Origin of the sequence: Prauserella flavalba, assembly GCF_003202235.1 — a bacterium.
Classification (GTDB): domain Bacteria; phylum Actinomycetota; class Actinomycetes; order Mycobacteriales; family Pseudonocardiaceae; genus Prauserella_A; species Prauserella_A flavalba.
In genome coordinates, this window is the sequence record NZ_MASU01000005.1 from 1,738,303 (window position 1) to 1,794,665 (window position 56,363).

At 71.6% G+C, this 56,363-nt stretch carries 54 protein-coding genes (2 of these 54 only partly in view); 18 read left to right on the plus strand and 36 right to left on the minus strand.

The window, feature by feature from the left end:
- Together katG and BA062_RS15620 are read left to right on the plus strand one after the other, a co-directional pair.
- Positions 1–533 carry the 3' portion of a catalase/peroxidase HPI gene (gene katG / locus BA062_RS15615; protein WP_110336896.1) on the plus strand. It extends 1,744 nt beyond the left edge of the window, so only the last 533 of its 2,277 coding nucleotides appear in the window; the start codon falls outside the window, past its left edge; the stop codon is at positions 531–533.
- 414 nt (positions 534–947) lie between these two features.
- Positions 948–1,523, plus strand: a complete 576-nt coding sequence (locus BA062_RS15620; protein WP_110336898.1) for a hypothetical protein — start codon at positions 948–950, stop codon at positions 1,521–1,523.
- 19 nt (positions 1,524–1,542) lie between these two features.
- On the opposite strand, the gene BA062_RS15625 is transcribed toward BA062_RS15620, so the two are convergent.
- Together BA062_RS15625 and BA062_RS15630 are read right to left on the minus strand one after the other, a co-directional pair.
- The gene (locus BA062_RS15625) at positions 1,543–1,866 is read right to left on the minus strand and encodes a DUF3040 domain-containing protein (RefSeq protein ID WP_110336900.1); all 324 of its coding nucleotides are present in this window, start codon (positions 1,864–1,866) and stop codon (positions 1,543–1,545) included.
- Between the two features lie 217 nt (positions 1,867–2,083).
- Entirely contained in the window at positions 2,084–2,482 is a 399-nt protein-coding gene (locus BA062_RS15630) for a pyridoxamine 5'-phosphate oxidase family protein (protein ID WP_110336902.1), read from the minus strand.
- Positions 2,483–2,674: 192 nt separating this feature from the next.
- Between BA062_RS15630 and BA062_RS15635 the strand changes: the two genes are divergently transcribed.
- Positions 2,675–3,577: a DMT family transporter gene (locus BA062_RS15635; RefSeq protein WP_110336904.1), complete on the plus strand. Its 903-nt coding sequence runs from the start codon at positions 2,675–2,677 to the stop codon at positions 3,575–3,577.
- Here BA062_RS15635 and BA062_RS15640 read toward each other — a convergent pair.
- The 4 genes from BA062_RS15640 to BA062_RS15655 form a co-directional block, all read right to left on the minus strand.
- Positions 3,556–4,236, minus strand: a complete 681-nt coding sequence (locus BA062_RS15640) for a class I SAM-dependent methyltransferase (protein ID WP_245959832.1) — start codon at positions 4,234–4,236, stop codon at positions 3,556–3,558. The genes BA062_RS15635 and BA062_RS15640 overlap by 22 nt on opposite strands.
- A 303-nt stretch (positions 4,237–4,539) precedes the next feature.
- Positions 4,540–5,853, minus strand: coding sequence for an MFS transporter (locus BA062_RS15645; protein ID WP_110336908.1), 1,314 nt, complete (start codon positions 5,851–5,853; stop codon positions 4,540–4,542).
- Positions 5,854–5,881: 28 nt separating this feature from the next.
- Positions 5,882–7,537: a dihydroxy-acid dehydratase gene (gene ilvD / locus BA062_RS15650; RefSeq protein ID WP_110336910.1), complete on the minus strand. Its 1,656-nt coding sequence runs from the start codon at positions 7,535–7,537 to the stop codon at positions 5,882–5,884.
- Between the two features lie 14 nt (positions 7,538–7,551).
- Entirely contained in the window at positions 7,552–8,931 is a 1,380-nt protein-coding gene (locus BA062_RS15655; protein WP_110336912.1) for an FAD-dependent oxidoreductase, read from the minus strand.
- Positions 8,932–8,983: 52 nt separating this feature from the next.
- On the opposite strand from BA062_RS15655, the gene BA062_RS15660 reads away from it, so the two are divergent.
- Entirely contained in the window at positions 8,984–9,622 is a 639-nt protein-coding gene (locus BA062_RS15660; protein ID WP_110336914.1) for a GntR family transcriptional regulator, read from the plus strand.
- Here the strand turns inward: BA062_RS15660 and BA062_RS15665 are convergent.
- The 10 genes from BA062_RS15665 to BA062_RS15710 all read right to left on the minus strand — a co-directional run bounded on the left by BA062_RS15665 (position 9,563) and on the right by BA062_RS15710 (position 18,073).
- Positions 9,563–9,928: a hypothetical protein gene (locus BA062_RS15665; protein ID WP_245959833.1), complete on the minus strand. Its 366-nt coding sequence runs from the start codon at positions 9,926–9,928 to the stop codon at positions 9,563–9,565. The genes BA062_RS15660 and BA062_RS15665 overlap by 60 nt on opposite strands.
- A gap of 209 nt (positions 9,929–10,137) precedes the next feature.
- The gene (locus BA062_RS15670; protein ID WP_110336916.1) at positions 10,138–10,341 is read right to left on the minus strand and encodes a hypothetical protein; all 204 of its coding nucleotides are present in this window, start codon (positions 10,339–10,341) and stop codon (positions 10,138–10,140) included.
- Positions 10,342–10,673: 332 nt separating this feature from the next.
- A complete protein-coding gene (locus BA062_RS15675; RefSeq protein ID WP_110336918.1) occupies positions 10,674–11,402 on the minus strand; it encodes an alpha/beta hydrolase family protein in 729 nt (242 codons plus the stop codon).
- A 25-nt stretch (positions 11,403–11,427) separates the two neighbouring features.
- Positions 11,428–12,444 carry an LLM class flavin-dependent oxidoreductase gene (locus BA062_RS15680; RefSeq protein WP_110336920.1) on the minus strand — a complete coding sequence of 339 codons (1,017 nt, stop codon included), beginning with the start codon at positions 12,442–12,444 and terminating at the stop codon, positions 11,428–11,430.
- Positions 12,441–12,746, minus strand: coding sequence for a TIGR04076 family protein (locus BA062_RS15685; RefSeq protein ID WP_245959834.1), 306 nt, complete (start codon positions 12,744–12,746; stop codon positions 12,441–12,443). The genes BA062_RS15680 and BA062_RS15685 overlap by 4 nt, the downstream gene beginning before the upstream one ends.
- A gap of 11 nt (positions 12,747–12,757) precedes the next feature.
- Positions 12,758–13,708 carry an ABC transporter ATP-binding protein gene (locus BA062_RS15690; protein ID WP_110336924.1) on the minus strand — a complete coding sequence of 317 codons (951 nt, stop codon included), beginning with the start codon at positions 13,706–13,708 and terminating at the stop codon, positions 12,758–12,760.
- Complete coding sequence (locus BA062_RS15695) at positions 13,705–14,505, minus strand: ABC transporter ATP-binding protein (protein ID WP_110336926.1); 801 nt, start codon at positions 14,503–14,505, stop codon at positions 13,705–13,707. Before BA062_RS15695 ends, BA062_RS15690 begins: the two co-directional genes overlap by 4 nt.
- A 1-nt stretch (position 14,506) precedes the next feature.
- Entirely contained in the window at positions 14,507–15,367 is an 861-nt protein-coding gene (locus tag BA062_RS15700; RefSeq protein ID WP_110336928.1) for an ABC transporter permease, read from the minus strand.
- Complete coding sequence (locus tag BA062_RS15705) at positions 15,364–16,431, minus strand: ABC transporter permease (RefSeq protein WP_210406855.1); 1,068 nt, start codon at positions 16,429–16,431, stop codon at positions 15,364–15,366. The genes BA062_RS15700 and BA062_RS15705 overlap by 4 nt, the downstream gene beginning before the upstream one ends.
- A 25-nt stretch (positions 16,432–16,456) precedes the next feature.
- Complete coding sequence (locus tag BA062_RS15710) at positions 16,457–18,073, minus strand: ABC transporter substrate-binding protein (RefSeq protein ID WP_110336932.1); 1,617 nt, start codon at positions 18,071–18,073, stop codon at positions 16,457–16,459.
- 170 nt (positions 18,074–18,243) lie between these two features.
- On the opposite strand from BA062_RS15710, the gene BA062_RS15715 reads away from it, so the two are divergent.
- Positions 18,244–18,777 (plus strand): cupin domain-containing protein, encoded by a 534-nt coding sequence (locus BA062_RS15715; protein WP_110336934.1) that lies wholly within the window; start codon positions 18,244–18,246, stop codon positions 18,775–18,777.
- Here the strand turns inward: BA062_RS15715 and BA062_RS15720 are convergent, their stop codons facing one another.
- From BA062_RS15720 to BA062_RS15780, 13 genes are all read right to left on the minus strand, one after another.
- A complete protein-coding gene (locus tag BA062_RS15720; RefSeq protein WP_110336936.1) occupies positions 18,778–20,046 on the minus strand; it encodes an amidohydrolase family protein in 1,269 nt (422 codons plus the stop codon).
- A gap of 48 nt (positions 20,047–20,094) precedes the next feature.
- Positions 20,095–21,687: an amidohydrolase gene (locus tag BA062_RS15725; protein ID WP_168213984.1), complete on the minus strand. Its 1,593-nt coding sequence runs from the start codon at positions 21,685–21,687 to the stop codon at positions 20,095–20,097.
- 195 nt (positions 21,688–21,882) lie between these two features.
- Positions 21,883–22,392 (minus strand): GntR family transcriptional regulator, encoded by a 510-nt coding sequence (locus BA062_RS15730; RefSeq protein WP_342768914.1) that lies wholly within the window; start codon positions 22,390–22,392, stop codon positions 21,883–21,885.
- Positions 22,393–22,505: 113 nt separating this feature from the next.
- Positions 22,506–23,093, minus strand: coding sequence for a UbiX family flavin prenyltransferase (locus tag BA062_RS15735; protein ID WP_110336940.1), 588 nt, complete (start codon positions 23,091–23,093; stop codon positions 22,506–22,508).
- 4 nt (positions 23,094–23,097) lie between these two features.
- Complete coding sequence (locus BA062_RS15740) at positions 23,098–24,501, minus strand: aldehyde dehydrogenase family protein (protein ID WP_110336942.1); 1,404 nt, start codon at positions 24,499–24,501, stop codon at positions 23,098–23,100.
- Positions 24,501–25,265: an SDR family NAD(P)-dependent oxidoreductase gene (locus BA062_RS15745; protein ID WP_110336944.1), complete on the minus strand. Its 765-nt coding sequence runs from the start codon at positions 25,263–25,265 to the stop codon at positions 24,501–24,503. The genes BA062_RS15740 and BA062_RS15745 overlap by 1 nt, the downstream gene beginning before the upstream one ends.
- Positions 25,262–26,614, minus strand: coding sequence for an MFS transporter (locus BA062_RS15750; RefSeq protein ID WP_110336946.1), 1,353 nt, complete (start codon positions 26,612–26,614; stop codon positions 25,262–25,264). The genes BA062_RS15745 and BA062_RS15750 overlap by 4 nt, the downstream gene beginning before the upstream one ends.
- A 118-nt stretch (positions 26,615–26,732) precedes the next feature.
- Entirely contained in the window at positions 26,733–27,659 is a 927-nt protein-coding gene (locus BA062_RS15755; protein WP_110336948.1) for a LysR family transcriptional regulator, read from the minus strand.
- A 124-nt stretch (positions 27,660–27,783) separates the two neighbouring features.
- Positions 27,784–28,998, minus strand: a complete 1,215-nt coding sequence (locus BA062_RS15760; RefSeq protein ID WP_210406856.1) for a xanthine dehydrogenase family Fe-S subunit — start codon at positions 28,996–28,998, stop codon at positions 27,784–27,786.
- Positions 28,985–29,875 carry an FAD binding domain-containing protein gene (locus BA062_RS15765; protein ID WP_110336952.1) on the minus strand — a complete coding sequence of 297 codons (891 nt, stop codon included), beginning with the start codon at positions 29,873–29,875 and terminating at the stop codon, positions 28,985–28,987. Before BA062_RS15765 ends, BA062_RS15760 begins: the two co-directional genes overlap by 14 nt.
- A gap of 7 nt (positions 29,876–29,882) precedes the next feature.
- Entirely contained in the window at positions 29,883–30,662 is a 780-nt protein-coding gene (locus BA062_RS15770) for an enoyl-CoA hydratase/isomerase family protein (RefSeq protein WP_110336954.1), read from the minus strand.
- Between the two features lie 2 nt (positions 30,663–30,664).
- Positions 30,665–33,082, minus strand: coding sequence for a xanthine dehydrogenase family protein molybdopterin-binding subunit (locus BA062_RS15775; RefSeq protein WP_110336956.1), 2,418 nt, complete (start codon positions 33,080–33,082; stop codon positions 30,665–30,667).
- A complete protein-coding gene (locus BA062_RS15780; RefSeq protein WP_110336958.1) occupies positions 33,079–34,629 on the minus strand; it encodes a class I adenylate-forming enzyme family protein in 1,551 nt (516 codons plus the stop codon). Before BA062_RS15780 ends, BA062_RS15775 begins: the two co-directional genes overlap by 4 nt.
- Positions 34,630–34,739: 110 nt before the next feature.
- Here BA062_RS15780 and BA062_RS15785 point away from each other — a divergent pair, with 110 nt between their 5' ends.
- From BA062_RS15785 to BA062_RS15830, 10 genes are all read left to right on the plus strand, one after another.
- On the plus strand, positions 34,740–35,324 hold the full coding sequence (locus BA062_RS15785; RefSeq protein WP_110336960.1) for a PadR family transcriptional regulator: 585 nt from the start codon (positions 34,740–34,742) through the stop codon (positions 35,322–35,324).
- Positions 35,325–35,425: 101 nt separating this feature from the next.
- Entirely contained in the window at positions 35,426–36,583 is a 1,158-nt protein-coding gene (locus tag BA062_RS15790) for a mandelate racemase/muconate lactonizing enzyme family protein (RefSeq protein WP_210406857.1), read from the plus strand.
- Between the two features lie 50 nt (positions 36,584–36,633).
- On the plus strand, positions 36,634–38,046 hold the full coding sequence (locus BA062_RS15795; protein ID WP_110336962.1) for a sodium:solute symporter family protein: 1,413 nt from the start codon (positions 36,634–36,636) through the stop codon (positions 38,044–38,046).
- A complete protein-coding gene (locus tag BA062_RS15800) occupies positions 38,043–39,686 on the plus strand; it encodes a thiamine pyrophosphate-dependent enzyme (RefSeq protein WP_110336964.1) in 1,644 nt (547 codons plus the stop codon). Before BA062_RS15795 ends, BA062_RS15800 begins: the two co-directional genes overlap by 4 nt.
- On the plus strand, positions 39,683–40,942 hold the full coding sequence (locus BA062_RS15805) for an alpha-hydroxy acid oxidase (protein WP_110336966.1): 1,260 nt from the start codon (positions 39,683–39,685) through the stop codon (positions 40,940–40,942). Before BA062_RS15800 ends, BA062_RS15805 begins: the two co-directional genes overlap by 4 nt.
- Positions 40,943–40,951: 9 nt before the next feature.
- A complete protein-coding gene (locus BA062_RS15810; RefSeq protein WP_110336968.1) occupies positions 40,952–42,334 on the plus strand; it encodes a UbiD family decarboxylase in 1,383 nt (460 codons plus the stop codon).
- A 337-nt stretch (positions 42,335–42,671) separates the two neighbouring features.
- Positions 42,672–43,661: a TerC/Alx family metal homeostasis membrane protein gene (locus tag BA062_RS15815; RefSeq protein WP_110336970.1), complete on the plus strand. Its 990-nt coding sequence runs from the start codon at positions 42,672–42,674 to the stop codon at positions 43,659–43,661.
- A gap of 357 nt (positions 43,662–44,018) precedes the next feature.
- The gene (locus tag BA062_RS15820) at positions 44,019–44,783 is read left to right on the plus strand and encodes an alpha/beta fold hydrolase (protein WP_110336972.1); all 765 of its coding nucleotides are present in this window, start codon (positions 44,019–44,021) and stop codon (positions 44,781–44,783) included.
- 422 nt (positions 44,784–45,205) lie between these two features.
- Positions 45,206–45,961 carry an SDR family oxidoreductase gene (locus tag BA062_RS15825; protein WP_110336974.1) on the plus strand — a complete coding sequence of 252 codons (756 nt, stop codon included), beginning with the start codon at positions 45,206–45,208 and terminating at the stop codon, positions 45,959–45,961.
- Between the two features lie 92 nt (positions 45,962–46,053).
- Complete coding sequence (locus BA062_RS15830; protein WP_110336976.1) at positions 46,054–46,926, plus strand: LysR family transcriptional regulator; 873 nt, start codon at positions 46,054–46,056, stop codon at positions 46,924–46,926.
- 16 nt (positions 46,927–46,942) lie between these two features.
- Here the strand turns inward: BA062_RS15830 and BA062_RS15835 are convergent, their stop codons facing one another.
- Genes BA062_RS15835 through BA062_RS15850 form a run of 4 tightly spaced genes read right to left on the minus strand, consistent with a single transcriptional unit; the run spans position 46,943 to position 50,953 of the window.
- Complete coding sequence (locus tag BA062_RS15835) at positions 46,943–48,598, minus strand: class I adenylate-forming enzyme family protein (protein WP_110336978.1); 1,656 nt, start codon at positions 48,596–48,598, stop codon at positions 46,943–46,945.
- 23 nt (positions 48,599–48,621) lie between these two features.
- Positions 48,622–49,476: an SDR family NAD(P)-dependent oxidoreductase gene (locus BA062_RS15840; protein WP_110336980.1), complete on the minus strand. Its 855-nt coding sequence runs from the start codon at positions 49,474–49,476 to the stop codon at positions 48,622–48,624.
- Entirely contained in the window at positions 49,469–49,855 is a 387-nt protein-coding gene (locus BA062_RS15845) for a metal-sulfur cluster assembly factor (protein WP_110336982.1), read from the minus strand. Before BA062_RS15845 ends, BA062_RS15840 begins: the two co-directional genes overlap by 8 nt.
- A gap of 3 nt (positions 49,856–49,858) precedes the next feature.
- The gene (locus tag BA062_RS15850; RefSeq protein WP_110336984.1) at positions 49,859–50,953 is read right to left on the minus strand and encodes an amidohydrolase family protein; all 1,095 of its coding nucleotides are present in this window, start codon (positions 50,951–50,953) and stop codon (positions 49,859–49,861) included.
- 269 nt (positions 50,954–51,222) lie between these two features.
- On the opposite strand from BA062_RS15850, the gene BA062_RS15855 reads away from it, so the two are divergent.
- Positions 51,223–51,990 (plus strand): helix-turn-helix transcriptional regulator, encoded by a 768-nt coding sequence (locus tag BA062_RS15855; RefSeq protein ID WP_110336986.1) that lies wholly within the window; start codon positions 51,223–51,225, stop codon positions 51,988–51,990.
- Positions 51,991–52,038: 48 nt separating this feature from the next.
- On the opposite strand, the gene BA062_RS15860 is transcribed toward BA062_RS15855, so the two are convergent.
- The 3 genes from BA062_RS15860 to BA062_RS15870 form a co-directional block, all read right to left on the minus strand.
- Positions 52,039–52,446 (minus strand): SRPBCC family protein, encoded by a 408-nt coding sequence (locus tag BA062_RS15860; protein ID WP_110336988.1) that lies wholly within the window; start codon positions 52,444–52,446, stop codon positions 52,039–52,041.
- A 131-nt stretch (positions 52,447–52,577) separates the two neighbouring features.
- Positions 52,578–53,747: an acyl-CoA dehydrogenase family protein gene (locus BA062_RS15865; RefSeq protein WP_210406899.1), complete on the minus strand. Its 1,170-nt coding sequence runs from the start codon at positions 53,745–53,747 to the stop codon at positions 52,578–52,580.
- Positions 53,748–53,868: 121 nt separating this feature from the next.
- Positions 53,869–54,708 (minus strand): TetR-type transcription factor C-terminal domain-containing protein, encoded by an 840-nt coding sequence (locus BA062_RS15870; RefSeq protein WP_245959835.1) that lies wholly within the window; start codon positions 54,706–54,708, stop codon positions 53,869–53,871.
- A 105-nt stretch (positions 54,709–54,813) separates the two neighbouring features.
- Between BA062_RS15870 and BA062_RS15875 the strand changes: the two genes are divergently transcribed.
- Together BA062_RS15875 and BA062_RS15880 are read left to right on the plus strand one after the other, a co-directional pair.
- Complete coding sequence (locus tag BA062_RS15875) at positions 54,814–55,839, plus strand: phosphotransferase family protein (protein WP_110337419.1); 1,026 nt, start codon at positions 54,814–54,816, stop codon at positions 55,837–55,839.
- Positions 55,840–55,969: 130 nt separating this feature from the next.
- Positions 55,970–56,363 carry the start of an SDR family oxidoreductase gene (locus tag BA062_RS15880; protein ID WP_110336994.1) on the plus strand. It continues 452 nt past the right edge of the window, so only the first 394 of its 846 coding nucleotides appear in the window; the start codon lies at positions 55,970–55,972; its stop codon lies beyond the right edge, outside the window.

The window sequence follows — 56,363 nt, forward strand, 5'->3', positions numbered from 1 at the left end:
TGCCATTCCACCCCGGTCGCACCGACGCCAGCCAGGAGCAGACCGACGTCGAGTCGTTCACGGTGCTCGAGCCGCGCGCCGACGGGTTCCGCAACTACCTGCGGGCTGGGGAGAAGCTCCAGCCGGAGGTGCTGCTCGTCGACCGCGCCTACCTGCTCAACCTGACGGCTCCCGAGATGACCGTCCTCGTCGGCGGCCTGCGCTCGCTCGGCGCGAACCACGGCGGCACGCGCCACGGTGTGCTCACCGACAAGCCCGGCGTGCTTACCAACGACTTCTTCGCCAACCTGCTCGCGCCGGGCACCCGGTGGAAGGCGTCGGAGTCCGAGGAGAACGTGTACGAGATCCGCGACGCGTCGACGGACGAGCTGAAGTGGACCGCCACCGCGGTCGACCTGATCTTCGGCTCCAACTCGCAGCTGCGGGCGCTGGCTGAGGTCTACGCCAGCGCCGACGCTCGCGAGCGGTTCGTGGCGGACTTCGTGGCGGCCTGGACGAAGGTCATGGAGCTCGACCGCTTCGACCTCGCCTGATCCCGTCCGCACCGGCGAGCCCGGCCGAGCGATCGGCCGGGCTCGCCGCGTCATCGCCACCCGCGGCGCGGCGAACCTCAGTCACCGACCGGCGGGCACGGCATCCGGCAAGGGCGACGTGCTCATGGATGCTGATCTTTCGTGTGAGGTTCCCGCCGGACGATCCGATTCGCCAGGCGGAGAGGCTGGAGCGGAGACAAGTCGCGTCGGCGCTGTCGTCAGGTCGGCGACCGCGTCTCGGTCCTCTGCACAGCGATCACCTTCGCTCTCACGACCGGGAACGGCGCGCTGAGGCGAGAGAATGGGAAGTCCGTCCATTTCGGGCGTATCTCACCGAAACGGAAGAATCAGCCGCGCGACAGCAAGGGGCGCTTCGCGTCCAAGACGAGCTGGGCCGCGGTCGCCACGGCGGGAGTGGTCGCCTTCGGCGCCACCACGGGCGGGGCCGGCGGCACCGCCGGCTCACTGGGCAGCGGCGCGAGCTCCACCGCGGGCAAGAACCTGGTGGTGCGCAAGGCGGACAGCAAGAAGTCGGCACGCGCCGGGCGGATCGACGAAGCGTGGGGCCGCCTGGGCATGCGCACGCTGCGAAAGGCGACCCGGAAGCACGCCGAGTGCGTGCGCCATTCGTTCGGCGAGGTGAGGCAGTTCCTCACCCGTACCCCTTGCACATCCTTGGACCGTGCGCTGTTCACGGTGGGCGACGGCGACGACGCGGTGGTGGTCTCGGTGGCCTGGGTCGGTTTCCGCACCCGGACGCAGGCGGTGCGGTTCCAGAGCCTCATCGATGTGCACGCCACCGGAGACATCTCCCCGCTGGGCGGCGAGCTCGTCGGCGCGGCCGGTGTTCGGTTCACCGGGCACAACTACGACTCCCAGCTCAACCGCACCGTCCTCACGGTCGCCAAAGCCGAGCCGCTGTCGGGAGAGTTCAGCGCGGACGACCTCGACACGGTGGCCGAGGTCGCCGCCTTGTCACCTCGGCCGTGAAGGCGCCGCGATCAGCGGCTCAGGCGGCGGCGCAGCGGGGGCAGTTCGGTTCCGAGGCCGGAACCAGGTGGTGGCACGCCGGGTCGTAATAGCTCCTCGACACCCACCGGATCGGGCCGACCGCGCCGAGCGCCAGGACGAGCAGACCGAACAACACCCAGCCGGCCACGAGCAGCCCCACCCCCACGACGGCCGCGGCCAGAACGCCCAGGGTGAGGAACGTCGATGTGGAGTCCTCCGGCGGGGTCATCCGGCGCAGCCACTTGTCGAGCCGGGGATCGTCGGCGCGCAGTCCGTGCTCGAGTTCGGACAGTGCGCGTTGTTCCTGCTCACTCAGCGGCATGGCCTGCCACCCGGGAATGGTGCGCCGAATTGAACAAGAGACGTTTTCTCCTTCGGGGTCCACGGAGTTTGAGGCGGGGGATTTCTCCGTCGCAGACATCCTGGTCAGCCTGGGGAGTTCACGCAATGACGGTGGTCACAAATATCAACCGGAATGGGAATTGGGAATTGCACGTTCGCGCAGCGGACAAAGATCGACACTTTTCGTCAGCACCGGTTCACGCGAGGCTCACCCTGCGACCGGTGATCTGTTCGATGTCGATCACGACGACCACGTCGCGGACGCCGGGTGCCCACGGCCGGTGCTCCTGATCGAACAGGGCCACGAGTTCGTCGACGTCGGTCACGCGGCGGGCTCGTCCGAGCACCACCACGCTCCATCCGGTCCTGTCACCCTCGTCGATGCGGTCGGCCTCGAACGCCACCACCTCGCGGTGCAGCCGCCGCGTCCACGAACCGGCGGGGCCGCGCAGGACGATGCGGCCCGCGACGACCCGGAAGTTGACCGGACGGATCGCGGGCAGGGCCTGCTCGGTGTACACGACGCGCCCGACCGGTACGGAGCCCAGCAGCCGCAGGCTCTCCGAGACGCCGAGCCTGTCCATCACAGCGGTCATAGCGCCTCCCACCACACGAGCCATGCCCTCTGGACCCGAGGATCCACCCCGCGACCTCCGGCGAGCAGGGACGGAAGTCCTCACTACCGGTGACCTGCAGCCGGGACGGGCGGACGAGCGACTCCCGGCCCCCGTGCACGGGACTTTCGTCCCTGCCGCCGGAGGCTGCGAGGGCGCACGCTGTGGCCGGTGATGCTCGTCGTCCTTCTCTCGGTGCTCGCCGCGGCGGCCAACGCCGCGGGGTCGGTGCTGCAACGGCTCGGCGTCCGCACCGTGCCTCACGGCATGCGGATGTCGGTGCCCGTGCTGCGCACCCTCGTGCGGAGGCCGGCCTGGGTGCTGGGTGTTGCGGCGATGCTCACGGGGCTGGCGCTGCAGGCCCTGGCGCTCGCCTCCGGTCCGATCGTGCTGATCCAGCCCCTCCTCATCAGCGAGCTCGGCTTCGCCCTGCTGCTGTCGGGGCTGGCCTTCGGCAGCAGGCTCCGCCCCCGGGAGTGGGCGGCGGTGCTGAGCACGGCCGGCGGTGTCGCGCTGCTGCTCGGCGCGCTGGCACCGGGTGGTGGCGACCCGAGCCGGGCCTCGGCGGGCTCCTGGCTGTCCGGATGTGTGCTCACCGTCGGGGTGGTCGGGGCGCTCGTGACACTGGGCCACCGTGACCGGCATGCTCATCGCGCGGTGTACCTCGGGATGGCGGCGGGGACGTGGTTCGCCTTCACCGCGGCGCTGGTGGCGGCCATGACCGACGCGCTCGGCGACGGCGGCGTCAGCGCGCTCGTGTCGGCCTGGCAGACCTACGCCATGATGCTCGCCGGGCCCGCCGGATTCCTGTTGCTGCAGAGCATGCTGCGGGCGGGGAGGCTCGAGGCCTCCCAGCCCGCTCTCGTGCTGTCGAACCCGCTGGCGGCACTCGCCTGGGGTGTCGTGGCCTTCGGCGAGACGGTCCGTGGCGGGGCCTGGATCGCCGCCGCGGCGGTCGCGGCCATCGTCATCGCCGTGTCCACGGCGACGCTCGCGCGCTCGTCCCTGCTCACCGACGACGGCCGCCGCACCCGCGACGCCGAGGAGGGCCTCGTTCACCGGGCGGCGACGAGATAGGCGGTACCCAGCCACCGCCGGGCGCCGCGGCTCACCGTGGTCTCCGGGTGGGCTCGCCACCGGCGCGCCCATTTCCGCACGATCCGGTCGAACGGCGGCAAAAGGGGTGTCACGTCGTAGTAGGCGATGTCGACCGGGCGCAGCCCGAGCCCGCGGAACAGCCGGCACAGTCGTCGGCGGGACAAAGCGCGGATTCCGGTTCTGCTCGCCGCGTGCCTGCGCTCCGGCGGCACCCCGGCCCATCGCTCGGCGTGGCCCAGCAGCCGGACCGCCGGCCAGTAGACCGACCACTCGAACAACCGGTACGGGCTGCGCGGGTTGAGCATCGTGACCACGACAAGGCCGCCGTGACGGACCACGCGCGCCAGCTCACGCAGCGCGCGCAGCGCGTCCGTGTACTCGAGGACCCCCATCGCGACCACGACGTCGAAAGACCGTTCCGGAAACGGCAAATCCTCGATGTCCGCCACGGTCAGGCGGACATCCGCCGCGCCGGCGAGTCTCTCCCGGGCAACCTCGATCATGGCGGCCGACTGGTCGCAGCCGGTGATCCCGAAGTCACCCGGCCGCGTATCGACCAGCCGGCGAAGCAACACGCCGGGACCACAGCCCGCGTCCAGCAGCTCACCGCCAGGACACGTGCGCAGAACTTCGTCCACGACGTGCAACCGCGAGTGGAGATATCGTGCGCCAGGGCTCCAACCCTGATGCGACCCGGCGTACTGTCGTGCGTCGGTCAGCGTTTCGTATTGCGCGGCAACGGTTTCGGCGCGCTGGCGCCGGGATCGCAGGACGTGCACATCTGCCTCCATCGGATCGACTTTCCTGCCGATAGCCGGAAGATGCCGTGATCAGTACTGGCTCGCCACGAGAAGACGAGCAATAGCCAGGAAGTCGCAGTCCGGGCCTCGCCGTTACGGCTACGACACAAAGGGGGGCGAGGGAGATGAGGGGTTCGCCGGTCAGGGCTGCGGCGTCGTGACCTTCGGTGCCACGGGTGGCGACTCGATGTCACGACGCCGGGTCTCCGGTCCCGCCGCGAGCGCGATCAGGGTGAACGCCGTGAGCAGGCCCAGATACACGGCGACCGGCCACCAGTGCCCCGACCACGCGAGCAGCGCGGTCGCGACCAGCGGCAGGAAGCCGCCTGCCAGCACCGAACCGATCTCCCTGGCGAACGCGAACCCGGCGAGCCTGGTCTTGGTGTCGAACAGCTCCGCGAACCACGCCGCCTGCGGCGCCAGCATCGCCGGGTAGCAGATGCCGAGCCCCACGACGAACGCGGCGACGACCGCGACCGGGGAGCGGCTCTCCAGCATGAGGAAGAACGGCACCGTCCACAGCGCGGAGGCGATCGCCCCCGCCGCGTACACCGGTCGGCGTCCCCACCGGTCGGACAGCCAGCCGAACAACGGCACCCCGGCCACCTGCACCGCGGAGGCGATGATCACCGCGGTGAGCCCGAGCGACTCGTCGAGGCCCAGGGTGCCGGTCAGGAACGACACGGCGAACACCGGGAACAGGTAGGCGAACCCGTTCTCGGCGAAGCGGGCACCGATCACGACGAAGAAGCTCCTCGGGTGCCGCCGCACGGCCGCGAACAACGGCACCTTGACCGCCTCGGCCCGTTGCGCGTTCTCGAACGCCGGGGTCTCGTCGACCGCGCTCCGCACGAAGTAGCCGACCGCGAGCATCACGATCCCCAGCAGGAACGGAACCCGCCAGCCCCACTGCCGGAACTGCTCGTCGGGCAGCAACAGGAAGAGCTGGAAGACGCCGGTCGCCAGCAGGGTCGCGAGCGCGAACCCCGCCGGTGCCCACGCACCGGCGAGACCTCTCCGCCGCTGGTCACCGTGCTCGACGGACAGCACCACCGCTCCCGCGTACTCGCCTCCGGCGCCGAAGCCCTGCAGCAGTCGCAGCACGATCAGCAGCACCGGCGCCCACGCGCCGATCTGGTCGTACGTGGGCAGGACGCCGATCAGCGCGGTGGCCACGCCCATCAGCACGATCGTCAGCACCAGCATGGTCTTGCGGCCCACACGGTCGCCGAGGCTGCCCAGCACGATGCCGCCCAACGGGCGGGCGAGGAAGCCGACCGCGTAGGTGGCGAACGTGGCGAGCGTGCCCGCGACGGGGCTGACGGTGGGAAAGAACAGCTCGTTCAGGATGAGCGCGGCGGCGGTGCCGTAGATGAGGAAGTCGTACCACTCCAGGGTGGTGCCAACGAGCGCGGCGATACCGGCGCGCCGGGCCTGGCGTCGGGTGTCGGACATGGGGCCATCTCCTTTGGTGGCGGGGAGGTCAGGGGCGGCGCAGGACGGCGCCGCGCTGGATCGGGCCGACGAGCGCGGCGTACTGGCCGAGCCAGCCGTGCTCGGACGCCGGGTCTCCCGCGGTGACGGGCGCTCCGTCGCGGAGCGGTTCGGCGTCGATGCGCCGCGCGTCGAGATCGATCGCGACGACGTCGCCGTCGCGCAGGCCGGCCAGCGGGCCGCCGTCGGCCGCTTCGGGCATGACCTGCCCGACGACGAGACCGTGGTTGAGCCCGGACAGCTCGCCGTCCGTCACCACGGCCACCTGGCCACCCAGCCCGGCTCCGTTGAGCGCGGCCACGAAGCTCGCCGCGAAGACCGTGCCGGGGCCACCTCGCGGGCCCATGCCGCGCAACACGATGACGTGCCCGGGAACGATCTCGCCGTCGCCCAGCGCAGTGATCGCCTCGTCCTCACCGGCGAACACCTTGGCGGGCCCGGAGAACTGGCGGCGCGCGGCGCCCACGCCCGCGACCTTCACGATCGCACCATCGGGCGCGAGCGACCCGCGCAGGATGAGCAGTCCGGGCTCCTCCGCGATCGGCTCGTCCAGCGGGTGCACCACGTCACCGTCCACGTCGGACGCTTCGGTGATCAGTTCGGCCACCGTCCGCCCGGACACCGTCAGTGCCCCGGTGTGCAGCCGCGGCTCCAGCGCCCGCAGGACGGTCTGCACGCCGCCCACCCGGTCGAGGTCCCACACCTGGTGTGTCCCGTTCGGACGGATCGCGGCGAGCTGCCTGGCATCGCGTCCCTGCGATTCGAACGACCCCACCACGTCGAGGTCCAGCCCGGCCTCGGCGGCCACCGCCGCGAGATGCCGGACGCAGTTGACGGAGCCGCCCAGCGCCAGCGCCACCTCCACCGCGTTCCGGATGGCCGCCGTGGTCAGCACCTGCCGTGCGGTGAGCCCTTCGCCGACGAGCTCGACGATCCGCCGGCCCGCGGCGGCCGCGCGTTCGAGCATCGACTCCGAGTTCGCGCGGGTCGGCGCCGAACCGGGCATGGTCATGCCCAGTGCCTCGGCGAGCACGTGCATGGTGTTCGCCGTCGCCAGTCCGGCGCACACCCCGGGGCCCTGTATCGCGTTGTCGGCCATCTCCCCCAGCTCGTCAACGCTCAACCGGCCGGAGGCGACCGCGCCGACCGACTCGTAGACCGAGTCGATGTCGACCGTGCACCCGCTGAAGGTGCCGCCGCGCTGGTAGCCGCCGATCACGAGCACGGAGGGCAGGTCGAGCCGCGCCGCGGCCATCAGGTGTGCCGGCGTCGTCTTGTCGCAGCTGGACAACAGCACCATGCCGTCGAGCTGGGCGCCTTCGACGGCCGCCTCGACGTCGTTGACGATCAGGTCCCGCGTCGGCATCAGGTAGCGCGCCTTGCGGCCCGCGCTGGTGACGAAGTCGCTGGGCGCGGTGGTGCGGATCTCCAGCGGCAGCCCGCCGGCCTCCCGCACGGCGCCTGCGACGACCTCGGCCACGTCGTCGAGGTGGGCGAAGCACACCGACAGCTTCGACGACGTGTTGACCACGGCGATCTTGGGTTTACGCTGGTCTTCGGCGCTGATGCCCATCGCGCTCCACTGCGCGCGCCGCACCGCCCAGCGGGTGGTGCCCGGCTCGAAGTTGCTTCGCAGCCGATCCATGGTGGTTTCTCCTGTCAGGAAGGGGAAAGGGCGCTTCCGTTGGCCGCCATCGACGCGCGGACGTCCCGTCCGTCGAGCTCGCGATAGGCCACGTCCTTGTCGAGCGAGAGCAGCGTCGCCATCGCGGCGGCGTGGCCGTATTCGAAGCACTGCGCGGTGACCCGCGCGGAGGCCAGTGCCTCGTGCTCGGCGCTCAGGCAGCGCCCGGCGACGATGACGTTCTCGCCGCGTTCGGGGACGAGGGTTCCGTAGGGCACCTCGTAGTAGTCGTCGAGCAGCCAGGTCAGTTTCGGCTTCTCGCCGGCGTGCAGCTCGATGGGCCAGGGCACCCGGCAGATCCCGTCAGGGCGCTTGCGGGCGGCGAGCACGTCGTGGTTGGTCAGCCGCTCGACACCGGTGATCGTCCGAGTCTGGCGGATGCCCGCCTCGACGCCGGTGTCGAGCACGAAGGCGTCCTCGCAGCCGGGGATCCGCTCGGTCAGGAACCGCGCGTAGGAGCGCACCTGGCGGCGTCCCAGGACCTCGGCCTCGGTGAAGTCGGCCGGGTCGATGACGTTGAGCAGCCGCCCGTCCCTGCCCTGGAGCCGGGTCGCGTTGACGAGCAGTTCGCCGGGCCGGGAGGTGGTGAAGATCCAGATCTTGCGGCGGGGCAGGTCCATGCCCTCCGCGCGCGCCTGGTCGATCGCCTCGGTGACGTACGGCGGGCAGATCGTGTCCTCGCCGTAGAACTCCTTGAAGCGCCGGACATCGACGTTGCCGAGCCGGAAGAACATGGTGGGGTTCTGGATGACGCCGCCGTCGCCGAAGGTGTAGCGGTAGCCCGCGCGGGCAACGACCGCCGCGTCGCCGGAGGCGTCGATCGTGCGCGCGGCGAGGATCACCGCGCGGCCGGCGTTCGACTCGACCACGACACCGCGGTGTGCGTCACCGTCGAGGACGACGCCGGTGACCGCGGTGTGGTACAGGATCTTGACGTCGGCCCGCTCGAGCAGGTCGTCGGCGGTTTCGCGCCACCGCAACGGGTCGTGCGCGACCGTCCAGGTCTTGCCGTACACCTGCGGTCCGGTCAGTCCACCTCGGGCCAGCAGCTCGCTCCGGAAACGTTCGGTGAACCCGGCGACGACCTGCCGCGGCTCGCGGTGGCTCTCGGACGCCAGGTACAGGCCGCAGATCGTGCCGGACATGCCCGCGACGGCCGCGCCACCGGCGAAGCCGTACCGCTCCACGATGAGCACCGACCGGCCGGCTTCGGCGGCGACCGTGGCGGCCGCGACGCCCGCCGCCCCGGCCCCGACCACGAGCACGTCGACCTCGGCCAGCACGTCGAGCCCCTGATCAGGGTGGGTGTCCGCGAGCGACCACACCGATATATTGGTCATATGCCGGTTGTACATGACCGGTCCGGGTAATGTCCAGAGCAACCGGACAGCGAGCAGGAGGCGGACCGTGGCGAACAAGGCCGACCAGGCCTACGACGTGCTGGAGCGGATGATCACGTTCCAGGAGCTTCCACCGGGTTCACTGGTGTCCGAGGCGCGGCTGATGGAGCGCACGGGCCTCGGCCGCACCCCGGTGCGCGAGGCCCTGCAGCGGCTCGCCCGCGAACGGATGGTCGAGATCCACCCGAGCCAGGGCGTCTTCGTCGCGGCCACGTCGATCGAGGCGCAGCTCAAGGTGCTGGAACTGCGCCGCTCGCTGGAGGAGCTGGCGGTGCGGCTCGCCGCGCACCGGGCCACGACCGCACAGCGCGAACGCATCCTCGAACTGGCCGAGGTCCTCGCGGCGTTCGACGGCGACGACCCCCAGGAGTTCGGGGACCTGCTCAAGCAGACCCACACGCTGATCGTGGACGCCGCCCACAACGAGTTCATCTCGCTGTCGATGGCGCCGCTGCAAGGACTGTCCCGCCGGTTCTGGTTCGCCCACCTGCGCGACCCGAAGACCGAGCTGCACGAGGCGGCCGATCTCCACGGGCAGATCCTGCGTGCGATCTGCCACGGCGACGAGACCAAGGCGACCGACGCGTCACTGCAGCTCAACGACTACCTGACCGACTTCACCTACCGCACGCTGCGGCACCAGTAGTCCCGGCCCGTTCACGCTCCGAAGTAGACGTGCGCGGCTCACAGTGACGGCAGGTTCGGAGAGGCGTCCCTGAGGGCCTGCCGGGTCGACGCGGGAGCCACGACGTCGTCGATGCGCCAAAGCGTGCCGACGACCTGGGAGAACCCGCGATCTGCAACGCGGCCGCCGGGTGGATCGCCTCGTCCGACAGGCTCTCGGAAGTGCGCGCGGTCTCGCAGGCGACAGGTAGGCGAACCGCGCGCCGGGCAGGCGCAGCCGGGAGAGGTCGAGCACGCGCAACGGTGAGCGGGCGTGGTCGTGCAGCACGAGCCTGCTGTCGGACGGGTTGGCGGGGTCGCTGTAGCCGTGGCACGCGAAGTGCGCCCAGCCGCTGCCCGGACTGCATGCCCACCCTCAGGCGCCCGTGCCAGCTTCCGCCGCTCAACTTACTGGCAACCCGCGCCTCGCGGGCGCGGTACCGGTGGGCTCCGCCCAAACGTCGGCGTCACCGGGCCCGGGCGCCGACGCCCAGGTCGCTACTCGCGGACAGGCGCCGCGGGTGACCCGGCAGCAGCAGCGGAGGCCACCACGTCGCCCGGTTCGTCCCCCTCGCCCGCGACGGTGCGCGGCTGTGGCCCGTCGGCGAGCGGCCAGCCATGACGGCCGACGATCTGGTCGAACAGCGGCGTCGGCTCCCCTTCCCCGCCGAGCGTCGTCCCCCGCGCCCGTTCTCCGTTCATGATGCCCCCTCGACATCCACGATCCGTTCCGCCTGCACCCAGCTCGGCTCGCGATCCGCGGCCGAACCGGGCGATTTCACCCGGCGGCACACGCGACTCCAATCGCGACGACGGGCGACGAGGTACGTCACCCGGTCACCGATTCGCCAACGGCCGTGACCACACTCCCCCATGTCGCCTCACCCCCTGCGAACTCGCTCCGACACCCAGCGGAATCGGGCCAGCCGAGGCTAACAGCTCCCTGCGCCGACCGAAAACGAGTCACTTACCTGGCGGATGTGACGGCATCGGTCAACGTCCACACCGGATCCTTCCGACGTGGAGGTCCTCCGTCACGCCCGGAGCGCGGCCAGCCCCACCAGCTCCGCCGTCACCGCCGGCCAGGCCGCACTGAGCGGGTCGATGACCTCGAAGTGGGCGGCATCCGGCACCACGACGAGCTTCGCGGCCGGATGCGTGTCCACATAGGATTCGCTGACCGCGACCGGAAGCCGGTCCTCGGCGCCGTGCACGAGCACGACCGGTCGCCGCGGTGCCGCCAGCCGCACCGGATCGAGGTCGGCGCGCTCGTCCGGCGGCCCGCCCAGGAACGCGGCCACCGCACCGTCCCCGAGCCCGAGCCGGTGCCCGAGCATCAAATCGGCGACCGGGGCGAGCGCCAGTGTTCCGAGCAGGCCGGGCGGCGGGCAGACCGACGACGCCCAGAGCGCGAGATGCCCGCCCGCGGAGTGCCCGGCGAGCACCACCCCCGACGCGTCCAGCCGCCCCGGCAGCCCCGCCAGCGCGGCCCGCACGTCGGCGACCAGATCGTCCGGTTCGCCCGGTACGCGGCGGTACTCGATCGACAGCACCGGCCAGCCGTCCTCGCGCAGCGCGGCCGCGAGCGGGCGCGTGTGCGTGCGGTCGTACTCCGGCGTCCAGTACCCGCCGTGGATGAACACCAGCAGCGGATACCGGGCTGTGCCGGGCAGCCAGGCATCGGCGACGTGTTCGGGCGCGTCGCCGTAGCGCAGCGTGCGGTCGGGCTCCGGCGCGGGGCGCGTGAGCACGGAACGGTCCATTACGGCCTCCAACACGGTGTCGTCGTCATCCTCGCCCCGCGGACCGGTCGAGCGCGGGCACGACCCTGCTCCCGATCAGCTCGATCCCGCGCAGCGTGTCGAGCCCCTGCGGGGTACCGAACTCGACGCGGCCGGCGCCCGCGTCGATGAGCCGTTGCGCCTGCGCGGCCACCTGGTCGGGCGTACCGGAGAACGCGAACAGGTCCAGCAGCTCGTCGGAGATCAGCGAACCGGCGCCGTCGTGGTCCCCGGCGGCGACGCGCGCCTTGATGTCCGTCAGCAGTTCGTGCGGAACGTCGACGGTGGGATCGAGATCGCCGACGACGCCGAGATACATGGCGACCTCCCGGCGCGCGCGGCGTCGCGCGGCCGCGCCGTCGAGGTCCACGACCGTGACGGCGCCGACGACGATGCGAACCTCGCCGGGTTCCCGTCCCGCCGCCCGCTCCCCCGGCTCGAGCCGCCGCCGCATCACGGGCAGCATCGCGGGATTCGCGGTGCCGCCGATCTTGATCTCCTGGGCGAGCGAGCCCGCCATCGCGACGGCCCGCGGACCCCACGCGCCGATCAGCAGCGGTGGGTCGGGCCGGTGTGTCTCGTAGCGCAGTGCGACGCCGGGCGCCAGCTCGAAGACCTTGCCCCGGAAGCCGGCACCGTCTCCGGCGAGCAGCCGGTAGATGAACTGCACCGCCTCACGCAGGTGCGTGAGCGGGCGCGGCTGCGTGAGCCCGATGTCGCCGAGCCACGTTCCCCGCGCCAGCCCCAGGTAGGCGCGCCCGTCCGAGGCGGAGTCCAGCGCCGCGAGCTGGCCCGCGATCTCGTACGGATGCATCGAGTACGGGTTCCAGCAGGCCGCGCCGAGGCGCACCCTGCCGGTGACCCTCGCCATCTCCAGCAGCGCGGGCAGCGGCGGCTGGAACAGCAGGTCCGCGAACACGCTGAGCACGTCGATGCCGTGGGCCTCGGCGGCCGTCGCGAGCCGCGCGTACTCGGGAAGCGAGAGGTTGCTCTGCAGGCCGAGCCCGATCTCCACCTCCCTCATGTCAGGTCGCCGGAACGCAGGTCGCACCGCCGCGTGCGATCGACGCGCATGACGAGCCGTTCGTCGGGGTCCGGGCAGGCCACGTGGCAGTCCCGTTCGAGCCAGTCCCCCTGGGGCAGATCGCGCTGTTTCGCCGGCAACAGCGGCAGCGCGGCCTGCAGGGCGTACAGGCAGAAGTGCTTGCCCTCGGGGATGCGCAGCTCCGCGCTGTTGGTCAGCTCGAAGTAGTCGCCCACGTCCATCCCGCACACCGAGCGCCCCTCGATGCGCTCGACGGTCACCCGCAGATCCCACAAGCTCATGTCCGGTTGTGTCATGCCGCCCTTCCCGTGTCGTCGTTGTCCAGCCAGCAGGCGACCGTGTGGTCGTCGCCCGCGAGTTCCGGTTCGTCGGCGCAGGCGGCGAACGCCCGCGGGCACCGGGCCCGGAACCGGCATCCGGTGCGCACGGCGGCGGGGTCGCCGACCTCGCCCGCGAGCGCGCGCGGGAGCCCGGCGTCCGGGTCCGCGCTGGGGATCGCCTCGATCAGTGCCCGTGTGTACGGATGTTTCGGGTCCCGCCACAGCTGCTCGGTCGGTCCGGCCTCGACGATGCGGCCGAGGTACATCACCGCGGTCACGTCGGCGAGCCTGCGCACGAGCGCGAGGTCGTGCGAGATGAAGAGCATCCCGACCTCGAGCTGCCGCACCAGCTGGGACAGCACCTCCACCACCTGTGCCTGTGACGACACGTCGAGGGCGGTCACCGGTTCGTCGGCGATGAGCACGTCCGGGCGGGCCACCAGTGCCCTGGCGATCGCGATGCGCTGCAGCTGCCCGCCGGAGAACTGGTGCGGGAACCGCGTGGCGGCCGACTCGTCGAGCCCGACGCGGGTGAGCTGGCCGAGCGCGTACCGTTCCCGTTCCTGCCCGCGACCGACGTCGGGTGGCACCCCGTCCAGCAGCTGGCTCAGCACCGTGCGCCGCGGGTTGAGTGACGAGTACGGGTTCTGGAACACCATCTGCAGACCGATCTCCGCGCGCCGGCGCCTGCGCCAGCCCAGTGGCGTCACCGGCTGGCCGCGCAACCGCACGTCGCCGCCCGCGGGCGCGGACAGCCCCGCCGCGACCCTCGCGAGCGAGGACTTGCCGCACCCGGACTCGCCCACCAGGCCGACGATCTCGCCCGGCCGGACAGTCAGCGACACGCCGTCGACGGCCCGGACCCGGTGACGGCCCGCGGGCCGGTACTCGACCGCGATGTCGGTCAGCTCCAGCAGGCTCATCGCGGCACCTCCGCCGTCTCGGCGCGCGCCGCGAGCAGCGCGCGGGTGTAGGGGTGGCCGGGCGAGCGCAGCAACCGCGCCGTCGGCGCCGACTCGACGACCCGGCCGTGCTGGAACACGCACGTGTGTGTCGCGAGCGAGGCCAGTACGCCGAGGTCGTGGGTGATGAACAGGACGCTCAGCCCGAACTCGGAGCGCAGCGAGTCCAGCAGGGCGAGGATCCCCGCCTGCACGGTGACGTCGAGCGCGGTCGTCGGCTCGTCGGCGATCAGCAGCTTCGGCCGGGCGGCGAGCGCGGAGGCGATGGCGATGCGCTGCAGTTGCCCGCCGGAGAACTGGTGCGGGTACGACCGCAGGGCACGCCCGGGATCGGGCAGGCGAACCTGCTCCAGCAGCTCGATCGCCCGCGCCTTCGCCTGCGTGCGGGTGAGGCCGAGGTGCACGCGCATGTGCTCGGTGAGCTGCCTGCCGATGCTGAGCATGGGATGCAGTGCGGCGGTGGGGTCCTGGAACACCATCGCGATGCCGTGCCCGCGTACCGCGTGCATCGCCTTGCGGTCGCGGTGGTCGAGCTCGGCACCGTCGAACCGCAGCGTGCCGGACACCTCCGCACCGGAGGGCAGCAGGTCGAGCAGGGTCCGGGCGGTCATGCTCTTGCCAGAGCCGCTCTCCCCCGCGATGCCGACGATCTGTCCGCGTTGGACGGTCAGAGAGACGTCGTTGAGCACCGGCACCGGGCCGTCGGGTCCGGGCAGGCGCACCGCGAGATTCTCCACGGCGAGCAGTTCGTCGCTCATGTCAGCGGCCTCCCACGAGGTTGGGGTCGAACCGGTCGCGGATGGCGTCGCCCAGGATGTTGCACGCCAGCACCACGGTCAGAATCGCCAGGCCGGGGAACACGCTGACCCACCACATGCTGATGTCGTTGGAGCCGAGCGCCACCATCGCGCCCCACTCCGGTGCGGGCGGGCGCGGGCCGAGCCCGAGAAACGACAGGCCGGCGAGCAGCAGCACCGCGTTGCCGAGCTCGAGCGTCGCGAGCACGATGGCCGGACCGACGCTGTTCGGGATGACGTCGCGGCGGAGCACCGTCACCGGCCCGACGCCGAGCATCCGGGCGGCGGAGAGGTAGTTCTCGCCGCGGATGCTCAGCACGGCACCGCGGATGACGCGCGCGTACACCGGCCACGACACGATCACGAGCGCCAGCACGGCGTTGGTCGCGCTCGGCCCGAAGGCGGCCGTGACCGCCATCGCGAGGATGATCTGCGGGAACGCGAACACCAGGTCGGTGACGCGCATGATGATCTCGTCGGCGACCCGGCCGAGGTAGCCGGCGACGAGACCCAGCAACCCGCCCACCAGCAGTGCTCCGGCCACGATCGCGAGCGCGAGCGGGATCGACAGCCGGGCACCGTGCAGCACGCGGCTGAGCACGTCGCGGCCGAGCTCGTCGGTGCCGAACGGGTGTGCCGCCGACGGCGGTGCGTAGATGTCGGCGCTCTGCGCGAGCGGGTCGTAGGGGCTGAGCCAGCCCGCCAGCACGGCCACCGCGAGCCACGCGGCGAGGACGACGAGCGCGGTGACCACGACGGGCTGGCGCCAGACGCGGTGCCGCCGGGTGCGGGCCCCGGACCGGGGCAGGACGGTCGCTGTCATGAGAGGCGGATCCTCGGGTCGGCGAGGCCGTAGAGCAGATCCACGACCAGGTTGATCAGGATGTAGGTCGCCGCGACGAACAGGGTCACGCCGAGAATCGCGGGCCGGTCGAGAGCGCTGGCGCTGGTGTAGGCGTAGTTGCCGAGGCCGGGCCAGGCGAAGACGCTCTCGATCAGCACCGTGCCGGCGAGCATCGAGGCGAACGTCAGCCCGGCCATCGTCATGATCTGCACGAGGCCGGCGCGCAGCAGGTGCCGGAACAGCACCGTGCGCGGCGGCAGTCCCTTGGCGTGCGCGGCCGTGATGTAGTCCTTGCGGAGCACCTCCAGCAATGCCGAGCGGACGAACCGGACGAGGGTCGCGGTGGTGACGAGGGTCAGCACGAGCACGGGCAGTGCCGCGTGCTGCACGGCGTCCCAGGCCAGCATCGGGTCACCGGCGAGCAGGGCGTCCACGGGGTAGAGCCCGGTGACCGAGGGCGGCGGGGAGAACTCGGGACTGAGCCGTCCGCCGCCCGGGGAGAGGCCGAGCACGAAGAAGAACAGGTACAGCGCCAGCAGGGACAGCCAGAACGGCGGTGTCGACAGCCCCAGCAGCGAGCCGATCCGCACGGCCTGGTCGGCGGCCCTGCCGTGCCGCAGCGCGGCGAACATGCCGATGCCGATGCCGAGCAGGACCGACAGCAGGATCGCGGGCAGTGCGATCTCGAGCGTCGCGGGGATGTGGTCGAGCAGGTCCTCGACCACGGGCCTGCCGGTGTGCTGCGAGGTGCCGAGATCGCCCTGCACCAGGTTCCGGAGGTAGGTCAGGTACTGCACGGGCAGCGGTTCGTCGAGACCCCACCGCTGTTCGAACGCCGCCACCGCGGCCGGGTCACCGAGCGCCTCGTCGGACAGGTTGGCGGCCACGGGGTCGCCCGGAACGGCCTGCACGAGCAGGAAGCCGATCAGCGTCGAGCCGAACAGCAGGCCGACGGCGATGGCGAGCCGCCGCGCGAGGTAGCGCACGATCGGCGGTACGCGCGGGCGCCGCGCGGGCGGCGCGCTGGTTTCCACTGTGGTCACGGGTTCTCCTCCCGGGTCGGCACGCTCAGGAAGCGGGCCGGACGGCGGCCAGGTCGACGATCCAGCCGGCCGGCGTGTACTCGGCTCCGCTGACCTCGGGCGTGCTCACGACCGTGCCCGAGTTGTTGCCCAGCAGCACGTACGGCGCATCGCGGTACATCGCGTGCTGCCAGCGCACGACCGCGGCGTTGCGTTGTTCGTCGGTGGTGGCGGCGAGGAAGTCGTCCGTCGCCGACAGCACGTCGGCGGACGCCTTGTCCTCGGTCCAGTTCATGCGCTCGGCGTTGACGCCGCCGGGCGACATCACGCGGACCATCGAGTCGGCCCTCGGGTAGGTCAGCGCCTGCGGCGTCATGCCCATCTGCGCCTTGCCGCCGCGGTACTGCTCCAGGAACGAGTTCATCGGCAGGGGCCGCAGTTCGATGGTGATGCCCGCCTTGGCCGCGTCACCCTGCACCTTGGTGGCGATCGTGCCGAGGTCGACGCCGCGGTAGGTGATGGCAGGGTAGATGAACTCGATGGCCGGGTCGGTGAGGCCCGCGTCGCGCAGCAGTTTCCTGGCCAGCGGCAGGTCCTGGCGGAGCGTGTCCTGCTTCGGCAGCGTGCCGGGGTACGCGGGTGCGATCAGTCCGCGGGCGGGTCCGCTGCGGCTGCCGAACAGCTCGGCGAGACCGCGGTAGTCCAGCGCCGCGCGCACGGCCCTGACGAACTCCGGTCGCGAGCCCACCCGCGAGACCTGGGGGTCGGTGTTGACGAACGAGAAGTACGACGTGTCCGGCTGCTGCGAGACCGTCAGCGAGGGCGGCAGCCCCTCCAGCAGCGTGCCCGCGATGTCGAGCGCGATCTCCGGGCTCGACGACCGGGTCAGGGTCAGCTTCTGGTTCTGCGCTTCCATGTTCCGGATCACCACCCGGGCGTAGCCGGGCTTGTCACCCCAGTAGTTCTCGTTGGCGGTGAGCACCAGCTGCTCGCCGGGCTGGTTCCGCTCGAGCACGTAAGGCCCGCTGCCCGCGGTGTTCTGGTCCAGATAGGACTGTGCGCGATCCTGCGACGCGGCGCTCTCGTCGGAACGCCCACCGTGCTCGGCGACCACGTCCGCGTTCACGATGGAGGCGGCGGGCATCGCCATGAGCACGGGCACGTTCGGGTTCGGGGCCCGCGAGGTGACGCGCACCGTACGGTCGTCGACGGCACGGATGTCCAGATCGGCGAAGTACGCGGACGTGCTGCCCTTGAGGTTCACGAGGCGGTTCAGGGAGAACTCGGCGTCCTCGGCGGTCACGGGTGTGCCGTCGGAGAACGTGGCGTTCTCGCGCAGCGTGAAGGTGAACCGGGTGGCGTCCGGTGAGGCCTCGTACGACTCCGCCAGGCCCGGCTTCGGCTCGGTCACGTCGCCGCCCTCGAAGGTGAGCAGCGACTCGTAGAGGACGTGCACGGCCAGGTAACCGGTCTGCTCGTACACCATCCCGGGGTCGAGTGTCTTGTACACAAAGGACGTGTCGACGACGAGGGTGTTGTCTCTCGCCGCCGAACCGGCCCGGCCTGCCGTGCACGCACTCAGCACGCACGTGACGACGGCGGCCAGCGACACGGCGGCGAGCAGCCGACGGCGCCGGGCGGGGACTCGGAACCGACGGGGCATGTTTCCTCCGGAAGAGTTCGCCGAGCGGAGACATCGGAGTCAAACCCGCCGCGGAAGTATAGTCAAGGTGTACGCGTGTTTATCTTGAGTAAACTGGCGCCGAATGCTCCGCGGTTGGCTCCGAATAGGGCACTATCGGACAACCGCACCAGCGAAAGGACGGCGACACCGTGCTCGGCAACCGGATTCGGGACCTGCGCAAGGAGCGCGGGCTGACGCTGCGGCAACTGGCGGCACGCATCGAGGTCACTCCCGGTCTGCTGAGCCAGATCGAGAACGGCACCACCGACCCGAGCCTGACCACGATCCGCAAGCTCGCGGGGGCCTTCGGTACGTCGCTGGCGGAGATGTTCTCCGACGACGCGCCCACCGTGCACGTCACGCGGCCGGGCCACCGCCCGCAGCTGCGCCGGTCCAACGGCCACCTGCTCTACGACCGGCTCACCCCGGGACGCGGCGACCTGGAGGTGCTGCTCGGCCAGCTCGCCCCCGGCGAGGCGACCTGCGACGAGCCGTGGGGTCACGCGTCGACGGAGTGCACGCTCGTGCTGGAGGGCACGATCACGGTCGAGGTGGGCGGCGGCACGTATACGCTGGGCAAGGGCGAGAGCGTCACGTTCGACTCCCGCCTGCCCCACCGCTACGTCAACACGGGGAAGCGGCCCGCGGAGTTCGTCGTGTCGGTGACGCCGCCCAACCCGTGACTATCCGAGTGCGGCGGGCTCCCGTTGTGCCGCGACCGCACGGGCCCGGTCGTCCCGGACCACCTCGCCGCCCCGGAAAACCATCGAGATCGACCGGAACGCCGAGGTGTCGGCGAGCGGGTCCTCATCCAGGACGAGCAGATCCGCGTACTTGCCCTCGGTGACCGAGCCCAGCACGTCACCGGCGCCCAGCCAGCGCGCGGGCGTGATCGTCGCCGCCCGCAGCGCCTCGCGGGTCCCGAGCCCTCCGGAAGCCATGTACTCCAGTTCCCGCACGGCGGCACTGGTGCCCTCGAACCTCCAGAACGGCGGCATGTCGCTGCCGAGCATCACCTCGACCCCGGCCTCCAGCGCCCACGCGTAGCTCTGGAGGTGCCGCTCCCCCGCGCCGAGGGACCGCTGCTGCATCCATTCCGGAACGCCCAGCTCGTCGAAGAACTCCTTGCACCGTGTCACCACGAGCGTCGGCACGTAGGCGCAGCCGCGCTCGGCCATCAGGCCGGTCAGCTCCCGGGTCAGCTCGTATCCGTGCTCGACGCAGTCCAGCCCGAGCTCCACCGCTTCCCGGATCACCGGCCACGGACCGGCGTGGGCCGTCACCTTCCGGCCCCACTCGTGGGCGGTGGTGATGACGGCGGACAGCTCCTCCGTGGTCACCTGCCGGGTGTCGATGGCCTCGTGCCTGCCCGAGATGCCGCCGGAGATCATCACCTTGATCAGGTCGGCACCGGCCTTGATCTGCGTGCGCACTCCCCGGCGGAACTCCGTGGCGCCGTCGCATTCGAACGCGCCGGACGATCCGTGACCGTGCCCGCCGGTACAGGTGAGCGCCCTTCCCGCGGTGAAGATGCGCGGACCCGGCACGAACCCGGAGTCGATCGCCGTGCGCAGCGCGAAGTCCGCGTGGTCCTTCTCGCCGACACACCGTACCGTGGTGACTCCACTGTGGAGTGTCCTTCGGGCGCCGTCGGCCATGTACAGCGCGAGATCGTGCGCGCCCATGCGCTTGACGCGTTCCCCGAGCGCACCGGGAAGCGACAACGAGAAGTGGGTGTGCATGTTGATCAGCCCTGGCGTGACGTACGCGCCCGCCAGGTCCAGCTCCACACAGCCCGCCGCCCGGGCACGGGCGGCGAGAGCGGGGCCGGTGCCCACCTCCCTGATCCGGTCGCCCTCGACCCACACGGCGGCGTTTCGCAATGGGGCCTCGGCGAGCGGGTCGACGACCGTGCAGTCACGCAACAGGTATCCGGGCGCCGTTGCGGTCATGGGCAGCTCCTTGTCGTGTCGTTCGTCCGGTGTCGAGGAAACGCGGAGTCAGTCGTCGGTCCACACGGGTCTGCCGTCGACGGCGACGAGCGCGGGCCGCAGCGAGGGCCAGTCCTCCGGCGCGCGGCCGAGCGGGTTCTCCGGCCAGACCGCGAAGTCGGCGACGGCACCCGGCGTGAGCACCCCGACGTCCGGCAGCCCGATGTAGTGCCCGGCCTCGCGGGTGTAGAGCGAGAGTGCCTGGTGCGGCGTGAGCGCCTCGTGCTCGCCGAGGCTCGAACCGTCCCACGCCTTGCGGGTGACCGCGATCGCCGCGCCCGTGAGCGGGTCGCACGGGTGGGTGTCGGACCCGCCCGCGAACCGCGCGCCGCGGCGCGCCATCGTGCCGAACGGCACGGCCTGTCCGGCCAGGGCGCCCCACACCGCGCGCATCTCCCGGGCGTAGGTGTAGGCGAGCGCGGGCTGCACCGAGAGTCCGATGCCGAGCTCGGCGCAGTCGTCGAGATCGCGCTCGCCGATGAGGAAGGCGTGCGCGATCGACACCTGGCCGGGCGTGAACACCGCACCCCCGGCGCGCAGCTCCCGTACGGCGGCGGTGACGGCGGCGATCGCTCCGCCGCCCATCGCGTGCACGCAGAGCGGCCAGGCCCGGTCGGCACACAGGCGCAGCACGGTGCGCAGCTCGCCGGGCGAGTAGCGGGCGTTGCGCTCGCTGCCGGGTTCCTCGCCGGGACGGTGCCACGCGCCGGTGAACTCGCCGTCGAGGACCAGTTTGAGCGCCCACGCGCGGAGCCGGCCGTCGCCGTCTCCCGGCAGCGCCGTGCTCTGCCGGACGCGGTCGAGCTCCTCGGTGAAGTCGCGGCGCCAGTCGAAGCGGTTCATCAACAGGACGCGCTGGGCGAGCACGCCGCGGTCGGCGGCGGCGCGGTAGAGCCGCCAGGCGGCGTCGAATCCCGCGGGAAGTCCGGGATCGACGACGGTCGTGACGCCCATCTCGAGCAGTCGCCGGGAGGCACAGGCCAGCAGGTCGAGCTGGTGTTCGTGCTCGTGCACGCCGGGCCGGTACAGCGCGTCGTTGACCAGCCGCACGCGCGTGCCGTGGAGGTGCCCCGTGGCGGGATCCCACTCACCGTCGCCCGCGTCCGCGAGCAGTCCGGCCAGTGCCGTCGCGGCGGCGCTGTTCAGTGCACCGTGGTCGGGCCTGCGGTACAGGAACACCGGATGGCCGCCCGCTGCGGCGTCCAGTTCGGCGCGGGTCGGCAGCCTGCCCTCGGCGAGGTTGCGTTCGTGCCAGCCCCCGGCGTCGCCGAGGCACCGGATCCACGCACCCGGCGCGGTGCCGTCGGCCCGCTCGCGCACGCGCTCGCACACGTCGGCGACATCGCGGGCGCCGTCGAGCGCGAGCATCGAGAACTCGTGCGAGACCTTCTCGAGGTGCATGTGGGTGTCGCAGAAGCCCGGCAGCACGGCGGCCCCGTCGAGCCGGGTACGGCGGGTCCGGGGACCGGCGAGCGGTGCCAGCTCGTCGCCGGAACCGACCGCGACGATCCGTCCTTCGGTGACGGCCAGTGCCGACGCGGCAGGGATCGCCGGGTCGAAGGAGACGATCTCCCCACCGGTGAGCAACCAGTCGACGGACACGCGCGCACCCTCCATTTCGGACGCCGTGGCGAGCGGTGGGCTCGCGACTGGCCCATTAGAGCCGGGCGCAGCACGTATAGTCAAGATGCACAGTATTTAGTCCAGGTAAAACGACCCAGGCAGCTGCGCGGACGCGGCAGGCCGTAGCAGGATCGAAGGGCGAGGGCGCCGACGACCTTGGAATCGTAAGTTCGGCTACCGAGGCACCTTCCGATGACCATTCAGCCGACGGCGTGCCCGTGAGAAGATGAGCGCGGCCCTGACGGGCCGGATCGCGCCGGCCGGCGACCTCACCGAGGCTCGTCCGGCGCAGCGCACCGGGACTCGCGGGTTGACCACAGTGGACGGTGAGCGGCTACCTGGAGAACCGGTCGATCCGGGCATAGGCGGCTCGCACCGCCTCGGCCGCCGTCTCGGAGCCGGCGCCGAGGTGGCGCGCGCAGGCGGCGAACCTCGCCGCGCCCGCGTGCAGGAGCGAGTCCGGGCTCTGCCGGTCGGCGAGCCCGGTCCCCGTGGTGCCCTGGTCCTGCCCGTCGTGACCAGGCCTGCGGCTTCCAGCTCACGGAAGACCCGCGCGACCGTGCCGGAGGCCGGCCCGAGGTCGCGCGCGAACTGCCGGATCGGGGGCAACCGCGCACCCGGCGGCAACCTGCCGCCCGCGATCAGGCGCGAGAACTGGTCGTGAACCTGCTTCCACGGCGCCACCCCGCTGTCGGCGTCGACCGTGATCCGCGGCCCCGATCATCACCGCGAGGCCGAACAGGCCGAGGACACCGGGCGCGGCCGGCGTGTCGTCCCAGGCCACGGGACCGCACGGGTCAGCCGCGCGACTCCGCCGTCCAGCGCGCCGTCGCCGGATGCGGCAGGCGCAGGGCGTCGAGCGCCCTGCCGACGGTCTGGGTAATCATCGTGTCCAGCGAGTCGGGCCGCGTGTAGAACGCGGGCACCGGCGGCATGATCGTGGCGCCGATGTCGCACGCCTGCGCCAGCAGCCGGAGGTGCCCCGCGTGCAGCGGCGTCTCGCGCACCATCAGCACGAGCGGCCTCCGCTCCTTCAGCGTCACGTCGGCCGCGCGCACCAGCAGGGTGTCGTCGTAGCTGTTGGCGATGCCCGACAGCGACTTGATGCTGCAGGGCGCCACGAGCATGCCGTCGGTGGGGAACGACCCGCTGGAGATGGCGGCGCCGAGATCGTGCTCGGAGTAGACCTGGTCGGCGAGCGCCTTGACGTCGGCGACGCTCAGGTCCGTCTCCTGGGCGAGCGTCGCGCGGGCCGCCTTCGTGAACACGAGGTGCGTCTCGACACCGAGCTGGGACAACAACTCCAGGGCGCGGACGCCGTAGAGCACGCCCGAGGCGCCGCTGATTCCCACGACGATCCTGGGCGGGAACCGCTCCTCTTCCATGTGCCTACCTCCCGGCTCCGAAATGGACGTGCTTGAGCTCCGTGAACTGTTCGATGCCCTCGACACCGCGGGTACGGCCGAGGCCGGAGGCGCCGTGGCCGCCGCTGGGCATCTCCGCGTACGAGCGGTTGTAGCCGTTCACCCAGACCGTGCCCGCGCGCAGCCTGCGCGACACCCGCCACGCCCGGTCCAGGTCGCTCGTCCACAGCGCCGCCGCGAGCCCGTACGGCGTCGCGTTCGCGAGCCGGACGGCATCGTCCTCGTCGTCGAACGGCTCGATGCTGAGCAGCGGGCCGAACAGGTCGTGCTGTACCAGCGGCGAGTCCGGCGCGGCGCCGGTGACCGCCGCCGGGGTGACGAAGTGCCCCGGCAGGCCGTCGGCATCGGCCGGCTCACCGCCGGTGAGCAGCCTCGCCCCGGTGCGCGCCAGGTCCACATACCCGGTGAACCGCTCCAGCGCGGGTGCGGAGATGAGCGGGCCGAGGTCGGTGTTCTCCTCCCGCGGATCACCGGTACGCAGCGACCGGAGCACGTCGACCACGCGGTCGCGCACCCGGTCGAACACGCCGCGCTGCACGAGCAGCCGCGTACACGCCATGCACATCTGGCCGGTCGTGATCACCGAGGCCCGCGCCGCCGTCTCGGCCGCGGCGTCAACGTCGGCGTCGGCGAACACCGTCATCGCCGCCTTGCCGCCGAGTTCCAGCAGGGTGCGGGTCATGTCGGGCGCGGCCGCGGAACGGATGGCCGCGCCCACGGCCGTCGAGCCCGTGAACGCGACGGCCCGCACGAGCGGATGCGTCACGAGCGCCTCGCCGACGAGCCCGTCCCCGGCGACGACCCGCACCACGTCCTCGCCGATACCCGCCTCGTGGGCGAGGCGCACGGCCCGCTGCGTGACCAGCGTGGTCTGCGGCGCGGGTTTCACGAGCGCGGTCACGCCGGCCGCGAGTGCGGGCGCCAGATCCCGCAGGAGCAGCAGCAACGGCCAGTTCCACGGCACGATCAGCGCCGTGACCCCCACCGGCTCCCGCACCAGATGCGCCTGCGAGCCGTCCGGCAGGGTCCCCGCCCTGCCGTTGACCAACCGGGTGAGGCCCGCGTTGTAGCGCAGGGCGTCGACGGCGCCCGCCACCTCGATGCGGGCCTCGCGGACCGGTTTGCCGCTTTCGGCGACGAGTGCGGAGACCAGTTCGTCCCCGTGCCCGGCGAGCAGGTCCGCCCAGCGCCAGAGCGCGAGCTGCCGCAGCTTGGCGTCCACCGGCCAGCTGTCCCGCATCGCCTGGTCGGCCGCGTGCGCGGCCTTGTCGAGCTCCCCCGGCGTGACAGCGGCGACCTCGCCCAGCACGCGCAGGGTCGCCGGGTCGGCCGGGGTGGCGTCCTGCGGGATCTTCCAGTCCGTGTCCATCACACGAACACCCCGCCACCGTCGACGACCACGGTCTGCCCGGACACGAACGCGCTGGCGTCGCTGACGAGCCACAGCACCGCGCCCACCAGATCGTCCGGCCGCATCGCCCTGGGCAGCGAGCGGCTCGCGGCGGCGTTCGCGACGTAACCGTCGTCGTTGATCGCCCGGGTCGCCTCGTCGTCGACGAGACCCGGCGAGACGGCGTTGACGCCGATGCCGTCGCGGCCGAGTTCCCTGGCCGCGGCCCTGGTGAGGCCCTCCACCGCGGCCTTCGAGGCCACGTAGTGGGCGAACCCGGCGGCGCCGGTGCGCGTGACCACGGAGGCGACGTTGACGATGCGGCCGCCGCCCCGTGCCCGCAGCGCGGGCAGCGCCGCCCGGATCACCTGCCACGTGCCGCGCACGTTGACGCGCAGCACGGTGTCCCAGTCCGCCGCGGTGAGCTCCTCCAGCGGGCGTTTGTGGCCGAGCGCCTTGTAGACGGCGGCGTTGTTCACCACCGCGTCCAGTCCGCCGAAGCGGTCCACGGCCAGTCGCACCGCACCGTCCACATCGGAGTCGTCGGTGATGTCGCAGCGGGTGAAGACCGCGCTGCCGGGCCCGTCGGCGCCCGCCTTCTCCGCCTGCTCCGCCCCGTCGGCGAGGTCGGCGGCGACCACGTCGGCCCCCGCCGCCGTGAGCGCCCGCAGATAGGTGGCACCGATGTCTCCCGTGCAGCCGGTGAGCAGCACGACCTTGCCACGCAGGTCGGGTGCGGTCATGAGACTTCCTCTCTGTCCGAAACGGTCGCCCTCGGGGCTTCCTCGTTCTCCATGGAGCCCTTGGTCTCCGGGCTGATCACGTTCGCCACGAGGAACACGGCGACCATGACGACCAGGAAAACCATGAGCCTGCCGGGCACGTCGGACAGCCCGGGGCTCGCCAGGTTCACGAACGTGGGCATGAGCCCGCCGACCATGAAGCCGAGGTTCCAGCAGACCGCCGTGCCGCGGGAACGCAGCGACGTCGGGTAACGCTCGTTCAGGAACACCATCACGGGCGAGTAGGCGGCGTTGGCCAGGAACGCCAGCAGGATCGAGTACCACAGGATCGCCGTGGTGTCACCGGGATCGCTGCTCGTGATCAGCCACACCAGCAGCGGCAGCGCGACCAGGTTGACGCCGCCGAAGAGCAGCATCGTGCGGCGCCTGCCGAGGTGCTCGGACAGCTCCCCGGCGATGATCGTCGCGACCACCACGCCGAGGCTGGAGACGAGCAGGATCACGCCCTGCACCGTGCCCCTGACGCCGGTGACCTCACCGAGCAGCGTCGGCAGGTAGCCGGAGGTCAGGTAGTACTGGGAGCCCGCTCCGGCGACGAGCACGATGTTGAGCGCGAACATCCTTCCCCGGCCGCCGCGCACCAGGTCGCTGATGCGCACCTTCGCGGGCGGGCCCGCCTGCTGGGCGGCCTTCCACAGCGGCGACTCCTCGACGCCGCGCACCACCAGGTAGCTCAGCATCGCCGCGACCAGACCGGCGAAGAACATCACACGCCAGCCCCACACGTCGAACTCGTCACCGGGGAAGAGGTGGTTGACGAGAATGAACAGCCCGCTGGCCAGCGCGGCGCCCAGCCCGGCCCCGCCACCGCCGACGAGCCCGGACATCAGGCCGCGCCAGCGCGGCGGCACGCTCTCCGTGCCCAGGGTGTGGGTGGCCGCGACGACCCCGCCCACGAACACACCCTGCACCAGGCGCAGTGCCAGGAACAGCAACGGTGCGGCGAGCCCGGCGGCGGCGTAGGTGGGCACGGCGCCCATCGCCGCGGTCGACAGCCCGACCCCGGCGAGCACGATCACCATCGTCTTCTTGCGCCCGCTCCGGTCGGCGACGGCGCCGAAGATCGCCGCACCCGCGGGGCGCAGCAGCACGCTCACCGCGAACGAGGCGTACACGGCGGCGAGGCTGAGTGTCGGGCTGTGCGCGGGGAAGATCAGCTCGCCGACCGTGCCCGCGATGTAGAGCAGGATGAACAGGTCGAACAGATCGAACGCCCAGCCCGCGACCGACGTGAAGGCCGCGTACAGGGTGGCACGACGGGAGAGCCCGCCCGTGGCGGGAGCCGACATGACCCACCTCCTTGTGAGAATCGCGCCTGGTAGGCATTACAGTGCGCCGCGCGACGCGCGGCGATGGGCAGTTGCCTACCGCGGCGGTAGGCAACGGCTATGGCAGTGACTGTGAGAACTAGACGCCCAGCCCGAGACCGTCCACTGTGGTGTCAGCGGTGTCGGCACCGAACCGCCTGACCTCGGTGAGCAGCAGGTCGAGCAGGGCCAGCGCGGCGGGAGCGAGCTGGCCGCCCGCGCGCCACACGACACCGAGCTCGCGGGAGTCCCGTGGATCGTTCAGCCGGACCGTCGGTTCGTAGCCGGAGGCGACGAGCCGCGGCACGACCGAGACGCCGACGCCGTTGCGGACCATCCCGCACAGCACGGACAGCTGCTCGGTCTCGACGGTCACCTTCGGGGTGAAGCCGTGCCTGTGGCACGCCGTCTCCAGAATGCTCCGCAGGCCCGAACCCTGTTGCATGCCCACGAAGTCGTCGCCGGACAGCTCCGCGAGGTCGAGCTCGGCCCGGTCGGCGAGCCGGTGCCCCGGCGGCAGCATCGCCACCATCGGTTCGCGGATCAGTACCCTGCCGGTGATTCCCGGCCGTTCCCACGGCGCCCGCACCACGGCGAGGTCCAGTTCGCCCACCTGCACCATGCGCTCGAACTCCGCGGAGACGTTGTGCTCGATCAGCCGCAGTTCGACGTCCGGGTAGGCGGCGCGATAGTCCGCCAGGACCTTCGGCAGCAGCGTCGCCCCGACGCTCGGCAGCGCCCCGATCGCGAGCCTGCCGCGCTGCAGGTCGCGCACCGCGACGGCTTCCTCCCGCGCGCGCTCCAGGTGGAACAGCGCCGGGCGAGCGTGTTCGAGGAACGCCTCGCCCGCAGTGGTCAGCGTGACCTTGCGGCCCAGCCGTTCGAACAACGCGACGCCGAGTTCCTTCTCCAGCTTGCGGATCTGCACCGACAGTGACGGCTGGGCGAGGTAGAGCACCTCGGCGGCGCGGGTGAAGCTGCCCGCGTCGGCCACTGCCGCCACGTACCGGAGCTGGTGGAGTTCCATGGGACTAGCGAGGGCGCGGGTGGTCGTGAGTCGTGCTCATGCCACCCTCCTGATCGCCGACGGCCCGTCGAACCGGACCATATGTTTCGGACTGTGGAAACAGTATGTTCTGAGCCACGCGACGTCAACGAGCGGCACCACTCCCCTTCCTTCGCGGGCGGCGGAGCCGGTCGAGCAGCGAGCCCAGCATCAGCCGCAGCGCGCTGGGTGCGCGTACGGGACCGGACGGGGCCTCGCCGGACGTCGCCGCCTCCGCGACCGCCGCCGCGAACTGCTCGAACATCCGCCTGCTGATGTCGCCGGCGAGCGCGCGGCCGAACTGCGCGATCCGGCCGGTGAGGTACACCTTGGCGTCGGCGTGCAGCACCGTGCCCTCGCCGGAGGGCTCGGTGCGCAGCTCGATGTCGGCCTGCGTCTGCGCGCCGCCGCTGTCCTGGCCCTGCGCCAGCACCCGCAGCCTGCGCGCCGCCCGGTCGTGCTCGAGAACCTGGGCCACGCCCTTGAACGCGAGCTTGACCGGGCCGACCGAGACCCTGGCCCTGCCCGCGTACTGGTCGCCGCCGAGCTCGCCGGTCAGCTCAGCGCCGGGCAGGCAGCGTGCGAGCAGCCCGATGTCGTCGAAGACGTCCCACACCTGGTCGCCTGCCACCGCGATCTCGGTGGTGATCCGCACCGCGATGGTCGGCTCCCCGCCGGGCAGCACGATCTCCACGGACTTCGGCGCGTCGTCCGGGGGCTCGTCGCTGTCCTGCCCACCGCCGACGCGGCCGGTGGCGCGCCCGGCGAGGGCTCTCGCTCCGCAGTTGCCCGGCGCGGGAATCCCGTCGGGGAACCGTTCCTGCGTCTCCCGCACGGCGGTGACGATGTTGCGGTACCCGGTGCACCGGCAGATCACGCCGGAGAGCTCCTCGGGCAGTTCCTCGGCGGCCACGCCGGGTTTGTCGGTGAGCAGGTCGTAGGAGCTCATGAGGAACCCGGGCGTGCAGAACCCGCACTGCAGCGCGTGGTTGCGGCCGAACGACTCCTGCAGCGGGTGCAGCGCGTCCGGCTTGCCGAGGCCCTCGACGGTCACGATGTCGGCGCCGTCGAGCTGCACGGCGAACAGCAGGCACGCGCGCGCCGCCTGCCCGTCGACGAGCACGGTGCACATGCCACACACGCCGTGCTCGCAGCCGACGTGCGTGCCCGTGAGACCGAGGTGGTCGCGCAGCGCGTCCGACAGCGTCACCCTCGCGGGCAGCTCCAGCGTCGCCGGCGTGCCGTTGACGGTGAAGCTCACCTCGACCGCCTCGCCCGCCTCCGCCCGCACCGGCCGCAGCGGGCGCTCACTCGTGGTCATCGGCATCCCTTCCCCGTGTCCGCGTGTAGGCCTTGGCGAGTTCGCGGCTCGCCAGCACGCCGAACAGCCGGCGCCGGTAGTCCCGGGAGGCGTGCACGTCACCCTCGGTGTCGACCATGTCCTCGACGACGTCCGCGAGCCGGGACCGCAGGGCCGCCTCCAGGTCACCGGAGTCGAGCGCCTCGGCCAGTTCCGCGCCCACCGAGCGCGTCACCGGCCGGTCGGAGATCCCGAAACCGGTCAGCACGGCGCTCGGCTCGCGGCCCTCGGCGTTGACGTGCACGGCGACCCCGGCGAGCGCGAAGTCGCCGTGCCTGCGGGCGATCTCGGCGAAGCCGTACCCGTCGCCCGGCCCCGCGAGCGGGAACCGGACGGATGTGAGCACGTCGCCGGGACCGAGGGCGGTCATCATCGCCCCGGCGAAGAAGTCCCGCGCCGCCACCTGCCGCGCGCCGTCCTGCCCGGTGACCGTCAGCGACGCGTCGAGACAGCACGCCACGGCGGGCAGCTCCGCCGCGGGGTCGGCGTGCGCGAGGCTCCCGCACACGGTCCCCCTGCTGCGCAGCTCCCGGTGCCCGACCCACGGCAACGCCATGCCCAGCAGCGGAACCTCCCGGCTCACCGGGTCGCGCTCCACCGCGCGCTGCCGCACGGTGGCGCCGATCTCGGCGAAGCCGCCGGAGCGCTCGATGCGCCCCAGCTCGGCGATCCCGTTGATGTCCACGAGCACGTCCGGCCTGGCCAGGCGCATGGCGAGCACGGGAACCAGTGACTGCCCTCCCGAGATGACCTTGCCTCCCCCGTCGGAACGGGCGAGCTCGGCGAGCGCCTCGGCGAGGCGGGCCGGGCGGGCGTAGGCGAACGGCGCGGCCTTCACTCGCTGGTCACCGGCCCTGGAACTTCGGCGCGCGCTTCTCGGCGAACGCGGCGACGCCCTCGGCGAAGTCCTTGCTGGAGCGCAGCATCGAGTACGCCTTGCGCTCCAGCTCGATGCCGGAGTAGAGCGGGGCGTCGACGCCCTTGTCGAGCACCTCCTTGGCGGTACGCGCGGCCAGCGGCGAGAAGCCGAGCAGCACGCCCACGACGCGCTCCACCTCGGCGTCCAGCGCGGCCCGGTCGGGCACGACGTTGGCCACGAGGCCCCAGTCTCCGGCCTGCCGCGCCTTGATCCTGCTCGCGGTCATGATGTGGTATTTGGCCCTGGACAGGCCGATGAGCCGCGCGAGCCGCTGGGTGCCGCCGGAGCCGGGGATCATGCCGAGCCGCATCTCGGGCAGGGCGAATTCGCTGCGCTCGGTGCACACGCGGATGTCGGTGGACAGCGCCAGCTCGAGGCCCACGCCGAAGCAGTAGCCGTCGACGGCGGTGATCACCGGCTTGGGGCTGCGTGCCGGTGCGGTCACGTTGTGCCCGAGGTCGGTGAAGTCGATCGGGTCGACCTCCATGAAGCCGGGGATGTCACCGCCCGAGGAGAAGTGCTCGCCCTCGCCCCGGATCACCACGACCTGGATGTCGTCGTCGGCGTCGATCTCGGCGAAGCGGTCGGCCATCACCTGCCGCGTCTCCCAGGTGATGATGTTGAACTTGCCGTGGTCGAGCGTCAGGTAGGCGACGCGGCCGTCGTGGCCGCGCTCCAGCCGGATCTCGCCTCCGGTGAGTGCCATGCTCAGTTCTTCCTTTCCGTGGTGAGTGCGCTGCGTTCCAGCAGCTGGTGCACGACGTTGCCGTGCAGGGGCAGGCTCGTGATCTCCACGCCCTCGGGGCGCAGCGCGTCGGCGACCGCGTTGGCGATGGCGACGGGCAGGCTCATGCAGCTGCCCTCGCCGCAGCCCTTGGCGCCGAGCTTGGTCAGCGGTGACGGCGTCTCCAGGTGGTCGCTGTCGAGCGCGTAGGTCGTCTCCGCCGACGTGGGGCACAGGTAGTCCATGAACGTGGCGGTGGGCTGTCCCGCCTCGGAGTAGCGCATCTCCTCGTACAGCGCGCCGCCGAGCGCGTGGGCCAGCGCGCCGTGCACCTGTCCCTCCAGCAGCACCGGGTCCAGGATGGTGCCCGCGTCGTGGACGGTGAACACCTGCTCCAGCCGCACCTCGCGGGTCTCGACGTCGATGCGGACCACGGCGAGTTCGGCGACGAAGCCGTAGCACAGGCTGGAGTTGATCTGGTCGGTCCGGCTCGGCGCCTTCGACTCGGGCGGCGTGAACGCGGCTTCCTCGTAGAGCCGCGCGGGCACGCCGGGCGGCAGCGAGCCCGGGTCCCAGTGCACGACTCCGGCGGCGTGCCGGAACGGCACTGACCGCGCGGGCTCGTCGCGCAGCCGCACCGATCCCTCGGCGAGCTCGACCGCGGCGGCGTCGGCACCGAGCAGCGTCGCGCCCGCGATCCTGATGGTCTCCGCGAGCCGCTCGCTGGCCTCCACGAGCGCGCTGGTGAGCAGCGGCGCGAACCGCGACGAGTAGCTGCCCGAGCTGATCGTCCACGGGGTGGTGGCGGTGTCCATCTCCACGACGGGCCGCACCTGCTCGCGTGGCAGGCCGAGTGCGTCCGCCACCACCTGCTGCGCCACCGTCGCGTGGCCCTGGCCCTGCGGGACGGTGCCGAGCAGCACCGACACCAGCCCGTTCGGATCGACGGAGATCCGCACGTGCTCGGTGGAGCCGGACTTGCCGCGGCCCTTCGCCCGCTGCTCGGCGGGCGTGGCGAGCCCGACGTAGCCGATGTTGGTGGCCGAGGGGTCGACGATCGTGGCGAGCCCGATGCCCAGGTACTCGCCCCGCTCGCGCGCCCTGGCCTGGTCCTGCCGCAACGCCTGGTAGTCGGCGTTCTTCAGCAGCAGGTCCAGTGCCGCGTGGTAGTCGCCGGAGTCGTAGATGCCCCCGGTTGGCGTCGCGTAAGGGAAGTCGGTGCCACGGACGAAGTTGCGCCTGCGCAGCTCCCCCGGGTCGAGGTCGCAGCGCAGCGCGACCTCGTCCATGAGCCGTTCGAGTCCGAAGTAGAGCTGCTGGCCACCGAACCCGCGGTTGAGGCCCGTGGGCGTCTTGTTGGTGACCACCGCGCGGGACCGGATGGACACGGCGTCGATCCGGTACGCCCCGGTGATGTTGCCGAAGCAGCGGTAGAGCGTGCTCGGCTCGGGCGGGCGCAGGTAGCCGCCCACGTTGTCGATCAGGTCGGCGCGCAGGCCCCGCACGCGACCGTCGGCCGAGACGGCGGCCTCGAAGCGCATCCTGCGGTCGGAACCGGCCGAGCTGCCCAGCAGGTGCTCCACCCTGTCCTCGGTCCAGCGCACGGGCCTGCCCGCGTGCTTGCTGGCCAGCGCCAGCAGCGCGACGTAGGGATAGATCCCGGCCTTGATGCCGAAGCTCCCGCCGTTGTCGGCGGGGATGCGCAGCCGGATCCGCGACGCGGGCAGGCCGAACGCCCCGGCCAGCACCGCCACCATCGAGAACGGGCCGTGGAAGTTGGCCCACGCCTCGATGGCGGGCCCGTCGGCCTCGTCCTGCCACTCGGCCACCACCGAGTAGCACTCCATCGGCGTCGACGAGTAGCGCGGGAAGTCGTACTCGCCGACCACGACGCGGTCGGCGCGGGCGAAGACCTCGTCCACGTCCCCGAAGGTGAACGTGCGGTCGGTGGCGACGTTGCTCTCGGCCGTGTCGTGCAGCAGGGGCGCGTCCGGCGCGAGCGCGTCGTCGATCTCCACGACGGGCGGCAGCGGCTCGTAGTCGATGTGCACCAGCTCCGCGGCGTCCTCGGCGGCATAGCGGTCGGCCGCGACGACGATCGCCACCGGCTCGCCGACGAACCGCGCCTTGTCCACCGCGGTCGGGTAGTACGGCATCGGGGTCTTCACCGCCAGCGGGAACGGCTTGAGCTCGGCGGCCACCTCCTCGGGCCCGACCACCGCGGCGACGCCCGGATGCCTGCGCGCACGCGAGAGGTCCACGCCGCGGATCCGCGCGTGCGGGTGCGGGCTGCGCACGATCGCGGCCGTGAGCGTGCCCGCGAAGGGGTCGAGGTCGTCGAGGAACCTGCCGCGGCCGGTGAGCAGCGCGGGGTCCTCGATCCTGGCGGTGGTGCGCGTCATGTCCGCTCCTGCAGGTCGTGTTCGGCGAGCACCTCGTAGTGCCCGGCCCCGAGCTCGCGGCGCAGGATCTTGCCCACGGCCGACTTCGGGATCTCGGTGACGGCGACGACGCGCTTGGGCCGTTTCAGGGAGGGCAGGCCCGCGCCGTCCCGCGCGAACTCCGACAGCGTCTCGACGGCCAGCGCGGGCTCGGTTCCCGGTTCGGGGACGAAGAACGCGGTGACGGCCTGGCCCCAGCGGTCGTCGGCCGTGCCCGCGACGACCACCTCACGCACCGCGGGGCAGCGGACGAGCGCGTCCTCGATCTCGTCGGGGTAGATGTTCTCGCCGCCGGAGTTGATCATGTCGTCGACGCGGCCCGCGACCCACAGGTCGCCGTCCTCGTCGGCCACGGCGAGGTCGCCGGGGAAGTACCAGCCGTCCCGGATCGACCTGGCGTCGGCGTCGGGGCGGTTCCAGTACCCGGCGAACGCCTCGGGACCGGACATCGACACGGCGAGCTGGCCCTGCTCCCCCGGCGCCACTACGTCCCCGGGACTCGCGCCCGGCTCGGGTGCGACGAGCCGGACGCGGGAGAACACCCCGGCCCTGCCCGCGCTGCCGGGTTTCGCGCGGACGTCGGGACCGATCGTGAACGTGTAGATCTCGGTGCTGCCGAAGTGGTTGACGAACCGCGACGGCCGCAGGGTCTCCGTCAGCCGCTCGGCCAACGCCGTGGTCATCGCGGCACCGGCGTAGGCGAGCTTGTCCACCGACGTGGCCTCGCCGAGCCTGCCGGTGTGCAGCAGGGACCAGTAGATCGTGGGCACCAGGTAGAGGCAGCTCACGCGCTCGCGGGTGATCAGCTCCAGCGCCTCGTCCGCGTCGAACCGCGCCTGGGGCACCCACGTGCCCGCCGAGAGCACCGTCGCGAGCAGCGTGCGCATGCCCATCGTGTGGAACAGCGGCATGACGCCGAGTGTGGTGTCGAAGTAGGACTGTCCACTCTGGATGAGATGGGCCAGCGCGGCGTAGTGCTCGGCGGAGTGGCTGCGGGGAACGCCCTTGGGCTTGCCGGTGGTTCCCGAGGTGTAGAGCATGACGCTGGTCGCGGCCGGGTCGGCCGAGCCGAACGGGGTGCCTGCGCCGCCGCGTGCGGCGAGCTGCTCGATCGTCCCCGCGCCCGGACCCGAGCGCAGGCGCGGCACCCCGGGCACGGCGTCCAGCGCGGCCGTCACCAGCTGCTCGTTGGCCTCGTCGTGGATCACCAGCGCGGGAGCGGCGTCGGCGACGCAGTAGGCGAGTTCCTCGGGGCCGAACCGGAACGACAGCGGCACCGACACGGCGCCGAGCTTCTGCGCGGCCAGGTGCAGGCTGGCCAACGGAAGCCCGCCGGACAGCACGAGCACCACCCGGTCGCCGGGACGCACGCCCTGCCCGGCCAGCGCGAGGGCGAGCCGGTCGGTGCGGTCGTCCCATTCGGCGTAGCTGAGGGGCTCGGGGCCTCCGACGGCGCGGCGATCCGGATATCGCTCGGCGGTCCAGCGCAGCGCTGTGCCCAGATCCATGACTGCTCTCCGTTGCAACAGTTCGGGGACGGGAAGGGGAACCAGTCGACGATCATCTGATTGGAATCGTCTGTTTCAGACTGTCCAGAACGTACGATAGCCTTCGAGGCATGTCAAGCGTCCGGCTGTCCACGACGTCCTACGTCGTCCTCGGCATGATCGCCCTGCGCGGTCCGTCGACGCCCTACGACCTCAAACGCGCGATCGGCCGCTCCGTCGGCTACTTCTGGAGCTTCCCGCACGCGCAGCTGTACTCGGAGCCGAAGCGGCTCGAGGACGCCGGCCTGCTGGAGCTCGAGGAGGAGCAACACGGGCGCAGGCGCAAGCTCTACACGATCACCACCGAGGGCGAGACCGCTCTGCGGACCTGGCTCAGCGAACCGGTGAACGCGCATTTCGAGCTGCGCGACGTCGCCGAGATCAAGCTGTTCTTCAACGAGCTGGCCACCCCCGAGGACGTCGCGCGCCTGGCCTCGGGGCAGATCGAGCAGCACGAACGCCGGATCGCCGAATACGAGTCCATGCAGAAGCGCTACAGCGACATCGACGACGTTGCCAGCCGCATGGTGACCCTCGAACTCGGGCTCGGCATGGAACGCGCCGCACTGAGCTTCTGGCGCGATGTGGCCGGCCGGGTCGAACGCGGTGAGTTCCCGGCTCCCCCGGCGCGGGAGGCGGCGCGGCGCGCCAGGTGACATAGCCGGTCCCTATCGTTGCCATCACGCTTTGCGCATTGCCGCGAGCGGGCCCCGGTCGCAGGGTCATCTACGACCGATACCGCCAGAGAGGACGAGCGATGGGGCTGCCCGGCGACGACCTGCGCATCACGGAGGTGACCGCGTTCGGTGTCTCCGTGCCCACCCCGCCGCACGCTCAGGTGGATCTCGGCTTCGGCCGCTCGGTCAAGCGCGACGCGGTGCTGGTGCGCGTGCGGACCGAGGCCGGGATCACCGGCTGGGGCGAATCGCACCACGGCCGCGCGCCGGGCACCGTCGCGCACCTGATCGACACCGCGCTCGCACCGCTGCTCACCGGCGCCGACGCCGCCGACGTCACCGGGGCAGGCAGCACGCTCGCCCGTGCACAGCTGCGGGGGCTCGGTCTCGGCACCGCCGCGGCCATCGCGATGAGCGGCATCGACCTCGCGCTGTGGGACATCCGCGCCAAGGCGGCGGGCTGGCCGCTGCACCGCCTCCTCGGCGGCGCCCCGCGCGCGATCCCGGCCTACGCGGGCGGCGTCGCGCTCGGCTACCAGCCTCCGCCGGTGCTCGCCGAGGAGGTGCATCGCCTGCGCGAGCGCGGTTTCCGTGCCGTGAAGCTGCGCATCGGTGACAACCCGGGCGCCGACGCCGAGCGCGTCGCCGCCGTCCGCGAGGCCCACCCGGACACGACCATCCTCACGGACGCCAACACCGCGTACACACTGGAGCAGGCGCTGGCGGTGCTGCCCGCGCTCGCCGAGCACGAGGTCGGGTGGCTGGAGGAACCGCTGCCCCGTACCGACGCCGCGGGCTACGCCGAGCTGGCCCGTCGCGGCACCGTGGCGCTGGCCGCGGGTGAGAACCACTTCACCCGCTACGAGTTCGCCGAGCTCGTGCGGGCCGGCAGCGTCCGCGTGCTCCAACCCGATCTGTCCAAAGTGGGTGGACTGACCGAGGCGCTGCGGGTGGCGGCGCTGGCCTCGGCGTGGCACCTGCCGGTGCACCCGCACACGGCGAGCACCGGGGTGAACATGGCCGCGACCGCTCATTTCCTGGCCGCGATCGACAACGCGGGCTACTTCGAGGCCGACGTCTCGGCGAACGCGGCCCTGCACACCGAGCTCACCTCCGCCCCGTTCACCCCGGGCCAGGACGGGACCGTGCGACCACTCGACGCGCCGGGAATCGGCGTCGACATCGACGAGGACTTCCTGGCGGCACACCCCCTGATCGACGGGCCCGGCTTCCGCTGAGGCCCCACGCGGTCCCCATTCGTTGCAACGACGCGACACCGGAGGAATCCATGCAGTCAGCGTGGCTCGTACTACTCATCGTCGGCGGCTACATCGCGATACTGGCCGCCATCAGCTTCCTGGCGGGCCGGTCGTCACGGACCTCTGGCTCGTTCGCCAGCGGCGGAAAGGTGTTCCCCGCCGTCCTCATCGGCTTCCTGCTGGCCTCGGAGTTCATCGGCACCACCGCCAGCATCGGCACGGCGCAGGCCGCGTACGAGTCCGGCATCTCGGCGGCGTGGAACGTCGTCTCGCTCGGCGTCGGCTTCGTGCTGTTCTCACTGCTGCTCGCGCGCAAGTACCGCGACCTGGGCGAGAACACGATCTCCGGTGCGCTCGCGCGAACCTACGGCCAGCCCGTCCGCATCGCGACCTCGCTCGTGATGGTGTGCGCGCTGCTCATCGTCGCGGTCTCGGTCTACGCCAGTGGCGGCGCCATCCTGTCGAGCCTGCTGGGCATCGATCGCTCGCTCGCGATCGTCCTGGTCGGCATCCTCGCGACGGCCTACGTCAGCGTCGGCGGCATGCGCTCGGTGGTGTACACGAACTTCCTGCACGCGCTGGTGAAGCTCGTCGGTATCGTCGTACTGGCCGTGGTCGGGGTGACCCGCGTCGGCGGCATGGACCAGCTCACGGCCTCACTGCCGCCGGACATGTTCTCGCTCGACGGCGTCGGCGTCTCGCAGATCCTGGCCTGGATGATCGCCGGAGTCGGTGCGACGTTCGCGACGCAGTACGTCGTGCAGGCCATCACCACGGTCGGCGACAGCACCAAGGCGCAGCGTGCGGGCTTCTACTCGGCGGTCGTGCTCATCCCGTACGGCATCCTCGCCGCGCTCGTCGGTGTGTGCGCGGCGGCGCTCTTCCCCGGTATCGCGAGCATTCAGGCCATGCCCGCGCTGGTCGTGGAACTCGACCCGCTGCTCGCCGGGGTCGTGGTGGCCGGGCTCGCGGGTGCGATGTTCGGCACGATCGCGGCGCTCACCATCGGCGCCTCGACGCTGCTGTTCAAGGATTTCTACCAGCCGTACTTCAACAAGACGTCCGACGAGCGCAGGAACCTGGTGTTCATCCGCGTCGCGGCGGGCGTGGCCGGGCTGCTGCCGATCGTGCTCGCGCTCTACGCCTCCGACGTGCTCGCGGTGACGTTCCTCGCCAAGGCACTGCGCGCCACCCTCGCCGTGCTGGTGCTGCTCATGTTCTACGCTCCGCGGTACGGCACCCGCGGTGGTGCACTGTGGACGATCGTGATCGCGCTCGTGGCGACCATCGGCTGGTTCCTCGCCGGCAGCCCGTTCGGCGTCGACGAGGCCTACGTGGCGGTCGCGGTGCCCATCGTGGTAATGACGCTGAGCCAGCTGTTCCGCCGCCGGGGCGCCGACGCACCCGCCGAAACCACGTCGACGGAACCGGTGGCCCGATGACCGCGACCGTCGCGACGCAACTCGTCGCCAGTCTCAAGGCCCACGGCGTGCGCTACGTCTTCGGTGTGCCGTCCGAAAGCTTCACGACCCTGCTGGACGCGCTCTACGCCGACGGCGAGATCACGTTCGTTCCCGCCCGGCACGAGGGCGGCGCCGCGTTCATGGCCGAGGCGCACGCAGCCGCGAGCGGCGGCATCGGCGTGGTGCTCGGCGGCAGGGCCGTTGGCGCGGCGAACCTGTCGATCGGCGTGCACACCGCGCGCGAGAACTCCACCGCGATGCTCGTGCTCGTGGGTCAGCTCCATTCCCGCCACCGGGGCAGGGAAGGTTTCCAGGAGACCGATCTGCCCGCGTTCCTCGGCCCGGTCGCGAAACACGCCGTCGAGGAGTCGGATCCGCACCGGGTCCCGCCCGCGGTGGCGCGCGCGCTGACCCTCTCCCGCACCGGCCGGCCGGGGCCCGTGGTGCTGTCGCTGCCGGAGGACGTTCTCGACCACGAGACCGCCGCGGTGCCCGCGCTCCCCCGCGCGGGCACGCGCCCCGCGCCGTCGCCCGAGGACGTCACCGCGGTGCGGAAGCTGCTGCTCGGCGCCGCACGCCCGGTGGTGATCGCCGGGGCGGGGGTGAAGCTCAGCGGGGCCGAGGACGACCTCGTCGCGTTCGCCGAGGCGTGGGAGGTCCCGGTGCTCGCGGCGTGGCGGCGCCACGACGTGTTCCCCAACGAGCACCCGCGTTACGCCGGGCACCTGCAGATGGGCACCCATCCCGACCTGGTCGCGACGGTGCGCGAGGCCGACCTCGTCGTCGCGCTCGGCACGCGGCTCGGCGAGATCACCACGCAGGGCTACACCGCCCCCGCCGCGGGCCAGCGCATCGTGCAGGTCGACGTCGAACCGGGCCAGCTCGGCAAGGCCTACCCGGTCGAGCTCGCCGTGCACGCGGACGCGCTCGCCACGATGCGGGCGCTGGGAAAGCCGGGTGAGCGCCGCGATCCCGACTGGGCGGACGAACGTCAGCGGGTGTACCGGCGGGTGACCACAGTGGACCCCGCCGAGAACCGCGAGCACGTCGACAACCGGCAGATCGTCCGTGCGCTGCGCGCGGGCCTGCCGCCCGATGCGGTGGTGACCAACGACGCGGGCAACTTCGCGGGCTGGCTGCACACGTTCTTCCGGTTCCCGCTGGCCCGCACCTACGTGGGCGCGGCCTCCGGGGCGATGGGTTACGCGTTGCCCGCGGCGATCGGGGCGAAGCTCGCCGCCCCGGACCGCACGGTCGTGTCGGTGTCCGGCGACGGCGGCTTCCTCATGACGGTCCAGGAGCTGGAGACCGCGGTCCGGCTGCGCCTGCCGCTCGTGTCGCTCGTGTTCAACAACAACATGTACGGCTCGATCAGGATGCACCAGGAACGCCGGTATCCCGGCCGCGTCATCGGCTCCGAGCTCGGCAACCCTGACCTGGTCGAGCTGGCGCGCGCGTTCGGTGCCTTCGGCACCAGGGTCGCCGCCGACGCGGAGTTCCCTGCCGCACTGGAGGCCGCGCTGGCCGCGGACCGCCCGGCCGTCGTGGAGATCGTCACCGACCCCGGGCGGATCTCGGTCTGGAACACCCTCGACGAGCTACGCGAGAGGACGGCATGAGCAACGAGACTCCCCGAGCACTGACCGTCCGGCTGCGGCGGCGGCGCGGCGCGGCCTGGGGGCCCGGCAGCGGCGTGGGCAGGGAGGCCGCGCTGAAGCGGCGGCTGCCCTCGCTCACCGACGTCGAACGCGCGGCCCGCAGGCGGCTGCCCCGGTTCGCCTACGACTTCGTGGCGGGAGGCACCGGCGACGACCTCGGCGTGCGGCGCAACCGGACCGCGCTCGACGGGATCGAGATCGTCCCTCGCTACGGCGAGCTGCCCGCCGTCGGCACCGAGACGACCCTGTTCGGCCAGACCTACGCGAGCCCGATCGGCATCGCCCCCGCCGGGCTCGACGGGCTCGCCTGGCCGGACGCGACCCGGCATCTCGCGGCCACCGCGGCGCACGCGAACATCCCCTACATCACCGGCACGCTCGCGTCCGCGTCCATCGAGGAGGTCGCCGCCCGCGCCCCAGGCCGCACCTGGTTCCAGCTCTACGGGCTGCCCGCCGAGAGTCACCGCGTGACCTTCGACCTGGTGCGCCGCGCCGCCGACGCGGGAGCCGAGGCGCTCGTCGTCGCCGTCGACGCGCCCGTGCGGTCCAAGCGGCCGAGGGACCTGCGGCACGGCCTCGTCGTGCCGTTCCGCCCATCGTTCTCGACGGCGCTGCAGGTGGCGAGCGCGCCCAGCTGGTCGCTCGCCGCGCTGCGCAGCCGCGTTCCCGTGTTCGCCAACATGGGCCGCTACGTGGGCGCCTCACCCACACTCGACGAGATCGCCGGCTTCGTGCAGGGCGGGTTGCGCGGAGGGTTCACCTGGGCAGAGATCGCCGAGCTGCGCCAGGCGTGGCCACGGGCACTGGTGGTCAAGGGCCTGCTGCATCCCGGCGACGCCGAGCGCGCGGTCGAGGCCGGTGCCGACGGCGTGCTCGTGTCCAACCACGGCGGCAGGCAGTCCGACGCCGCGCCCGCCGCGATCGACGTGCTGCCCGCCGTCACCCGCGCGGTCGGCTCGGCCGCGACGGTGCTCTTCGACAGCGGGATCCGTTCCGGTCTCGACGCGGCGAGGGCGCTCGCGCTCGGCGCCGACGCGGTGTTCTGCGGGCGGGCCTTCCTGCTCGGGCTCGCCGCGGCGGGCAGGACCGGCGCCGATCACGTCGCCGCGTTGCTCACCGAGGAGCTCCGCACCGCATTGGGCCAGTCCGGCGTCGCGGGCCCGAAAGGGCTGCGCGAGCTCGACATCCGTCACCCCACCGCCTGGAACTTCGGCTGAGAGGACAGCATGACACTTCCACCTGGTGCGCGGTTGCGCACATGGCTCGACAGGTTGCAGGAGACCGGACGGCTCGCGCTCGCCGAGCGCGGAGTCGATCTCCGCTTCGGCGTCGCCGGTGTCGCGAACCGGCTCGACGGCACCCAGGCCACCCTGTTCCCGAAGCCGGGCGGGCATCCGGTGCCGGTGGTCTCGGGACTGCTGTCCCAGCGCGCCTGGATGGCCGAGGCCGCCGGGGTCGCCGAGCCCGACCTCGTGGCTCGATTCCAGCAGGCGTGCCGGGAGCCGGTGCCGTCGGCGCCGGTCACCGACGGCGCGTGCCAGGAGGTCGTGCACACCGACGTCGACCTCGGCAGGCTGCTGCCCCTGCCCACGCACAACGAGCACGACCACGGCGCCTACCTCACGGCGGGACTGCTGATCACCCGTGACCGGGAGACCGGTACGCAGAACGTATCGATCCACCGGCTCCAGGTCAGCGGACCCGACCGGCTCGGCGCACTGCTGCTGCCCCGGCACACCCTCGCGTTCTTCCGTCACCGCGAACGCCTCGGCGAGGACCTCGACGTGGCGATCGTGATCGGCGCCGACCCGCTCACCCTCATGGCCTCGCAGGCCGCGGTGCCGCTCGGGCAGGACGAGCTGGAGATCTCCGGCGCGCTGCGCGGCGAACCGCTGCCCGTGGTGCGCTGCCTCGACAGCGACATCATGGTTCCTGCCGACGCCGAGATCGTGCTGGAGGGCAAGCTGCTGGCCGACGTCCGCGAGCCGGAAGGCCCGTTCGGCGAGTTCCCGCAGTACTACGGGCAGCGCGCCGACCGGCACGTGATCGCGCTGAGCACCGTCACCCACCGGCGGGACCCGCTCTTCCACACCATCGTCGGCGGCGGCAGGGAACACCTGCTGCTCGGCTGCATTCCGAGGGAAGGCTCGTTCCTCTCCGAGCTGCGCCGCAACTTCCCGTGCGTCACCGGCGTGCACCTCTCCCTCGGCGGCACCTGCCGGTACCACCTGTACGTGCAGGTCGACGATCCCGCACCGGGCGAGGCGAAGAACGTCCTGCTCGCCGCGCTCGCCGTGCACTACGACGTCAAACACGTGACCGTGGTGGACTCCGACGTCGACGTCACCGACCCCACGGAGGTCGAATGGGCCGTGGCGACACGGTTCCAGGCCGATCGCGACCTCGTCGTCGTGCAGGGCACCCAAGGGTCCAAACTGGACCCGTCAACCGTGAACGGGGTCGGCGCGAGGCTCGGCTTCGACGCCACCGTCCCGGCCGGGGCCGAACCCATGCGCTTCCTGCGGATCCGGGTCCCGGGCGAGGAGGACCTGGACGTCGGGGCGCTGACGAGCCCCGCACCGGCAGCGTGGCGCGACGCGGTGCGCTGAGCACCCCGGCAGGGCACCGGCGCTCCACCGGTCCCACGGTCACCGCCGTGCCCGCGCGGTAGGACACGCCGCTCCGGGGCGTGCGCTGGAGGAATTCCCTGGACACCGCGCGGGCGTCGGCGGCTTCACGTACCACGGGTGGGTGCCGTCGCTTTACAGCTTGCCCGATTTGTCCGATAGTGGGGGCCAGAGGGGAGTACTTCCCGAAAGATCCGGCCGGTCAGTACGGACATCACGACGGTGTCCCCGGCGGGTCGCCCGGTACGGGTGAAGGAGACCTCGAACGTCACGTGTTCGAGGAGGCTTCGTGTCCGCATCCCTTGCCCAATCCCAGCCGATGGAGACCATCGGCTCGCCGTGGCTGTGGGGTCTCAGCATCGGGATCCTGCTCGTGCTGCTGGTCACCGACTTCGCGGTGACCCGCCGGCCGCACGAGGTGTCGATGCGCGAGGCCGTCGGCTGGTCGGTGTTCTACCTCGCACTGCCCGTGCTGTTCGGCGCCTGGCTGTGGCTGGCGTTCAGCGGTGACCAGGCGATGGAGTTCGTCACCGGCTTCGTCGTGGAGAAGTCCCTGTCGGTGGACAACCTGTTCGTCTTCATGCTGCTGCTCGCGGCCTTCGCCGTACCGGCTGAGGTACAGCAACGGGTTCTGCTCTACGGCATCGTCGGCGCGCTCGTCCTGCGCGGCATCTTCATCGCCGCCGGGGCGGCGTTGCTGCAAGCCGGAACGTGGGCGTTCCTCGTCTTCGGGGCGGTCCTCTTCGCCTCGGCGATCAAGATCCTCCACCAGGCGGTCACCGGGCGGGAGCTCGGCGGCGACGACGCCTCGAACCTGCGCTCGGTCCGCCTGCTGCGCAAGCTCATGCCGGTCACCGACGACTACCGGGGCACCCGCCTCACCGTGCGCGAGCACGGCAAACGGGCCCTCACCCCGCTGACCGTGGTGGTGGTCGCGGTGTTCGCCACCGACGTGGTGTTCGCCGTCGACTCGGTACCTGCCGTCTACGGCATCACCGAGGACCCGTACCTGGTGTTCATCACCAACGCCTTCGCCCTGCTCGGCCTGCGTGCCCTGTACTTCGTGCTCCACACCGTGCTCGCGAAGCTGGCTCACCTCAACCACGGCCTGGCGCTGATCCTGGCGTTCATCGGCGTCAAGCTGGTTCTGCACTGGGCCCACGGCATCTGGCCGCAGGTGCCCGAGATCCCCACGCCGATCTCGCTGGCCACGATCGTCGGCATCCTCGCGGTCGTCACCGTCACCAGTCTCCGTGCCCACCGCCGCCACCAACAACCCACACAATCCGGAGTCGATCATGCTCGTTGACTTCCTGATCGAGATCGGTCTCACGCTGCTCGTCCTGACCGCCCTGACCATCACCGGCGCGGTACTGCTGGGCATCAACTCACCCCGAGGCCCACACCGCTGACGGCCGCAGGGGCCCGGCGTTCCGGCCAGGGTCTGCTGTGGACGGAGCGTCGTGCGGCCAGGACTGGCCGGCCAGCAGACCGGCGAAGAAGTCGACCACGGGTGCCCGGCTCCCCGGTCAGGTTTCGGCCACCCGATCGAGCTGTCCGGGCCGGCTCGCCGACGAAAAGCAGCACCGGCGCCCGGGCCACCGCGTCCCCGAGCCGATGTCAACATACGTTGACAATCGACCCGGCGTCAACCTATGTTGACATCATGGTGATCGGGAAGCTGGTCGACGTTGGTGGGTATGAGATCTGCGCGCAGGTCCTGGGCTCCGGGCCAGCGGTGGTGCTGGACGGTGGCGGAGCGGGTCAGGGGCTGGACACGTGGGGACCGGTGCCGGAACGGCTCGCCGAGTTCGCCACCGTGGTGACCTACGACAGGGCCGGGGTAGGCCGGTCCGGCGGCACGCAGGCGCGGTCCGTCGCGGAGCAAGCAGACGTCCTACGCCGGATGCTTCGCGGTCTGGAACTCCGCCTGCCCGCGGTGTTCGTGGGCTGGTCGTACGGCGGGCTCGTCACCCAGGTGTACGCGGCCCGGCATCCCGGCGACGTGGCGGGGCTGATCTTCGTCGACCCGACAGCAGCCGGGACACCGCCGGGCTCCGCACTGGTACGGAGACTCTCGTTCGACGTCGCGGCGCGGTTGCTGCGTGCACGGGCTGCACTCGGCGGCCGGAACGCACGTGCGCGGCGCGAACTGGCCGTGACGCTGGGCGGGATGCAGGACGCGATGGCCGAGGCCAAGAGCACGCGCGAGGAGTACGGGCTGCCGCCCGTGCCGATCCGCGTCATCACCGCGGGCAAGCGGCCTCGGATGCCCCGCGCGCAGCTCGACCACCTGACCGCCGATCACGAGGCCCTGGCCGGACCCTCCGCGCGAGGACGGGTTCTGGTGGCCGAGCACGCGAGCCATCAGGTGCCGTACGAACAGCCGGAGACGATCGTCGAGACGGTCCGCGAACTCCTGTCCGGATGACACCCCGAACATCAGTCCTGGGTGAAGGCGTCTCGGTGGTCCTCCGCCCACGTGGCGAACGACCTGGCGGGCCAGGATCCTGGCCACGTCGTCGGCGAGTACGGCGTTGCCGCCCGCGCGAGCCGAGGACATGCCGGTGACGGCCGTCCCGACCGCCGCGGGCCCGGCTCCGCTCCGCGCGGCATCGAGCGAGAGGTCCACAGTGGAACTTCTCGCGCGACCCGCGCCCCTACCTCGTTCGGGTGAACCGCCAGGGGCGGCGCGGCGCGATGCACCGGCGCCGGCCAGCGGGTATCCGCCGCAGTTGTCGGTCTACCCGCACTTTCTGTTTCCCCGCCCGGTCCTCGCGTTCGTAGCTTCGGCGATGCGCGGCCACCTGTGCCGTGGCCCGGAAACGAGGACGAGAGGGTTGCTGAGGAGCTATGTCTGAACAGAGCCTGCGGGGCAAGGTGGCTGTCGTCGGTGGGGGCGCGAAGAACCTCGGTGGGTTGTTGTCCGCCAGGCTGGGCGAGGCGGGCGCGAAGGTCGTCGTGCATTACCACGGCGACTCCTCCGCTCCGGATGCCGAGAAGACGGTGGAGGCGGTACGCGGCGCCGGTTCGGAGGCCGTGGCGGTTCAGGGCGACCTGACCCGGGTGGCCGAGGTGCGCACCCTGTTCGACACCGCGGTGGACACCTTCGGCGGGGTCGATGTCGCCGTCAACACGACCGGGATGGTGTTGCGCAAGCCGATCCTGGAGACGTCGGAGGAGGAGTACGACCGCATGTTCGCGATCAACGCGAAGGCGGCGTACTTCTTCATCCAGGAGGCCGGCCGCCGGCTGAACGATCACGGCAAGATCATCAGTCTGGGAACCTCCCTGCTCGCGGCGTTCACCGACGGCTACTCCACCTATGCCGGTGGCAAGGCCCCGTTGGAACACTTCACCCGCGCCGCGGCGAAAGAGTTCGCCGACCGGGGCATCTCGGTGAACACGGTGGCCCCGGGGCCGATGGACACCCCGTTCTTCTACCCGCAGGAGACGCCCGAACGGGTGCGGTTCCACCAGTCGCAGGCATTGGGCAACCAGCTCACCAGGATCGAGGACATCGTTCCGGTCATCATGTTCCTGGCGACCCAGGGCTGGTGGTTCACTGGGCAGACCCTGTTCCCGAACGGCGGGTACACCACCCGCTGACGGGGGTGGTGGGCGGCCGGAGGGGGGCCGCCCACCACACCGAGCGTTAACCTTGCGCTCACTTGTCGTCGAGTCAACGGGGAGAAGTCAGGGTGGGCCTGGACCTGCGCAAGCTCGATCATCTCGTCGCGGTCGCCGAGGAAGGCAGCTTCACCCGCGCCGCCGCCAGGCTGCACATCTCCCAGCAGGCTCTGTCCACGTCGATCCGCGCGCTGGAGCGGGAGGTCGGCGTCGAACTGCTGGACCGCGACACGACCGGAGTGACGGTGCGCCCCGCCGGCCAGGCGCTGGTCGACGACGCCCGTGTCCTGCATGGCATCACCCGCTCCGCGCTGCACCGGGCTCGCCGCATCGGCCGCGGCGAACGGGAGACACTCCGGATCGGGCACACGCCGGCCGTCACCGGTGACGAGGTCACCGCACTGCTGCGGCAGACGCACGCCACGCACCCGGATCTGAGCACCGAGGTCAACCAGCGTTACCCGGCCGAACTCACCCGGCAGCTCCTCGACGGCGATCTCGACCTCGGCCTGTGCCGCGCCATGAGTCCCGCACACGGCCTGATCCGGGCGACTCTGCTGCGGCAGCGCCTGCACATCGCCGTCGCCGCCGATCACCGGCTCGCCGGGCGGGACACGGTGCGCCTCGCCGAGCTCGCCGACGAGGACATCGTCGTGTGGGGCCGGCCCGACAGCTCCGGCTACACCGACCTGCTCCTCGACCTCTGCCGCACAGCCGGTTTCGAACCGCGCGCCCGGCGCAACCCCATCCAGGGCACACCGCCGATCACCGCTGTCCTCGGCACCGGCCACGTCGCCTTCGTCACCGCCCAGCCGGGACCGTCGGCCCACGACGACGTCGTCGTCGTGCGACTGGAGCCACCGGCCCACGTCCCCCTCCAAGCCCTGTGGCCGGAACACACCAGCAACGACGCGCGCACCACCTTCCTCACCACGTTCACCTGACCGAACCCGGCGCCGGTCAGTCCCGGTCCCGCAGCCGCCGTCGCAGGATCTTCCCGCTCACGGTCTTCGGGATCTCGTCGAGGATCTCGACGGTCCGGGGGTACTTGTAGGCGGCCATGCGTTCCCTGGTGAACGCGATGATCTCCTCGGGCGTCGCGGTGCACGTGCCCTTCAACGAGACGAAGGCCTTGACCGTTTCCCCGCGGTAGGCGTCGGGAACACCCACGACGGCGGCCTCCCGGACGGCCGGATGCTCGTAGAGCACGTCCTCGACCTCGCGCGGCCAGATCTTGTAGCCACCGGCGTTGATCTGGTCCTTCTTGCGGTCGACGAGGTAGAACCAGCCCTGTTCGTCCATGTAGCCGACGTCCCCGGTGTGCAGGACTCCGCCGGGAAGCGCCTTGGTCGTCTCGTCCGGTTTGTTCCAGTAGCCGGCGATCACCTGCGGGCCCTCGGTGACGAGCTCGCCGACCTCACCGGCGGGCAGGTCGTCGCCGTCCTCGCCGACGACGCGGACCACGGTGTCGTACACCGGCACGCCCACGGACACCATGCCGGAGGCCGGGTCCACCGGCGCCTCGGTGTGCAGCGGCACCGCGTGTGAGGGCGAGGTGGTCTCGGTCAGGCCGTAGATGTTGTGGATGTAGTGGCCGAACGCGTCTTGGAACGCCTTCAGCGTGCTGGGCGGGATGGGGGCGCCCCCGGAGTAGATCTTCGTGAGCGACACCAGTTTCGCCTGCTCGGCGTTCGGGGCGTTCATCAGGGCGATGAACACCGTGATCGACCCGACCGTGAACGTGGCCCGCTCGGCCTCGGCGGTGTCGAGGGTCAGCGCGGGATCGAGCCGGTACATCAACACCAGCGGCGCGCCGGTCAGCAGCGCGACGGCGATGTGCCCGATCAGTCCCGTGATGTGGAACAGCGGCGCGATGCCGAGCACGACGTCGTCGGAACCCAGACCGATCCAGTCCCGGTAGGTCCGGGCGTTGAACACCACGTTGCGGTGCGTCGTCATCGCGCCCTTGGGCGGCCCGGTGGTGCCGGAGGTGTAGGTCAGCAGCGCGACGTCGTCAGGGCGGAGTTCCACCGTGGGCGGAGCCGTCGCCCGGTGCTGGTCGAGGAACGCGACGAGATCGGTGGTGCCCGGGCAGTCGATCCGTTCGATGCCGGCGAACACGCCCGGCTCGTCCCGTGCCCGCAGGTCCAGTTCGGACGTGGTGAGCACCCGGCGCACCGCCGTACCGGGCAGGACGGCCGCCGCCACGTCGCGGTGCAGCGACTCGAGGCACACCAGCACCGTGGCACCGGAATCCCGCAGCAGCTCGGCGAGCTCGCGCTCCTTGTACATCGGGTTGACCGACACCGCGATCCCGCCGGCCTTCCACGTGCCGAGCTGGGCGATGACGAACTGCGGGATGTTCTGGACGTAGATCGCGACCCGCTCGCCCGGCCGGAATCCGTCGGCGGCGAGCCCGGCGGCGAAGGCATCGGCCAGCTCATCGAGCTCGGCGAAGGTGATGGACCGGCCGAAGTACCGGATGGCGTCACCGCCGGGATCGCGCGCCACCGTGGCCCGGAACATGCTCACGATGTCGGGAAACCCCGGTTCGGCCGATCGGGGCCGGCCCGCGTCGTACCGGGCCAGCCAGGGTTTGTCGTCGTAGACGGACATCGGACTCCTGTCGGGGAGGCGGGTCAATGCATCTCCTGCCCGCCGGTGGTGTTGATCGCCTGGCCGGTGACGTATCCGCCCTGTGCGGACGCGAGGAACACGATCAGGTCGGACACGTCCTGCGGGGTCTGGAAGCGGCCGAGCGGGATGGCACCCAGCGTCGCCTGCCGCACCTCCTCCTTCGAGACGCCCTGGAGGCGGGAGTAGGCGTCCCACAGGCCACCGGGCTGGTCGTTGAGCGGGTTGTCGAGCGTTCCGGGGCACACCGCGTTGACGGTGATCCCGTGCGGGCCCGCCTCCTTGGCCGCCACCTGGACCAGGCCGTTGACGCCGAACTTGGACGCGCAGTAGGCGCCGAGCAGGGGCCAGCCGGTCTTGCCCGCCTGGCTGGACACCGCGATCACCCGTCCCCCTCGGCCCTGCTTGACCAGGCGGCGCAGCGCGGCCCGGAAACACAGGAAGGTGCCCCGCAGGTTGACCGCCAGTGTCTGGTCGAAGGCCTGGGCCGTCAGCTCGGTGAGGGGCACGTTGCTCGTCGACACCCCGGCGTTGGCGACCATGACGTCGAGCCCGCCGAACTCCTCGACAGCGGCCCCGACCAGGCCGTCGACCTCGTCCTCCCGCGTCACGTCACACCGCAGGGCCAGCACCTCGGCGCCGGTCGCCGCCAGCTCGGCCGCAGCCTCGTCCAGGTCGGTCGCGGTCGAGAGCCGGTAGTCCGGCGCGCCGTCCAGCGGCCTCCCGATGTCGGTGATCACCAGGCGCGCGCCCCGGGCGGCCAGGGCACGGGCGGTGGCCCTGCCGATGCCCCCTTCGCGCCCCACGCCGGTGATCACCGCGACCGTGCCGGCCAGCCCGTCGCCCGCCGCCTCAGTCATCGGCACGGCGGGACGGCAGCAGCGACATCAGGACCCGGCGGCGGGCGTCGCGGATCGCGCGGGCTTCACCGGTCATCCGCTCCGGGGTCCAGGTCATCCCGTCGTCGAGGGTCACCTCGGGACGGCGTCCCAGCACGGGGCTGACGTGCCGGTCGATCTGGTCGAGCAGCTGCCCGAGCATCATGCACGACGGCGTGGTGAGTGACAGCCGGATCGCGACCCCGTCGTCGCCGTCCGGTTCGATGCGGTCGACCAGTCCCATCTCCACGATGTCGATCGGCGTCGCGGCGGCGACGCTGCACGGGTCCACGACCTCACGCAGCGCTGCCAGCACCCGCTCGCCGATCTCGCCGGACACGGCGATCTCGGTGACGGTCACGGTTCAGGCCCCCGTCCGGATCGGCGTGCGGCTGGTCGACCACGGCGCCCGCAACCCTTCGGCGCGCTGCGCGGCCAGCTCGTCGGAGGCGGTGCCCGCCGCGATCTTGTCCAGGTCGAGTCCGAGGGCGGCCGCGTAGTTGCCGGCCAGGATCTTGGCCTTGTGCTCGTCGGTGATCTGGGAGACGGGCGCGAACTGGCCCGCGCGAGCCAGGTCCTCCTCCGTGAACTGGAAGGCCTCGAACGCCTCCAGGCAGGGCCGCGCGTGGTAGGCCATGTGCCCGGTGCCCCACCACAGCCGGTCGTAGACGTGGTCGCCGACCGCGGCGGCCATCCCGAGCACGGCCGCGGCGAACTGGTCGGGCCGCTTCGCGCAGATGATGTTCAGCGTCTCCAGGTTGACGAAGACGTTGGGGAAGCGGGCCAGCATCCACGCGGTCTCCTCGACGAAGGCGACACCCCCGTGGACGATCTCGAAGTTCAGGTCGGGGTGGTCGGCGGCGGCGCCGTCGAGGTCGCCGACGCGGTAGGGGTCCATCGGGACCGGCCCGAGCGGCACCGCCTTGTGCACGGCCACGGTCGAGATGCCCAGCTGCTTGGCCTTCTCGTAGACGGGGTAGACGATCTCCTCGTCGTCCATCCGGAAGTGCCGGTGCTTGCCCTCGGCGGTCCACGACGACGGGTAGAGCTTCAGCCCGATCGGCGAGAGCAGCTCGGCCTGCCGCTCCAGCTCGTCGAGCGCCGCCTGCCCGGCCATCGGGTCGACGGTCGCATAGCTGAGGAACCGGGTCGGGTACTTGGCCACCACCTCGGCGGCCTTCTCCACCGACACGAGCCCGTCGTGGTAGGCGCCGATGGGCACCGGGTGGTAGATCGCGAAGTCGGTGTCGCTCTCCAGGAACAGGGTCGACACGGTCTCGTCGACGTCCCAGTCGCGCACGTAGTCCTCGCGCGGCAGCTCGTAGTCCGGCCCGGAACCGGCGACCACGCCGAAGATCATGTCCGTGATGCCCTGGGCGTTGCGGGGCACGGCGTGGTTGCTCGGATCGAGGTTGTAGGAGTGCACCACCGCGTCGATCACGTACTTGCCGTTGAGCATGTCTGAGGCTCCTGCAGTCGTTCGGGTTCCCCTCGGCGGTGAGGGGCGTCACCGACGCTAGGAACCCCGTCCGGCCCGCACGAGTCCTCCAAGGGGGACAGTGCGGTGCGCCGGAAATGTCCCCCGTGGGTGACTGGGCAGATCGCCGGTCCGTGCGTAAGGTGGTCGCCGTCCCGCGCCCGCTCGCCGGTGAGCGGGTGGGCACCTGCCGTCATCGGTGATACTGGGGGCTGCCAGGTTTCTCGGACCATCGAACGGGTGAGGCGACGATGCCGACTCTCGCGCACGATCGAGGTGGCGACCTGCGCCGCTACGAGCTCGCGTTCCGCGTGCTGGAGCAGGTCGACGGCGTGACCGACCTGCCTGCGTTCAAGACGGCGCTGACCGGGGCGCTCGCGGATGTCTACCGGGTCCGGTCCACCACGTTCTTCGTCGGGCGCACCGCGCAGCTCGCGTGCGCCGACCCGAGCCCGACGATCATCGGGATCACCCGGCACATGCTGCCGGAGTACCAGGACATGTGGTTCCAGCACGACATCTTCTCCACGCCGCGTGCCTTGCGCTCGATGATCGACACCCGCGTGTCGACGCTGGGCGAGATCAACGGCGGCACCCAGGAGAACCGGCTGTACGTCACGAATTACCTGCAACGGCACGGCATCGAGTCCGCGACCGCGATGTATCTCGACGTGTGTCACGGCCGCAAGGCACTGGTCGGGTTGTTCGACCGCGACCCCGACCGGATCGGCGTGCAGGAGATCTCCTCGCTGCGCCTGCTCGCGAGGCCGCTCGCGCAGATCGCCCGCGGCCTCCCCGAAAGCGCGGCGGACCAGGACACGGTGCTGGCCAAGCTCTCGCCCCGCCAGGCGGAGGTCGCGCGCCTGGTCGGCGAGGGCTTGTCCAACGCGACGATCGGCGCGATGCTGCACCTGCACCCGGCCAGCGTGAAGAAGTACGTCACCCGCATCCTGGCGATCACCGGCATGCGCAACCGGACAGAGCTCGCCATCGCCCTGCGCAACACCGGAACGTCCTGACGGGACGGTGGTGGCGCCGAGCACCCGTGCTCGGCGCCACCACCCGTGTTACGACCGCACGCGGTCGGCCAGTGCCCGCAACGAGGACCGGTAGATGTCCCGGATCGCCTCCGCGAGCGCGGGCTCCTCCTCGGCCGAGCTGGCTTCGAACTCGGCGTCCCACAACACTTCGGCGCCCTCGGCGTGGTCCCGGACGGTGAACGAGGACCGGTAGACCCGCAGCGCGAGTGGCCCCGAGACGTACTCGTACACGTAGCTGCGCGCCCGGTCGTCGTGCGTGACGATGCGCTCGACCGCCTCACCGCCGCCCCCGGCGAACGTCGCGTAGCGCAGATCGTCCACCTGGTGCGACTTCTCGATCGCGGGCACCCAGTCCGCGACGTTGGCGGTGTCGCCGCCGATCCGCCACACGGCCGCCGGTTCGGCCGCGATGACCAGCGATTCGTTCACGCGCATGATGTGCCCTTCCTGTTGGCGACAGTGCCATTGGCCGGACCCTACGAACGCGCGCGGCGGGCGCCCAGTCCACTCAGGGTGACAGTCGGCCCGTCCGGTTCCGGAGTTCGTCCACAGTGCACTGGCGGCGATCAGGCCGGGGGCAGCACCGGTTCCCGCCTGAGCTCGGCCTTGGCGAGAGAGCGCAGATGCACCTCGTCAGGCCCGTCGAACAGCCGCATCGCCCGGTGCCAGCCGTACATGGCGGCCAGCGGGGTCACGTCGGTGACGCCGGCTCCGCCGTGGACCTGGATCGCGCGGTCGATCACGCGGGTCGCCGCGCGGGGTACGGCGATCTTGGCCATCGCCACGAGATCCCGGGCGGCCTTGTTGCCCGCGATGTCGATCACATGACTGGCGCGCTGACACAGCATGCGCGCCTGTTCGATCTCCACCCGTGACTCGGCGATGTGCTGCCGCACGACGCCCTGGTCGGCCAGCGGCCCGCCGAACGCGACCCGGTTCTTCGCCCGCTCGACGAGGAGAGCCAGGGCGCGTTCGGCGGCGCCGAGCGCGCGCATGCAGTGGTGGATGCGGCCGGGTCCGAGCCGGGCCTGCGCGGCCGCGAACCCGCCGCCCTCCTCGCCGATGACGTTCTCGACGGGCACCCGGACGTCGTCGAAGCGCACTTCGGCGTGCCCGTGCTGATCGTGGTGGCCGAACACGGGATAGTCGCGCACGACGGTCACGCCCGGCGTGTCCCTCGGGACGAGCACCATCGTCTGCTGGCGGTGCGCCGGCGCCGACGGGTCTGTCTTGCCCATCACGATGAAGAACGCGCACCGCGGGTCCATCGCGCCGCTGGTCCACCACTTGCGGCCGTTGATGACGTACACGTCGCCCTCACGCGCGATGCGGGTGGCGATGTTGGTGGCGTCGCTGCTGGCGACCTCCGGTTCGGTCATGGCGAACGCGGAACGGATCTCCCCGGCCAGCAGCGGGGCGAGCCACTCCTGCTTCTGCCGCTCGCTGCCGAGCAGGTGCAGCAGTTCCATGTTGCCGGTGTCCGGAGCCTGGCCGTTGATCGCCTCGGGCGCGAGGTCCAGGCTCCAGCCGGACAGCTCCGCGATCGGCGCGTACTCCAGCTGCGTGATTCCCGACTCGGCGGGCAGGAACAGGTTCCACAGCCCCTCGGCCTTCGCCTGCTTCTTCAGCTCCTCGACGATCGGCGGCACGACGTGATCGCCCGGTCCCGCGGCCCGGCGATGGGCGAGGTACCCGGCTTCGGCCGGGAGCACCTGTTCCCGCATGAACACCACCATGCGCTCCCTGAGCTCCCGGGCTCGGGGCGACGGGGCGGGAAGATCGTAGTCCGACACGAAGAACTCCTGAACAACACCGAGCAATTGGTCGGCTCGACCGTACGGTGCGGTCAGCGGGGTGTCAACGCGCGAGCCGGACCAGGTCCAGCGCGAAGCCGACGTACTGGCGGGCCACCATCTCCGGCGACGACGGCCCCGCGGGCGACCACCACTGCGGCAGCGCGGTGCACATGGTCACCACGGCACGTGCGGCCTCCCTCGGCAACGGCGTGGCCAGCACACCCCGGCGGCAGCCCTCCACCACCTCGTCGTCGACCATGTGCTGCATCTCCTGGCGCACGGCCGCGATGCGGACCCGGTTGGGCTCCTCCAGGCTGCGCATCTCGCTCGCGCCGATGAAGCCCAGTTCCCGCCGGTGCGTGTGGTACAGCGCCAGGCATTCCACGAGCCGGGTGAAGCGCTCGACCGGGCCGTCGGCCTCGGCCCGCGCCGCGCGGGCGCGGGTGAGCAGGTCGTCCATCGTGAGGTCCAGCAACGCCACGAGCAGGTCCTGCTTCGTCGGCCAGTGGTGGTAGACGCCCGGCACGGACAGGCCGGCGCGCTGGGCGATGTCGCGGATGGTCGCGCCGTGGTAGCCGAGCTCCACGAACGCCTCCAGCGCACCCGCCAGCGGCGGGTCGAGCCGCAACGGCGGGAAGTCCCGCCAGCTCCCCCCGGCCGGGACCGGGTCGTCACGCAGTGCCGCCGGGTCGATGTTCAGCAGGCCGGCGGCCTTGCCGAGCCGGGTCTCGTCGATCCTGGTGCGGCCGTTCTCGACGGCGCTCCAGGTGCCGGCGCTGACGTCGAGCGACCGGGCGACCTCACGCAGCGTCAGCCCGGCCGCACGGCGGGCGGCGCGCAGCCGGGAACCCAGTTCCCTGCGGGCGTTCTGGTCCTCTGGTGCTATCCCGCGTGCCGCCACCGGCTCCGTCCTCTCGGCGCTTGACAGTCCTGGCCGTCTGGTGGATCGTACTCGACAGCTTGTTCAGGTTTACCGTTCGATCGCTCGGTTTGAAGGGTCGTGTCCATGCCGACGGAAGTCAGCCCGCCCGGGGTGTCCGTGCCCGAGCTCGAAGGGTTCCTCCGGAGCGAGGTTCCCGGGCTGCTCGACGGCCCCCTCCGGGTCGAGCTGTTGTCGGGCGGCCGCTCCAACCTGACCTACCTGCTCACCGACGGGAGCGGCCGGTGGGTGCTGCGCCGGCCACCGCTGGGGCACGTGCTGGCGACCGCGCACGACATGGACCGCGAGTTCCGGGTCCTCACCGCCCTGCACCCCAGCGACGTCCCCGTGCCCGAGCCGATCGTCCACGCGGGACCCGGCGTCATCGGCACACCCTTCTACGTCATGGCCTTCACCGGGGGCGAGGTCCTGCGGGAGCGCGAGCAGCTCGAGTCCTTCGGCACCGCCTCGGCCACCCGCCTGGCCGGCGCGCTCGTCGAGGTCCTGACCCGCTTGCACCGCACCGACCCCGCGACCGTCGGGCTCGGGGACCTCGGACGCCCGGAGGGCTACCTCGAACGCCAGCTGCGGCGCTGGGCCCGGCAGCTGGAGGCCTCGCACAGCCGGGACCTTCCCGAGCTCGCGGCGCTGGGCGAACGGCTGGGCCTGCGAGTCCCGGACAGCGGGGCCGCGGCGATCGTGCACGGCGACTACCGCCTGGACAACATCGTGGTCGAGCCGGACGGCGCGGGTGTCGCGGGAGTCCTCGACTGGGAGATGGCCACCCTCGGCGATCCGCTGACCGACCTCGCGTCGGCGGTGATCTGGTGGGACGGCATGAACGGCCTGGACAGCCCCGTCGCCGCCGCACCGGGCGACGTGCCCGGCTTCCCTTCCGGGGAGTTCCTGGTCGAGTCCTATGCGCGGCGCAGCGGCCGGGATCTCTCCGCCCTGCCGTGGTACCTGGGTTTCGCGTTCTACAAGATCGCCGCGATCTTCGAGGGCATCCACTACCGGACCCGGCAGGGGCTCACGGTCGGCGAGGGGTTCGAGCGCCTCGGCGCCCTGGTGCCCGCGCTCGTCGAACGCGGGCACGCCGCACTCGATTCCTGACCACCACACCACCGTGACTTCGTCGACCGGTTGCCCCGCACCCCGGCCGGCAAGCTCGTCAAGGGCCCGCTCCGCGACCGCTACCGGGCCGTCATCGCCCGCTGACTCCCGCATCGGAGGACGACACACCATGACCACGCTGCAGGGCCGGACCCTGCTCATGTCCGGAGGAAGCCGCGGCATCGGCCTCGCCATCGCGGTGCGCGCGGCACGGGACGGCGCGAACGTCGTGCTCCTCGCCAAGACCGACCGGCCCGACCCCCGTCTGCCCGGCACCGTGCACACCGCCGTCGCCGACATCGAGCGAGCCGGTGGACGGGCGGTGGCCGTGGTCGGGGACGTGCGGCGCGACGAGGACGCCGAACGAGCCGTCCGGACCGCCGTCGACCGCTTCGGCGGCATCGACGTCGTCGTCAACAACGCCAGCGCGCTCGACCTGCGGCGCACCACCGACATCACCATGAAGAGCTACGACCTGATGCAGGGCATCAACGCGCGCGGCACATTCCTGCTCAGCAAGCTCG

What these genes read in the sequence shown, in the direction of transcription:
- BA062_RS15625 (WP_110336900.1), bottom strand. Translation starts at nt 1,866, where the DNA reads ATGCCGCTGAGTGAGCAGGAACAACGCGCACTGTCCGAACTCGAGCAC.
- BA062_RS15630 (WP_110336902.1), bottom strand. Translation starts at nt 2,482, where the DNA reads ATGACCGCTGTGATGGACAGGCTCGGCGTCTCGGAGAGCCTGCGGCTG.
- BA062_RS15635 (WP_110336904.1), top strand. Translation starts at nt 2,675, where the DNA reads ATGCTCGTCGTCCTTCTCTCGGTGCTCGCCGCGGCGGCCAACGCCGCG.
- BA062_RS15645 (WP_110336908.1), bottom strand. Translation starts at nt 5,853, where the DNA reads ATGTCCGACACCCGACGCCAGGCCCGGCGCGCCGGTATCGCCGCGCTC.
- ilvD (WP_110336910.1), bottom strand. Translation starts at nt 7,537, where the DNA reads ATGGATCGGCTGCGAAGCAACTTCGAGCCGGGCACCACCCGCTGGGCG.
- BA062_RS15655 (WP_110336912.1), bottom strand. Translation starts at nt 8,931, where the DNA reads ATGTACAACCGGCATATGACCAATATATCGGTGTGGTCGCTCGCGGAC.
- BA062_RS15670 (WP_110336916.1), bottom strand. Translation starts at nt 10,341, where the DNA reads ATGAACGGAGAACGGGCGCGGGGGACGACGCTCGGCGGGGAAGGGGAG.
- BA062_RS15675 (WP_110336918.1), bottom strand. Translation starts at nt 11,402, where the DNA reads ATGGACCGTTCCGTGCTCACGCGCCCCGCGCCGGAGCCCGACCGCACG.
- BA062_RS15680 (WP_110336920.1), bottom strand. Translation starts at nt 12,444, where the DNA reads ATGAGGGAGGTGGAGATCGGGCTCGGCCTGCAGAGCAACCTCTCGCTT.
- BA062_RS15685 (WP_245959834.1), bottom strand. Translation starts at nt 12,746, where the DNA reads ATGAGCTTGTGGGATCTGCGGGTGACCGTCGAGCGCATCGAGGGGCGC.
- BA062_RS15690 (WP_110336924.1), bottom strand. Translation starts at nt 13,708, where the DNA reads ATGAGCCTGCTGGAGCTGACCGACATCGCGGTCGAGTACCGGCCCGCG.
- BA062_RS15695 (WP_110336926.1), bottom strand. Translation starts at nt 14,505, where the DNA reads ATGAGCGACGAACTGCTCGCCGTGGAGAATCTCGCGGTGCGCCTGCCC.
- BA062_RS15700 (WP_110336928.1), bottom strand. Translation starts at nt 15,367, where the DNA reads ATGACAGCGACCGTCCTGCCCCGGTCCGGGGCCCGCACCCGGCGGCAC.
- BA062_RS15710 (WP_110336932.1), bottom strand. Translation starts at nt 18,073, where the DNA reads ATGCCCCGTCGGTTCCGAGTCCCCGCCCGGCGCCGTCGGCTGCTCGCC.
- BA062_RS15720 (WP_110336936.1), bottom strand. Translation starts at nt 20,046, where the DNA reads ATGACCGCAACGGCGCCCGGATACCTGTTGCGTGACTGCACGGTCGTC.
- BA062_RS15735 (WP_110336940.1), bottom strand. Translation starts at nt 23,093, where the DNA reads ATGGAAGAGGAGCGGTTCCCGCCCAGGATCGTCGTGGGAATCAGCGGC.
- BA062_RS15740 (WP_110336942.1), bottom strand. Translation starts at nt 24,501, where the DNA reads ATGGACACGGACTGGAAGATCCCGCAGGACGCCACCCCGGCCGACCCG.
- BA062_RS15745 (WP_110336944.1), bottom strand. Translation starts at nt 25,265, where the DNA reads ATGACCGCACCCGACCTGCGTGGCAAGGTCGTGCTGCTCACCGGCTGC.
- BA062_RS15750 (WP_110336946.1), bottom strand. Translation starts at nt 26,614, where the DNA reads ATGTCGGCTCCCGCCACGGGCGGGCTCTCCCGTCGTGCCACCCTGTAC.
- BA062_RS15755 (WP_110336948.1), bottom strand. Translation starts at nt 27,659, where the DNA reads ATGGAACTCCACCAGCTCCGGTACGTGGCGGCAGTGGCCGACGCGGGC.
- BA062_RS15760 (WP_210406856.1), bottom strand. Translation starts at nt 28,998, where the DNA reads ATGACCACGAGTGAGCGCCCGCTGCGGCCGGTGCGGGCGGAGGCGGGC.
- BA062_RS15770 (WP_110336954.1), bottom strand. Translation starts at nt 30,662, where the DNA reads ATGGCACTCACCGGAGGCGAGATCCGGCTGGAGCGCGGCCACGACGGC.
- BA062_RS15775 (WP_110336956.1), bottom strand. Translation starts at nt 33,082, where the DNA reads ATGACGCGCACCACCGCCAGGATCGAGGACCCCGCGCTGCTCACCGGC.
- BA062_RS15780 (WP_110336958.1), bottom strand. Translation starts at nt 34,629, where the DNA reads ATGGATCTGGGCACAGCGCTGCGCTGGACCGCCGAGCGATATCCGGAT.
- BA062_RS15785 (WP_110336960.1), top strand. Translation starts at nt 34,740, where the DNA reads ATGTCAAGCGTCCGGCTGTCCACGACGTCCTACGTCGTCCTCGGCATG.
- BA062_RS15790 (WP_210406857.1), top strand. Translation starts at nt 35,426, where the DNA reads ATGGGGCTGCCCGGCGACGACCTGCGCATCACGGAGGTGACCGCGTTC.
- BA062_RS15795 (WP_110336962.1), top strand. Translation starts at nt 36,634, where the DNA reads ATGCAGTCAGCGTGGCTCGTACTACTCATCGTCGGCGGCTACATCGCG.
- BA062_RS15800 (WP_110336964.1), top strand. Translation starts at nt 38,043, where the DNA reads ATGACCGCGACCGTCGCGACGCAACTCGTCGCCAGTCTCAAGGCCCAC.
- BA062_RS15805 (WP_110336966.1), top strand. Translation starts at nt 39,683, where the DNA reads ATGAGCAACGAGACTCCCCGAGCACTGACCGTCCGGCTGCGGCGGCGG.
- BA062_RS15810 (WP_110336968.1), top strand. Translation starts at nt 40,952, where the DNA reads ATGACACTTCCACCTGGTGCGCGGTTGCGCACATGGCTCGACAGGTTG.
- BA062_RS15815 (WP_110336970.1), top strand. Translation starts at nt 42,672, where the DNA reads ATGGAGACCATCGGCTCGCCGTGGCTGTGGGGTCTCAGCATCGGGATC.
- BA062_RS15820 (WP_110336972.1), top strand. Translation starts at nt 44,019, where the DNA reads ATGGTGATCGGGAAGCTGGTCGACGTTGGTGGGTATGAGATCTGCGCG.
- BA062_RS15825 (WP_110336974.1), top strand. Translation starts at nt 45,206, where the DNA reads ATGTCTGAACAGAGCCTGCGGGGCAAGGTGGCTGTCGTCGGTGGGGGC.
- BA062_RS15835 (WP_110336978.1), bottom strand. Translation starts at nt 48,598, where the DNA reads ATGTCCGTCTACGACGACAAACCCTGGCTGGCCCGGTACGACGCGGGC.
- BA062_RS15840 (WP_110336980.1), bottom strand. Translation starts at nt 49,476, where the DNA reads ATGACTGAGGCGGCGGGCGACGGGCTGGCCGGCACGGTCGCGGTGATC.
- BA062_RS15850 (WP_110336984.1), bottom strand. Translation starts at nt 50,953, where the DNA reads ATGCTCAACGGCAAGTACGTGATCGACGCGGTGGTGCACTCCTACAAC.
- BA062_RS15855 (WP_110336986.1), top strand. Translation starts at nt 51,223, where the DNA reads ATGCCGACTCTCGCGCACGATCGAGGTGGCGACCTGCGCCGCTACGAG.
- BA062_RS15860 (WP_110336988.1), bottom strand. Translation starts at nt 52,446, where the DNA reads ATGCGCGTGAACGAATCGCTGGTCATCGCGGCCGAACCGGCGGCCGTG.
- BA062_RS15865 (WP_210406899.1), bottom strand. Translation starts at nt 53,747, where the DNA reads ATGGTGGTGTTCATGCGGGAACAGGTGCTCCCGGCCGAAGCCGGGTAC.
- BA062_RS15875 (WP_110337419.1), top strand. Translation starts at nt 54,814, where the DNA reads ATGCCGACGGAAGTCAGCCCGCCCGGGGTGTCCGTGCCCGAGCTCGAA.